Here is a 57,671-nt window from a genome sequence, read left to right as displayed (position 1 = left end):
AACAGCTTGACGATGTCTACAAATATTGGAGAGTACACTGATTCCTTCTTCATGACGAATCAGCATTTCTTTATCGTTACTGCGTTTCAAGACATAGTAGTCATTTAAATTAGGTACCATGAGTTGGTGCCCGACATATTCAGGGCTTTGTTTAAAAATATATTCTTTTTCAAGTTGATAAATCGATGGATCAAAATACCAATGGATTGGGATGGGATGATATCGATTCATAATAGAATAGCTCCTATACCTAATGAGTAAATAGGCTACTTGTTTAGTCCCAATAAATTGTTCTTGTACCTTGCTCTCGAATCCTTATAAACAAATAGTTTGCTTAACACCTAAATTATAGCCTCATCTATAAGTAATTTTTATAATTAATTCAAATTCGAACAAATGATTCTGAATAACCTGAGTAGATATCAAAGTTAATCTTAACTCGATAACATCAAATTATATGTGTTCTAATTTATTTAATTAGGAGCTTCAACGACCCCTGCTTGTCCGCAGGATGCTGGACAGTGCTATTACACTAGTCCCCGCCAACACGTCGTGGAGGCGGGCGATAGTTAATAGACAGCTTACAGCCTGGATTTATCGGGAGCACTTTGCATTTTGAAGGCAATATTAAATTGTGAAATCACTTATGGACTCTTTACTCTCTTCCAAGATTAAAACATTATCTGATTGTTGGAGCTCTATTAAAATAAGACCATCAGTGGCTAACCCTTTTAAAACCATCGATGTAAATTGAATTTTTCCATTCTGAAGATCGACAAGTCGGTTCAACAGTTCTTTGTATTTGTTTGGTCCTAATTCATAGAGTTTGCTTGTTTGAGTGCTTGATTCCATGGATTTTTTAAAAATTTCCTCTACCGCCCATAAAGGTTTTTTTTCTCCTATTGCTTTATCTGCTTTTTCTAAGCACCAGGCAAGATAGTCAAGTCTATCCCCAGCTTGAGTGGGTTTTGCATACTCTTTATTCTTCTTCTCTTTTAAGCTTATTTGTATCTTTGCCATAGCTATTCCTATATCTATTGTTAACAAAAAATTACAATTCGACTATCTACAACCCAATTAGATCGATTTATTCCCTTTAATTCAAAAAAAATTATAATGTGGTCAATATGTTATCTTAATAAATAAAAAAAGAAAGCCTGTTTCGATAAATTAACTTGATGTCTCTATAAGGCAAAAAGACTTCGGCAAATAGACTATAAATATATAAATGGAGCCTTAATTTTGAATCAACTTTTGCCAAAATATTAGAAGGATCTGCGGTCATGTTAAAACATCATCATCGTTATGATTATTCGCCAATTACGGAAAGACCTCTTTTTGATTGGCCCAATGGTACACGTTTGGCATTTTATATTGGACTTAACTTAGAGCATTTTTCTTTTGGTGAAGGTTTGGGAGCCGAATTAGCACCTGGGCCAAGACCGCAACCTGATGTTTTAAATTACACCTGGCGTGATTATGGCAATCGCGTGGGTATCTGGTATTTACTTGAATTGTTTAATCGACTTAATTTGCCCATAGCGTTGCTCGTTAATACCTCTATATATGATTACTGCCCACAAGTTGTTACTGCGTTTCGTCAACGACAGGATGAAATAGTCGCCCATGGCTATTCTAATTCCATTCGCCAGGGGACTTTAAGTAAGAACGATGAAAAAATATTGATTCGCGAGGTAGCGAAGAGAGTCCTTCAAGAGGAAGGAAAGCCTCCTAAAGGTTGGTTAGGTCCTTGGATTTCAGAGAGTTTGGATACCCCGGATCTATTGTCGGCTGCAGGGTATGAATACGTACTCGATTGGGCACATGATGATCAACCCATTTGGCTTAAAACCAAAAGAGGGAAAATTTTATCGATCCCTTATTCACAAGAAATCGATGACATTCCCGCTATTGTTCCTAATCGATTGAGTGCTTCAGAATTTGCCGATATGATGATAGACCATTTTGATGAAATGCTTGAACAGTCTCAATTAAGACCCCTAGTTTTTGGGGTGGCCCTTCATCCTTATATTATGGGTCAACCTTTTCGTTTAAAGCATCTACGCCGAGCATTAACCTATATTGAAAAGCACCGGACACAGATCTGGATAACTTATCCTGGAGCAATTGCAGAATACTATAGAAATATGTTTCCCTAATCTTTTCCTATTTGATCGGCAATTATTCTGTATTTAAAGTGCTTTTAAAAATTCTTATAAAATCAATTCCTAACCAAATAAGTTTAGTAATATTATGAGTATTTATGCACTTGCCCAAATAAGGTATTTGAGCGATGAAAATGAAAAAGCTGTACTTTAGGTTATTAATTTTACAGGGATTTCATTTAGTTACTTCAGCAACTTACGCAACTTCATATCAACGAACAATAGACCTTGCCTATGATAATCCAGCTTTGTTAAAAGCAGTAAATAAGAATGAAGTTCTTCTTGGCAATAGCTTTATATACGGTATATTTCAATTTGTTGGAAAAGTAGGGCCATTGGAGGGCTCTGCTACGAGCCGGCAATACTACAATTATCCCTATGGACGAGTTGCCTTTCGAATTAATCCGAAAATAGTTGCAGGAATTGATGTTACTCATTTGGAATACGCGAATATAGTGTTTCCACAGAATTCAATTGTTAGCAAATTAATCACCGCTACAATTATTAAAGCCATCGATGTTGTACCAAAAATTAGTTACCAATTAACAAAACAAATGGCACTTGGAATCGCATTAAATATTGACAACACCTATGACCTCCAGGTTAATAATGTTGTTGTTCCTTTTGGTAACATGGTGAATAAAGCATCAGATAGTGGTGCCACTGGCTGGGGAATAGGTGCATCATACGCTCTATCCTCTACTACGAATCTGGAATTAAGTTATTTTTCTAAAATAATGCATCACGTGACAGGTAGAAGTACCTGGGGACCATTTGAAAATGATGATTACAAACTTAATTATCCTTTACCGGCCCTAGCAAGCCTTGGTATCTCTCAATCCCTTGGCTCTAAATGGTTATTAAAAGCAATGGTTCGATATCAATGGTATGCTGCTTTTAACGCTTTGGTATTACAGAATACAGCATTAGGACAAACGCTTAACCTTCCTCAAGGTTATCGCGATACTTGGATAGGCTTAGCGAGTGCTCATTATCAGATGAATGAGAAATGGGGCATATTAGTGGGTAGTGAACATAATACCGACCCGCAGCCTTTATTTTACAGAAGTGTGGGACTTTCTGGATATAGCTCTACTGCGTTGATTGGTGGGGTTGATTATGCTATTTCTAATAAGTTCTCTGTCAAATTAACATATGCTCATGTCATTTCTTACCCGCCACTTAATCGAATGACTCGAGTAGGACTTTTAAGTGGAAAAGAATTTATTCATATTAACAACTTCGATTTGTTATTTATTTGGCGTATATAGACTAATGACAAGTGTTTTATTCACAGAGTTTTTAATCACCTTGGGTAATCAATGTCGATAATTCTCGTAGTGCAATAAAAAATATAGTGTAATCAATACTGGGACTACTAAGTAGCATTTCCATTAACTTATCCCAACGTTGATGAATAAAGCTGTTTTCGGCGAACCAATAAGCAATCAGCTTCTCAGAGTCCAATTTTTTTTGATCATGCTTTAAAATGACAATGGTTAAGCGGCGTTGTAAGTTATCCAGTTCATCACGTAAGGATAACCGGGCCAGACTATTCCAATGACCTTCCCGAGAATCGTTACCAATTTGATCACGGAACCAAACCAAACTAAATTTACTGCCTACTTTAAAGTAAACTTCGGCTGTTCTTACCAGATCAAATTTATTTTGGGTTGCAACTTCTACTACATTTAATACGGTGTACATCGCGCGAGTAGCGGCAATTTTTTTCGCAGCTTTTTCGGATAAACCGATTCCCACAAATTGTGTGACAATCTTGTCAAGATATTCTCTGGTGACACCAGCCATTAAATCGGGAATTGATTTTTCAAGTTTGCTTATTGATTGGCTATAATGGGCAATATTATTAGCAATTCCGCCTTCAAGTCGTCGATGATGTAAAAACCAACGAGATGCCAAGTTCATCAATTGCCTGACGTGATGAAGTAACTCATATTGAGTTTGCACTGTGACCTTGTAGTTCAGTGATTCAATTAATTGGTGTACGTCATCTATTTGATATGCTTTTGAAGCAATAATATAGGCACGGGCAATATCTGCTATCGATTGTCCTGTTTCTATTTGCATGCGGTACATAAAGGTAATGCCCATGCTATTAACGATTTGATTACTAAGTTGGGTCGCGATAATTTCACGTCTTAGCCGATGGCTTTGCATCGAATTAGCATACATTTTTTTGAGGAGTGAAGGAAATCCTGTTTCCAGAATGGTTGCAAAATAGGGATCATCAGGTAAATCAGATTTTAATAATTCTCCAGTGATATAAATTTTTGTATAAGCCATAATTATAGACAATTCGGGCCGCGTCAGTCCTTGGCCTGCCGCCTTGCGATCCAAAAGGTGCTTATCATCAGGAAGAAACTCAACACTTCTATCCAAATGCACTATTCCTTCCAGTTCTTTAATATAAGTCTGGTATAAGCCGCTATATGCTAGAGAGTTCGTGGCCGAAAAACTCAAGACCAGTGCTTGATTGTAATTGTCTTGCAACACAAGCTGTGCAACTTCCTCCGTCATTTTGGTGAGCAATTGATTGCGTTTTTTCTCTGTAAGTTTTCCTTGGCTCATTTCTTTATTCAGTAAAATTTTGATATTTACTTCATGGTCGGAGCAATTTACGCCTGCTGAGTTATCAATTGAATCGGTATTAATCAGGCCACCTGCCAGGGCATATTCAACCCTTCCAAGTTGCGTAAATCCAAGATTGCCCCCTTCACCAGCAATTTTGCAACGCAATTCATTACCGTTGATGCGACAAAATTCATTGGTCTTATCACCAACATCCGCATGCGATTCAGTTGACGCTTTTACATACGTGCCAATACCTCCATTAAATAACAAATCAACAGGTGCTTTTAAGATTTCGCGAATCAATTCGTTTGGTGTTAATGAATCCTGTGTAATCGCCAGTGCTTTTTTTACTTCAGGTGTGATGGCAATGGATTTACTGGATCGTTTGTATACACCACCACCTTTGGAAATTAATTGAGGATTGAAATCTTCCCATGATGAGGTGGGTAAATTAAATAAGCGCTGACGTTCTTCAAATGTTTTCAGTTTGTCAGGATTAGGGTCAAGAAAGATGTGACGATGATCAAATGCCGCGAGTAAAAGAGCATGAGGGGTATAAGTTAGGCCATTCCCAAATACATCACCACTCATGTCTCCAATACCAACGACGGTAAAATCGTGTTCTTCGATATTGATATCCAATTCGCGAAAATGGCGTTTAATGGACTCCCAAGCACCACGGGCGGTAATTCCCATTTTTTTATGATCATAGCCAGCTGATCCTCCTGAGGCAAAAGCATCCCCAAGCCAAAAATTAAATTCTTTAGAAATCGCATTCGCAATATCAGAAAAGGTTGCTGTTCCTTTATCTGCGGCTACCACCAAATAAGGATCGGCATCATCATAACACACTGTATTTGGCGGGGAGACGACACGGTCATTTTCAAAATTGTCGGTAAGATCAAGTAAGCCTCTGATAAAGGATTGATAGCAATAAACTACTTCTTGTTTTATCTGCTCACGATCCAGCATGCTGAGTGATTTTTTTAAAATAAATCCTCCTTTGGCTCCCGAAGGGACAATCACTGAATTTTTTACTTTTTGCGCTTTCATAAGCCCGAGAATTTCGGTACGGAAATCCTCTGGCCGATCTGACCAGCGAATACCGCCACGTGCTACTTTTGCACTGCGCAAGTGGATGCCTTCAAACTGTGTTGAATATACAAAAATTTCATATAGAGGTTGTCCTGGGGGTAGATCAGGCACTTTGGAGGTATGGAGTTTAAATGATAAATAATTTTTGGGGGCGCCATGGGAGTCGAACTGGAAATAATTGGTTCGTAGTGTTGCTTTGATTAAAGACCAGAAATATCGGATGATATGGTCTTCGTCCAAGCTGGTAATCCCATCAATATCGGCTTGGATTTCAGATTCCAAATCTGCCATTTTATTTTTGTTTGCAGTATTTTGTTTCAGACCAAATTTTAAATAGAAAAGCTGGATCAGTTTTTTGGCAATCCCAGCATATGCTGCAATCGTTTTTTCTATATACTGTTGACTAAAGCGAAAACCAATTTGTTGCATGTACTTGGCATAAGCACGAATGATGGCTATTTCCCGCCAGGATAATCCTGCCCCTAAAACCAGCTTATTGAAACCGTCATTCTCACAAATCCCGAGGTGTATTTTGATCAACGCTTCATTAAAAATGCTTTTTACCTGGTCCAGGGTGAGTAAATTGGTATGGGCATAGGACACATTGAAATCACCAATCCAAATAAATTGATTTGCGTCAATGGCGATTCTATAAGGTCTTTCGGTATAAGTCCGTAATCCCATGTTTTCGATCATCGGTAAGATATCAGATAAGGGAATCGAACTGCCATATCGATACAGTTTAATATGCAATGGATGTTCTCCACGAGTTAATTCGTAGAAAACTATCGCTAAAGGGTTCTCTGGTGTTAAATTATCGATTTGTAACAGATCGCCTATTGCTTCTTCTATAGTATGTTGCTCACAATAGCTCATTGACAATGCGGGGAGATATTTTTCCGTAAATTGTTTCCCTTTTTTAGGACCCAATTTTTTTAAAAGTGCTTGATGCAACTGATCTTTCCATGAGTTTTCCATTTTTAAATCTCACAAAGGTTCAGTGTAATTATTCACTAAGTATAGGCCATGAAAATCGATTGCATGTAATGACAAAATATAAGGATAAGATGCTTGGTTTTATACTCTATTTTCTTAGAACTGTTTAAAAAATAAACGTGCTTAGTTGTTTTCTCGAAAAGTGAAAAATTTATGCCCTAAATAATTAGTAAACGTAGGGAAGGCTAGACCAAATAAGTGCGCTATTTCTCGAGTGAATGACTGAATACCCAGATCGGGTAAAACATAATAAACGAGCAATAAACTAATAAACAAAGTTTGCATCATCCCAATTAAATTAACTAAAATAAAAAAAATAATGGAGCGTGTAAAAGTCTGGTTGCTGTTCTTAAATACAAAAAATTTTCCAAGAGTAAAGCCTGTAACCATCCCTGTAATAGAAGCCAAGAGAATTGATGTTGAAAAACTGAAGGTATGGTTATAGAGAATTCTACTAAAAAAATTTACTGCGAGTGATATTGCTCCTGCTATTAAAAAAGCAATAAATTGTTTTGACCTAAAATAATGAATCACAAAGCACTCTCTCTTCAGTTTTTGGACTTGTTGAAAGTATGTCTCGCTCTCTTGACCTTTTAAGCCCACGAGATTTTATTTTTTCCTATCACAAAAGCCCAAAATAGCCCTTGATCACCGTTTATTGGATGTTTATTGGAAGAAGGGAGTATTATTTAGTTAAATTAGTTTTTGTTAAAACCACTCCAAATTTTCTTCCCTATCCAAAAAACGATCAAGAAGATAAAAGCCCATAATAAAAGCAAGGGTAAAAAATAGACGAAAAACTCAATTAAACCGTATGTAAAATGACGTAACTGATCGACTAAAGCATGATAAGAGTCAATGAATGTTTCTGTAATTTTCCATTGCTTTTGTTCTGTTGTTTGAATTATTGGATTCATGCTCAAGTTAATATTTATTAATGAATAAGCTACAGATTCTTTGTAATATTTTATCTGCCCTTGGAGCACATCGATTTGTCCTTGGATCTCGTTTAATTGTTTGAACACGCTAAGAACATCCGATGTTTTTGTTGCGTTGGCCATAATTTTTGATAATTGCTCTTTGGCGGTTTGTAGGTTACTCAGTTGACTTTGTAAATCGACAAAGTGTTGTGTGATGTCTTCGCCTGTGATTGATTCTTGAACGACTTGTGTTGCAAGTGATTTCAAGGTAGTTAACGCATTATTCAAGCCTTGAGCGGGTACTCTTATACTGATATTTGCAGTGGTATTTCCTGTGACATTGTTATCTTGAGTTATATTGGAGCTAACGAGGTAGCCACCGGAGTTCTCTGCTAATTGAGTAATTTTTTCCATTGTCGAATTAATGTTATCGACTTGCAAGGAAATATCCGCATTGCGAATAATCATACCCCGCATCACATTTTCTGACGCTTGGTTAGTATTAGAAGGGCTTGTATTACGCATCATTGCTATGGGGGCGCTCGGAGTCCCGACTAGGGCTTGCATCGGTTGAGGACTGCCTCCATACATTGTAGTTCCAGTTCTACCAAACCATTCAGAAATAAAAAATAATATAGCTAGTGTGCCAATAAAAGCTAAAAAATAAAGGATGATCTTCTTCATTATTCTTCTGCTCTACACTTTGAATCATTTAAAGTGTGGCAAAAGTTTCTTGAATTGTAAAATAATTAAACTAAAAGCTCAGCAGATGTCAATGCAGATTGTGTTTCACATCAAGAGGTTATACTGACGATTTAAAAGTCACATCATTTATTGACGCTGATCACAAAAAGCGACGCATACTTGATGTTCTCTGACTTCGCCTCCACAGGCAGAATAACATGCTCTATAAGTCGATTCACATTGACAGGAATTATTGCAGCTGCTGCTACGATCAAAATCATTTATTGTCTTACTGATAGGCAAGCCCATTCTTTTTTGATCTTCTTTATATTGTTTGTATTCAAACATAGCGTTTTGCTGAGCCCTCATACGGCAATTTTCATTGTCTACTCGACAACTTTGTTGACAGTCATTTTTACCTTGAATGCATTGGGCCGTACACATTTTTGCTACATCGGATTTTGGCGGAACAAAACTGTATTCTGTGTTATAAATAGGACCACAGGCGATCAACATGCTTGCTAGAACCATAATAGAAAAAATAAAGAATTTTTTTAACATATGATCCTCTTTTTATGCGTTATAGGGATGAAATTGTTCTGGCAGTGTGGTTATGATCATGTTGCTTTGGGACAAACGGATACAGAACAAACCGAGTTATTTTAGTGACGCTTAGTTAAAAAATCAAGCAGAAGCTTCAGCAAGGATGCAGTGAGACACATAAATGTAAACAGACTTTGTTACCTTTGTTACTCTTTTGATATATAATTAATCAATTTATGATCGTTCCTAATGATCAGACATCCAAAAATTATTTTAATTAAGAACAAAATCCATGGACATCTCATTTTTATTTGGTTTTTTAACTGGTTCTTTTACTACGGCTCTGGGTGGCTGGCAAGTACAAAAAATCATCAACAATAGAAAAAATATTGCCACTATAAAGAATAAAAAAATATTGGATTTAAATCGACTTTTTCATGAATTCCCCCATTTTATGAGTGCTATTAAAAATGATATTAATAACTCGAGTCATCAGAATGTAAGGGAATTTTTTGTAGTGGATAAAGATGCAATATTAAATTCGTCTGTTCCCCGTTTTCGATATGAATTGTCTACAGAGATTCTTCCGGCTTTAAATAGATTAGAAGAATTAGGATACATAGAAAAATTAAAAAACAATTGCCTTCACTATAAAATTGAAGAAGAGTTTATAAGCCAACTCCAATCAGTAGCCATACCTTCAAATGAATAAACAGGCTGTTTACAGTTCTTCTCACGTGGTGTTGGTTTTTATTGATCTTCGTGATACAACTCACCATAGCTCCCATTAAGTATTTCTGCTTCAAACAAAAGGATTGTGTGCATGATGAGAAAAGTGGTCTTTAGTCTTTCGCTTTTATTGAGCGTCATAATTTCCCCTTTATTTGCAAAAGAACAAATTAAAATTTCGGAACTACAAAACAATGAATGTGTCGATACGATTGAATCACGTGTCAGCGATGGTGGTTTATTTTTAGATCAATGCCATATCCATGATCGTGATGTCCAAAAAATTCTTTCCTTTCTCAACGTGCATCCAGAAATTACCCGTCTAAGTATATCTGATAATCAGATTGGCTACCAAGGTGCAGAATTGCTCGCTACTAATACTCATATTCGTTATCTTTTTCTTACTGGAAATCGTATCGGATCATTAGGAGCTGAGGCATTAGCAAAAAACACCTCTTTGGTCTATCTCCTTTTAGGAGAAAATCATATTGGTCCCTATGGAGCCGAGGCTTTAGCAAATAATACCACCTTGATTTTTCTTTCCCTTGATGGCAATCCCATAGGCACTTCAGGAGCAAAATCTTTGGCAAAAAACAAGACGCTAACTCATCTTTCTCTGAGAAAAAGTCATATTGGTGTTGCAGGTGCGCAGGCTTTGTTCACGAATGAAACGCTGAAAAGTATCTATTTAGGAAATAACCGTTTAGGTAATGAGGGAATCAAGTTTATTGATAGAAACCAATCCATCAACTTTATTGATTTGGAAGACAATGATATTGATAAGGATGGAGTCAAGACCATAGCAAGAAAAACCAATTTGTTCTATCTTAATCTGGATAAAAATCCATTGCACAATGAAGGAGCTGCTGTTTTAGCTCAAGTCCACATGCTGGAGTGGTTATCAATTGCTGGGTGTGGTGTCGGTATCGAAGGAGCTCAAGCCTTAGCAGCACTGAATCATCTGACTATGCTCAATATCGATAATAACCTCATTGGTGATGAGGGTATCATGGCTTTGGCAAAAATGAGCTCTTTGAATAATTTATATGCAAATAATAATCTTATTGGCGACGAGGGAGCAAAAATTTTGGCCAATGCGACACAGATGCGAAATTTAAGTTTGCGTGATAACCACATTGGAGATGAAGGTGCTTTGGCCTTAGCTGAAACCACGAGTTTGTATACTTTAGATGTAGGTTTTAATCAAATCGGTGCCATAGGTGTTAAAGCATTAAAAAGTAATGAGGTACTGGCCTATTTGAATACTCAAGGGAATCCTGGGGATGAATAGCCTTCGACTGTACGCATGGCCGATGGCTATTTGAGAAATTTGACTTAGAGTGAAATGCTTATTTTAAACTTACAAAACACAGGTTTTGTCTTTCTTCAAACGGAGGTTACAGGGGACTAAAGGGATGGAGATCCGTTTTGTAGACCTGAATTAGCATACCGTCATCAGGGCTTTTTGTTGTCATCCCGTGTACAACTAGGAATCTTCCATAGTAACACGCTGCTACAGTAGGGAGATCCTTGTTGCGTTCGGGATGAAGCGCTAGCTATTTACTTTGCAACCAGTTCAACTATTGCATCAATTGCTCTATCTAAGCTTAATTGCTGCATTTCGCCGGTAGCACGATTTTTATATTCCACACAATTTTGTTCCATATTTCGCTCACTAACAATGATCCGATGTGGAATACCAATTAAATCATGATCCGCAAACAATACCCCAGCTCGCTCATTACGATCATCAATTAATACATCAACTCCTAACTCTCTTAAACCTTCATATAAAGCATCTGCTTGCATTTTGACTGATTGCGATCGGTGTCCGTTTAAAGGAATTATGACCACTTGGAATGGAGCGATGTTTTGAGGCCAGATAATTCCTTGCTCATCATGATGCTGTTCAATGGCCGCAGCAACCACACGAGTGATTCCTAAACCATAACATCCCATTAACATCGTTTCTAATTGGCCTTGCTCACTAATCACTGCTGCATTCATGGCTTTGGCATATTTATCACCCAACTGAAAAACGTGACCTACTTCAATCCCACGACACGAGCGTAGCGTTCCTTTACCATCAGGGCTAATGTCGCCTTCTTTTACGTTACGTAAGTCATAATCAAGGTATTCACGGATGTCTTTATCCCATGCCGCATATTGATAATGTTTGTCTGCCTGATTGGCGCCACAAATAAAAGAATCCATAGCCAATGCATGATGATCCGCGATTACAGGAATTGATAAATTGATTGGGCCTAATGATCCAATAGGAGCTTTCAAAGTTTTTAAGACAGTTTCTTCATCTATAAATTGTAGGGGAGAATGGACTAAAGGATGTTTTGTTGCTTTGACTTCGTTCAGTTCATCATCGCCTCGCAAAACCAAAGCAACCATAGGATGTTCTCTTCCTTTTACAATCAAAGTCTTGACCGTTTGATGGCTTGCTACACCCATGAATTGGGCTACTTCAGCTATGGTTTTTTGATTTGGGGTATCTACCAGAATCATTTTTTGTGTAGAAGGGGTCGCTTTCTCAGGTCTTAAGCTGGTCGCTTGTTCAATATTAGCGGCATAATCCCCTTCATCACTGTAGAAAATTAAATCTTCGCCAGAATCAGCGAGTACCTGGAATTCATGAGATGCAGAACCACCAATAGCGCCTGTATCGGCTTCAACTGCACGATATTTAAGCCCCATGCGATCAAAAATACGGCAATACGCTTGATACATATCTTTGTAGGTGGCTTGCAGACTTTCCAAATTTAAATGGAATGAATAAGCATCTTTCATGATGAATTCACGAGCACGCATTACACCAAAACGAGGTCTGATTTCATCGCGGAATTTAGTTTGAATTTGATAAAAACTTGCAGGCAATTGTTTGTAGGATTGTAATTCATTACGCATGATGTCAGTAATTACTTCTTCATGGGTAGGGCCAAAGCAATACTCCCTGCCATTGGAATCTTCCATTGTGAGGAGTTGTCCGCCAAAAGTTTCCCAACGTCCTGTTTCTTGCCACAGTTCAGCAGGTTGTACTGCAGGCATCAGTAATTCCATAGAATGGATGCGGTTCATTTCTTCACGAACTATTTGTTCTACTTTACGTAATACCTTTAAACCCAATGGCATCCAGGTATATAGACCTGAGCCCAGCTTACGAATCATTCCTGTTCGCAGCATCAGTTTATGGGAAACGATTTCCGCATCGCTTGGAGTTTCTTTAAGAGTTACTAAAAACCATTGAGATGCACGCATTTCTACTCCTGAAGTCGTATTGTTCTTGAATTGAAAGCATTATACAGAAGTTTTTGTTCAAAAACAGATGAATTAAGTGGTGAAAGTTAAGCATATTGGGCCTTGGCCCAATATGTCCAGAAATGTAAATGGACATAAGCTTTTGTTGGGCCAAGGCCCAACAAAAAGTAATGAATGGTAGGTTATATTTTGATTTTAGATTCTTCTAATAGCGCATTTAATTTAGAGGCTAAATGTTCATTGTTCTTTCCGCCAAGCTGGCTTAATTCATGTGCGTAATTATTATAATGCACTTTGCCTGTTTGAACATTATAAACGGCACCAACTAGCGCAATGTCATTTTTCTCTATCATCTGATGCAAAATCGAACTCCGCTCATAAATTTTTTGGATGGTATTGGCAACGTTCAAATCAGTAACATTGTTCACGAAGGTCGTATTTTTGCTGTGGCGATTCGTTTCAGTTTCATTCTCGGCATTGATTGCGGGCTTAATTTTATCGAGCAATTCTGTAATATGCCCTTTTTCAACCCCGTCACATGCAGATTGAATGGCACCACACCGTGTGTGGCCAAGAACGATAATCAGTTTGACGCCTACGACATTACACGCATATTCAATACTCGCCAGAACATCATTGTTTACTACATTCCCAGCAACACGAACACAGAAAATATCGCCAAAACTCACATCGAAAATGGTTTCAACAGGTACCCTGGAATCAATGCAACCTAGAACAATCGCAATGGGATGCTGTGCTTTGGCTGTATGTTTAATATCCAGTTGGTTTGAACGGTGAATTAAGTTGTCATTGAGGAAACGTTGATTCCCCTCATATAGAATATTTAATACTTCTGCTGGAGATAGGTGAGATTGCACATCGTATGTGGTGACGTTGATAAAATCAATGTAATTATGGATCTTGTAATGCTCTTTAAATCCAATCATATTCAAAGAAATTTTTTTATTGGGAGCTTGTTCTTCCTTAAATTCTTTTAAAAGCTCTGAAATTTCTTTATCAATGTACTGAGTGTAACGTGCATCAATAATTAATTGTGATTCTCTGGGTATCGAATCAAGTTCCGCAACCAAGGCAGCTTTATTAAGAAAAGTCATTTGTTGGGGGAGCACCAAGCGGTTAACTTCCCCAGTTGGATGGATTTCCTTCAGAATATTTATCCGCGCCTGACTATTTGATTTTAAAATATAGAATAAGCTGACTGCCAATCCAATTAATATCCCTGTCAATAAATTAAAGACAATAATACAGACGACAGTGACAATGAATGGAATAAAACGATCGCTGCCTTGAGCAAAAATGCTGTGGTAAATGGACGGTTTATTAAGTTTATAACCGGTGTAGATCAAAATGGCGGCGAGTGAGGATAAGGGTATTTTATTCAAAGTACCTGGGATTAACATGACTGCAAAGAAAATGAAAAATCCATGCAAAATAGTAGATAATTTGCTTGTGGATCCCGCCTGAATATTAATGGATGTTCGTACAATCACTGAAGTAATAGGAATTCCACCAATTAAACCCGCGGTCAGGTTTCCAACCCCTTGAGCCACCAATTCGCGACTTGTGGAGGGATGGAGACGTTTTTTATCCAGTTTTTCTCCAGCTTTAAGGTTCAATAAAGTCTCAAGCGAAGCAACAATAGCAATGATGATCGCATAAAGATAGACTTGTGGATTAGATAGGGCAGACCAATTTGGATATTCCAGTTTACTCAATAACTCATGTAAGTCGTTGGTGTGAGGAATATTGACGAGCTGAGGTGAGTTCTGGACCAGACTTGAATCAGTCCAGATAAAAAATTCATTAAGTAATACACCCAAAATGACAACCAGGATTGGTGCGGGAATCTCTTTCAGTATCTTATTTTTCGTCAAATCAAAATAAATTAAGGTACTTAATGAGAGTACCGTGATCAACATGGCTCCAGAATTGAGATGATGGTACAAAGCAAGAATAGGACTTAATGTAATTTCCTCAGTGGTTTCTAACAAATGGGTTTTAAGCTCGTTGAAATCCGCAGAAAGTGTGAATGCGAGTGGTAATTGTTTGATTATTAAAAGAATACCTATCGCACAAAGCAGACCCTGTACTACGTTTGAGGGGACATAGTCCGCTACAAATCCGGCTCTTAAACTTCCAATTATGACTTGAAGTATACCTGCAAGTGCCAGCGCAACTAAAAATGAATTGAAGTCTCCAACATGAGCAATCGCTGCGACAACGACAGCTGCCATACCTGCTGCAGGTCCGCTGACACTGACCTGTGATCCACTTAAGCATCCAACAACAACTCCGCCAATGATTCCACTTAAAATTCCAGAAAAAAGAGGTGCGCCAGAAGCTAAAGCAATACCCAAACATAATGGGATCGCTACAAGAAATACGACTATCGCTGCAACAAAGTCAAATTTAAAATATCTCCTCATATAAATTCGAAATTTACGCGAGTCAACTGATGTATTTGCTAGCATGGAGTAAGATCCTCTATTAACAAAGAAAATAATATAGCCAGAGAAAAGTAATTTTAATTTTAGACTATAGTGCTATTTATTAAAACATCATTGTAACAAAAATGTTAGAAAAATGTTACGGTTTAGTTAAGAATTGTAATCTATATTATCTTATTGCTGTTTGTGAATGCATCGTGACTACTTATTGTATGGATTGATTGAGTTGAAACTCAGACCTTAGTGGGGGCTTCTGCCTTTAACTGAAGAAGTTTTAGAATAAATTTGTCATGACCGTATCGCCATCCATCCCTAATCTTATCGTTACTCAACGCTATGATTTGGATGACAGCGGCGGGAATTTGCTACGGAGCTCCTTCGCTGCGCTCTGGGTGACGATGTTTGGGATCTTAAAATTCTTGATTGATTGGCAGGCAGGGCTAGGGAAACTATGGAGATAAAAAAACCTGGGTTAGGTTTCGCCAAAACCCAGGCTACCGATTCTATTCTTCAACGAGGTCGAATTCTTCAGTGCAAAAGATTTCGTCGGTATTGGTTACTTGATTAGTTATTAATCCATGCTCAAGATCTCTAAAATTCCACATACTTTGATCCATAAGCTGGCTGGGTTTAATACTTTGCAGCGCATGCAGAATATTGCTTGGGACCTTGGGATTTTCCTCTGCAAGTTGATTAATTAAATGCGTTACTTTTTTACGCATTAAATTTTCTTGTGAGCCACAAAGAGTGCAGGGGATAATGGGATAGGATTGCTCCTGCGCAAAAGTAATAATGTCTTTTTCTTGAACATAGCATAGTGGTCGGATAACTATATGCTTTTTATTATCGCTCAGTAACTTGGGTGGCATTGATCGAATATCACCATTGTATAAAATCGACATCATTAGGGTTCGAACCAAATCATCACGATGATGGCCTAGGGCGATTTTGTTAAAGCCATTTTCTTCTGCATACCGATAAATAATACCGCGTCGTAAACGTGAGCATAAAGAGCAGTATGTTTTACCCTCAGGAATTTTCTCTTTCACAATGCTATAGGTATCGCGAGTCAGTATTTCATGAGGAATGGAGCGATCACTAAGCCACTGCCGTAAAGCGGAATCATCCCATCCTGGCTGAGCCTGATCCAGGGTAAACGAAAAGAGTTCAAATTTATTACCGGAGCGTCGGCGTAATTGATCCAAGATCGTTAAGAGTGTAAAAGAGTCTTTACCACCTGATAAACAGACCATTACACGATCCCCACGCTGGATCATATTAAAATCCGCAATGGCTTTGCCTGTATAATGCAATAATTTTTTTTCAACTTGAGAAGGATTGGACATTATTAAAAACCTAATGAAAAGTTGTTATTTAGTGGTTTTGTTTGCAGCCGGGAGCAATCCGTTGACCCTAGTTGTTTCTAACCATGAATTTATTAATTCGAGATCATTTGCGTTCAATGTTCCGGCCAAGTATTTTAATGTTAAAACTGCATTAATCAAACTGTATTGGTCATTAGCAAGTTGATTCTGGGCTTCAAACAAACGCTGTTGGGCATTCACCACATCCACCATGGTGCGTGTCCCTACCTCAAATTGGGCTTCCGTACTTTCCAACGAGTTTTGTTGTGAAATAACGGTTTGTCTATCGGCTTTTACTTTGCTAATTCCATCAGTGATGGTATTAAAAGCGATGCGGCTATTCACCACTACGTCCCTATAGGATTGCTCCACTCGTTCACTCGATGCCTGAAAATTATGTTGTGCTTGTCGTGTTTGTGAACGTACTAATCCCCCTTGGAATACAGGGAAATTTAAAGCGACCCCGACAGTCGATAGTTTTTGGTTTGCAGGCAATAAAGGATTCGTGGAGTTTACTTGGTTTGTTGTTTCTACAGTGTTACCTTGAAGCGCAATAGTAGGCCAATTACCTGCAGAAAGCGCTTTCATATTTTCACGTGCAACTTCAAGATTGTATTTTGCTGACAGCAACTTGTAGTTTTGCTTAAGACCGGTATCTATCCACTGATCTACAATATTAGGCTCTGGCTTGATTAACGGAAGTTTACCATCGCGTAGAGGAGCTATTACTTCATAAACATGATTGGTCAGTTTTCTTAAATTTTCGCTTTGATTGATTTGGTTATTTCGAGATGCAATAACTGTGGCAACCGATTGATCATAGGCCGCTTTTGCTTCATAAACAGAAGTGATTGGATCAAGACCTACTTCAAAGCGTTGTTTGGCTTGCTCATATTGGCGCATGTTAGCGCGTTTTTTTGCTTCAGCGAAATTCAAAGTATCTTGAGCAAAGAGTACATCAAAATACGCTTTGGCTGTTCTAAGAATTAAATCTTGGGCTGCATCATTGAAAATAGCTTGTGCTGCTTTAACGGATGCTTTTGCTTGTTGTACCCTTGCCCAAGCCTGATAATTAAAAATAGCCTGAGATGCGGAAACTTGCCACATCCTGGAGTTATAATAGTCATCTTGAATGGTAAAAAAACCATCGTTTACATGCAAAACGTTTCGTGTTGCTTGGGCAGTAATACCAACTTGAGGAAGTAATGCAGCACGGGCTTGAGGAAGAGCTTCTGTGCTAGCCATGTATGTATCATACGCATTCTTGAAAATAGGATCATTTTCGAGGGCTTGATGATAGATATCCATTAGGTCTGTTGCAGCAAAGACCTGCGATGACAGACCTAAAGTCATGAGATACCCGAACAGCAATTTTTTCATTAAACTAATTCCTAAAATACAAATTCTTTGGGCTTTGATTTATCAATCAGGAGAGGAATATTGGTTTCAAAAATGATTTGGTCATGCCAATGCTCCTCATGATCCAATTCATAGAGACGCCCCTGCATCACAGGAGATTTTCCTTCAATAGCAAATAACTTGCCTCCAGGAAGAATCTGCAATCTTTGGGTCTCATTTATTTTTTCTACTGCGCCCGTAAATATAACCACATCATAAGGAGCACTTTCTAACCAACCTTGACTGGCATCCCCCGTGATTAATTCCACATTGTTGCAGTGATGTTTTTTTAATTGATGAGCTGCATGGGCGGTAAAATCAGCATAATAATCGACACTGATTACTTTTTTACACAATTTACTTAACAATGCGGTGAAAAATCCGCTGCCAGTGCCTATTTCCAAAACTGTCTCATGACCTTGTAAATCAAGTGTTTGCAGAATTTGTCCCTCTTCCAAAGGAGTCAGCATGCGTTGACCATGATGAAGCGGTATTTGCATATCTGAATAAGCAAAATTTACAAATTGTTCAGGAACGAATTCATGTCTGGCCACCACATCATACAAATTAAGTATGGATTCGTTTAAAACATCGCCAGTTCGAAGTTGTTGCTTGACCATATTAATGCGTGCGCTTTGATAACTCATTTGCTCTACCGTGTTGATTGTTTTAGGTTAAGATTGACTATTCATTTGCCAAAGCCATCGCTTTGCAACTTATTCGCGGTGTTCCACATTTGAAAATTTTAGAATTCCACAGACATGCTGCGAAACGGGGTGGCAAAAGCGAATTGTCAACACACTTTTAAAACTTTGGCACAATCTTAGCAAAAAAATAGCGCATGTGCTAAGAAATAATGTTTGAATCCCAAATTTCGTGGTGACTCTGGTTAAAGTTTGCTATGATCCGCTGTTTTTAATGGTTTTCTAAAATAGAATGTCCCTTATTTTCGATACAGCACCAGGGGTACCGAGGTATTGTGGCGTTTAACGTATAGGAGAATACTGTGCTTGAGCAATTTACTGAATATTTGCAAACTGAAATAGAGACACTTAAGAGTGAAGGCTTATATAAAAGCGAACGTGTTATTTCCAGTCAGCAACAAGCTGCTGTCACAGTAAATCATAAAGAAGTCATTAATCTTTGTGCTAATAATTACTTAGGTTTGGCTAATGATCCGCAACTGATTGCCGAAGGGCAAAAAGCATTGGCTCAATATGGCTATGGTATGGCTTCAGTACGTTTTATTTGTGGTACTCAAACGCCTCACAAACAACTTGAGCAAAAAATCAGTCAATTTTTAAGCAAAGAAGATACTATACTATATTCTTCATGTTTTGATGCGAATACAGGTCTTTTTGAAACTTTATTAGGTGAAGAGGATGCGATTATTAGTGATGCACTAAATCATGCCAGTATTATCGATGGGGTACGGCTATGTAAGGCTGCGCGCTATCGATATGCGAATAACGACATGAAGGCTTTGGAAGAGCAATTGATTGCTGCTAAAAATGCTCGATTTCGTTTAATTGCTACAGACGGTGTTTTTTCGATGGATGGAATTTTGGCTAATCTTCCAGCAATTTGCGAACTAGCCGATAAATATGATGCCATGGTTATGGTAGACGACTCCCATGCTGTTGGTTTTATGGGAGAAACGGGACGTGGAACTCCTGAGCACTTTGGAGTAAGTGAGCGTATTGATATAATTACGGGTACTCTAGGTAAGGCGCTAGGGGGGGCATCAGGTGGTTATACTGCAGCAAATCAGACCATCGTTGAATGGTTGCGTCAACGTTCAAGACCCTATTTATTCTCAAATACCTTGGCCCCAGTGATTGCGCATACTTCGTGTGTTGTTCTCGACAATTTAATGAAAAATAATCATTGGGCTGAAAAATTAAAGCGTAATAGCCGTTATTTCCGTGAAGGTATGACCCAGCTAGGATTTAAATTAATCCCTGGGGAGCATCCAATTATTCCTGTTATGTTAGGGGATGCGAGCCTGGCAGGACGCATGGCAAACCGTTTGCTCGAGCTCGGTATCTATGTGGTAGGTTTTTCTTACCCTGTAGTTCCCAAAGGTTTAGCTCGAATTCGTACTCAAATGTCCGCAGCACATGAAATAGAGCATTTGGATAAAGCCATTGAGGCATTTGAAACGGTAGGTAAGGAGTTTTCTGTTATTTAAAGCAACGCCGTCTTCTCTTAATTTTTACAGAGATGATCTTATTTTGAGGTACTTTTATGAAATCATTAGTTAAAGCGAAAAAGGAACCTGGCATCTGGATGGAAGAGGTCGCTATACCTGAATATGGCGTCAATGATGTATTGATTAAAGTTAAAAAAACAGCAATTTGTGGTACTGACATTCATATTTACACCTGGGATGAGTGGGCACAAGCGACTATCCCTGTACCCATGACTGTAGGGCATGAGTTTTATGGTGAAATTGTTGCTGTAGGCCAAGAGGTGCAGGGACTTCATGTAGGTCAACGTGTTTCGGGTGAAGGACATTTAACCTGTGGTTTTTGCCGAAATTGCCGTGCAGGCAAACGCCATCTTTGCCGTAATACCTTGGGCGTGGGCGTCAATAGACCAGGATGTTTTGCAGAATATTTATCCATACCTGCGACCAACGTTATTGTTCTTCCTGATAATATTACTGGAGAGCAGGCTTCGATTCTTGATCCTTTTGGTAATGCAACGCACTGTGCCTTGGCTTTTGATGTAGTCGGAGAAGATGTATTGATTACTGGGGCTGGACCTATTGGTATTATGGCCGCCGCTATAGTAAAGCATATAGGTGCACGTCATGTCGTTATTACTGATGTCAATGATTACCGTTTGGATTTGGCTCGTAAAATGGGGGGCATTCGTGCAGTAAATATTAAGTCTGAAAAACTGTCCGATGTCACTGCAGAACTAGGAATGCTCGAAGGTTTTGACGTGGGTTTGGAAATGTCAGGAAATCCCATGGCTCTAAATGACATGATGAAAGCAATGAATCATGGTGGGCATGTCGCTTTGTTAGGTATCCCTCCCCAAGAAACAGCCATTGATTGGAATCAGGTTATTTTTAAAGGATTAGTGATCAAGGGTATTTATGGTCGTGAAATGTTTGAAACATGGTATAAAATGATTGCTATGTTACAAAGTGGATTGGATATTTCACCGGTGATAACACACCGTTTTCCAGTTGATGAATACCAACATGCATTTCAAATTATGGCATCAGGCCAATCAGGCAAAGTCATTCTTGAGTGGTAGGTATTGAATTGCAGTAATGTACATTAAGGTTATATCGAGTATTATTCTCGGGTTATGGCTGTGTGCTACTGGTATAAAGTTAAGAAAATCCCCTTTCTCACTTATGGGAGAGGGGAAGGGAACTTTTACTTGACGAGCAGTACAACCATGCCTCTACCCAAGCCACAAAAGCAGTTTTAAAAAGATGGAGTAGTTATGTCACAATATATTTTTACCATGAATCGCGTCAGCAAAATTGTTGAAAATCAGCGGTTTATTTTAAAAGATATTTCATTAAGTTTTTTTCCTGGCGCTAAAATCGGTGTTTTAGGATTGAATGGTTCTGGTAAGTCCACTTTATTACGCATCATGGCGGGTGTTGATACTCAATATGAGGGAGAAGCAAGACCACAGCCAGGAATTAAAATCGGTTATCTTGAGCAAGAACCTCAGCTCGATCTAAATAAGACTGTACGCGAAGTTGTCGAAGAAGGCGTGAAGGAAATGAAAGAAAAACTTGCACGCTTTGACGAAATCAGCATGCGTTTTGCAGAGCCCATGAGCGATGATGAAATGAATACGTTACTCGCTGAGCAAGGTGAATTACAAAACGATATTGAAGCAGGTGGTGGCTGGGATTTGGACAGAAAACTCGATGTGGCTGCAGATGCATTGCGCTTGCCGGATTGGGATGCAATGGTGGGGCAATTATCAGGAGGAGAGCGTCGCCGGGTTGCTTTATGTCGCTTATTACTCTCCAATCCTGATATGTTGCTGCTTGATGAACCAACAAACCATTTGGATGCAGAATCGGTTGCTTGGTTAGAACATTTTCTTGAAGGTTTTCCTGGTACAGTAGTTGCTATTACTCACGACCGATATTTCTTGGACAATGCTGCAGAATGGATATTAGAGCTAGATCGTGGCGAAGGCATTCCTTATAAAGGTAATTACTCTTCATGGCTTGAGCAGAAAGAAGCGCGCCTGGAGATGGAACAGAAGCAAGAAGATGCACATATGCGTGCAATGAAAGCAGAGTTAGAGTGGGTACGCACTTCACCTAAAGGGCGTCATGCTAAAAATAAGGCACGCCTAGCCCGCTTTGAAGAAATGAATTCCAAAGAATTTCAAAAACGTAATGAAACCAATGAATTATATATTCCACCCGGTGAGCGTTTAGGTGATTTGGTTATTGAAGGGGAAAAAATCAAAAAATCATTTGGTGATCGAATTCTAATTGATAATTTAGATTTTAAACTCCCCAAAGGTGGTGTTTTGGGGATTATTGGTCCTAACGGGGCAGGTAAATCTACTTTCTTGAAAATGATTACTGGTCAGGAAGAGCCTGATGATGGTGTGATTCGTATTGGTGAAACAGTGCAATTAGCATACGTGGATCAGATGCGTGATGAATTAGATCCCAATAAAACAGTATGGCAGGAGATTTCTGATGGTCATGACATAATGCAAGTAGGCAGTTTCCAAATGCCTTCTCGTGCTTATGTTGGGCGTTTTAATTTTAAGGGTACTGATCAACAAAAGAAAATGGGTCAACTTTCTGGGGGAGAGCGTAACCGCGTCCATTTGGCAAAATTACTAAAAAGTGGCGGCAATGTCTTGTTACTTGATGAGCCCAGTAATGATTTGGATGTAGAAACTCTGCGTGCTTTAGAAGATGCGATTCTCAATTTCCCTGGTTGTGTGATTGTAATTTCGCATGATCGATGGTTTTTAGATAGAATTTGTACTCATCTGATGGCTTTTGAAGGTGACTCACAAATAACGTTCATTGAAGGAAATTATACTGATTATGAAGCAGATAGAAAGCGTCGCTTAGGAGATGCTGCAGATAGGCCATCGCGTATCAAATATCGTAAATTGGAGTCATAGGTTTCAAGGTAACTGCCCTCTCTTGCCTACGTTCCCCGTATAGCTCGAGACGTAGGCAAGGGTAAGTAGTTATCAAGTTTTAATTAAGTGGAGATAAAATTTAAATGAATAAGTTGTTTTGGGCAGGTTTGTTATTGTCTGTTGGTGGTTTAACATCCTGTGTTGACTATGATCCCTCTACGTTACTCACTGATGATGCAGGTTATGTGCATCGAACAGTTCATTATACAAAGGATAAACGTGGTCGTGATTATTTTCCTAAAAAGATTCAAGCAACAGGTGAAAGACGCTTTATTTTTGACCCTAAAGTTTCTGCCTGGGCAGCATATGACGAGGAAGGGAATCGCTTATTGACTGGCGGTGGCTCAGCAGGTGTTGATGTATGCGAAGAAAATTCAAATCAATCGTGCAGAACTGTTACTGGAACTTTTAAAGTTTATAATCGAAGAGGGTTTGATTGTAAATCTGGGGAATATCCTGTAGATACTAAAGGCGGTGCAAAAATGCCTTATTGTACCTACTTTTACCAAGGATATACCATCCATGCAGCCTATGAAGTGCCAGAGCACCCATCAAGCCATGGCTGTGTGCGTATTTTCCCAAGTGCTGCCAAATGGTTAAGCGAAAACTTTTTCCACATAGGTACAAAAGTTATTGTATTAGAATATCCTGATGAACCGGGTGCTAATAAGCCTACTTTGCCTAATAAATTAGGTTAAAAGAAACAGGTTTTATTCATTATAGCCTGGGTGAAGCAAAGCCAAAACACAGGTTTACTTTTCCCCCCAAGGGGGAGAAGGTGTCTCTCAGGGCGGATGAGGGTAAATTAAAGTTACTCCTCACCCCCTCTCCCGAAAACGGGCGAGGGGAGGTCTAAACAAATGTCGATTGCACTATTTATCGCTGCAGGCTACTCACTACATGAAGTTAAGCATTTCCCTTCTCCCCTGGGGGAGAAGGTGCCCGTTAGGGCGGATGAGGGAGCTAATTATGGTCAATAATAGTTAAATATCCTTGTTTCCCCGAAAAACGGGGGGTGTAAAATAATAACTAAGGAGTATTAGGTGGTAGTGAAGGCTGAGTAGAGCGGTTTTCAGGCAAAGTAGGTTGTCCAGGAGTTGCTGGGGTTGGGGTTGCCGAAGGATTTGCAGGAGCAGCGGGTTGTGTTGTTGTAGTTGGAGTTGTCGGAGCTGCTGCAGGTGTCGTTGTTGGTGCCGTTGTAGGTGCAGCTGTCTGATTTGGTGTAGTTCCAGTACCTGGATTCATTGAGTTCGCTGCATTAGGAGCAGCACTTTGTTGCTTTTCCTGAGTCACTGTTCCTCTTGGCGCAGCAATCATTTGGGTAATTCCCAAGTCTCCAGTCATCTTACGGCCTATAGTTAAGTCCACACTGAGTAATTGGGTTACCTTTTCTTTATCATTCTGATAAACCACTTGTAAAGGTAAATTAATTTTCCATTGATTGTCTTTTGCTTCAGTTACAACAACTTGTCCGTCTACTTGACTGCTCACGGTGAGTTTTTGGGATTTTATCGCTTCCAAATTACCCGATTTCTGCAAAGCAGTATTAAAACCAGTCCAACCTTGCTCTGTGAAACAAGCTTGTAATTTTTGTAATTGAGCATCTAAGTTGGTTGGATTAAAGTCAAATGCTTGGGTGACCGCTTTTGTGGCCCATTGCATGACTACTGATTGATCAATTGTTTTGGTTTCAGGTGGGATTTTGTACTCACAATTGATGGGGGCTGCCGGTGCTGCAGCAGGATGTACTGATGGCAAATTTTGTCCGGGTGGTGTTGGTGTAGCAGGAACTGGTTTTAGAGCACTTGGAGTTTGAGGTGGTGGTGTGACTGGCTGAGTGTTTTCAGCATGAACTTGAGTACCAAGTAAAGCAAAAAGAGTACCCCAGAGTAATGTGTTCTTCATGAAATTAACTCCTTAAATAGTATGTAGCAATTCTGCGATAATAAGAGCCGCTAGTCTAGCAGTTTTTTGTTCTTGATCCAAAGGGGGTGACAGTTCAGCAACATCAAAACTAACTACTTTGCCACTTTGAATGATGTATTTCAAGAGCGGTAAAATTTGCCACGGGGTTAATCCGAGTGGTTGTGGTGCACTAACGCCAGGAGCAAAAGATTCTGCTAAAACATCCAGACAAAGTGTCACATAGATGTGATCTAGATTCAGCATAAAATCATCGAGAAAAGCTAAATGCCATGCTAAGCTGTTTGCATACAATTCTTCAGCAGTCAGATAATTGACATTAAGTTCATTAGCGCGCTCAAAAAGAGAGGGGGTATTGCCTAATTTTTGGATCCCCAAGCAGCAATAATTAAAGGGTTGGTTGTTTTCTTTACAATACGCTGCGATTTGTGAAAAAGGAGTTCCTGAGGTGCCTGGTTGATTTTTTTGGTGTGGTCTTAAATCAAAATGCGCATCAAAATTAATAATTCCCAGCTTGCTGTAATGGGGGGCTAAACCTTGATAATGTGCCCAAGCAATTTCATGGCCGCCACCCAAGGCAACCGTTTGATGCCCTTGTTGATGACAAAAACTGATTAGATTGGCAAATTGAGCTTGAGCAGTTTCCAGTTCATCTTCCTCGCAAAAAATAGTCCCTAGGTCATAAAATTGTTTATCTAAAGAGCAAGGTAGTTTTGCTAATTGCGTTTTGATTTGATCTGGTCCTAATTTTGCTCCTGGTCTTCCCATATTTCGGCGAACACCCGCATCACTGGCAAAGCCAAGGAAAACGGTTTTTTTCTCTTTAGTAATGAGCTCAGTTTGTTGTACTGGAAAAATGATTTTTTGAAAGAACCGTTCAGCACTTATCGTATCCTTTCTACCTTGCCAGAGTGAAGGATTGGCACGTTGGTAATTGGAAAGATGTTCAAACATTAAATTCTCCCTAATCATTAATTAATTCTTTAAGAATCTACATAAAAAAGAGACTTAAGTGCAATTGATACTCAGCACTTTAGAAAAGTTTTCATTATAAGTCACGGAACAACTTTCGGTTCCATGAGGAATTTTTTGAATTAATTGAATTTTAGTATGTGTATATTCACAAGCTACCCAGATTTCTTGTTTATCAAATGACCAAGTTAATTTTTTTACTTTTGAAACTTCAGTGTCAGGAGCTAGACTGGCTTGTTCTTTAGGGTGTCCTGAATAAAATGTGACGCGATCAAAATGATGAGTACTATTCCAATCATCCTGAAATGCCTCCCATGCTTTTATATCATGTTGTAAAGACTGAGTCGTTTGTATGGTTTCTGGGCAATGTATCGCTGTTGCGGATGCTGAATCACAAAAGACAATACACCCCCAAAAAAAGTTGATCCAAATAAAAATTCTCATAAATTGCACCCCAGAAATTTTTGCTTAGTATACCATGCTGATTATTGTGTCCAAAGATCGATCACTTCCTAGTCTAATTCCTTGTTTGCCATCTGCCTTAAAGTGTTGCGATCAATCTTTCCAGTAAAGCCATAGGGCAATTGGTTCATGAGAATGACTTGATATGGACGTTTGGTGGGGGGAAGTGACGCATGAGCAAAATCCATCAATGTTTGGGCCTGCAAGTGATTGTCTTTAATTTTAAGAACCACATAGACAATAATTTTATCATCATTTGCTTTATTTTTATTGGGTAATGCAATTGCAGCGGCTTCCTTAACTGCACTATGTTGATAAAAGATATTTTCAATCTCACTAGGAGAGATAAGTTCTTTTCCGCAGCGTATAATATCTACTTTACGACTTACGAACCAGTAGTATCCTTGTTTATCTCGATATGCTAAATCCCCTGTATGCAACCAGCCATTTTTTATCGTTTTTGCTGTTAAATCAGGATCTTGCCAATAGCCTGAACACATACTTTCGCCATGAACAATAATTTCTCCAGTTTGATGTGGATTTAAAATGAGTTCACCTTTTTCATCAATTAAGCGCATGTCCATACCTTCTATAGGAAGCCCAATTGATCCAGTTTTCTTTTTTCCATAAGGAGGGTTCATGGAATAGATTTGTAATTCAGACATCCCGCAGCCTTCAGTAATTTCAGCATGAAACAATAGATTAAATTTTTTCTGTAGTGAGATAGGCGTTGAATCTCCAGCAGAAAAACAAAAATCAAGGGTGTTGATTTCGTAACCTAAAGATTCCGCATGATTAATGAGCTCAAGATAAAGCTTAGGAAACCCATAGATTTTCGTAATGCCATAGAGGTGCAGTTTTGTTAATGCATCTTTAGGATTAAAGCTAGGTAACAGGATCACCGTGGCACCTACTGCATGAAAAGGTAAAATTTGTGAACCTAAGCCAATCAAATAACAGATTGGAAACATCACCAAGGTTTGATCCGTATGATTTATCTGAATTTGTCTGAGCTGATTTTGGGTACCTTGACTAAGACTATAGTGAGTGTGTACCACTACTTTGGGTAATCCTGTGGTTCCAGATGTAAAAAAAATTAAGGCAGGTTCTTTGGGCTCGATTGCGATATCAGAGGGAGTGGATATTGCTCTAGGTAATAGTAAATCTTGGAAATTCTTAACTCCGGAATAGCCTGACGATTCCGAGGTGAGATAACATTCATCAATTTCGTTTAATATTTTTTCATCAGCAAGTAGCTGTTGATAATAATGTGCCGTAGTTATAAAAACACGCGCCTTACTCTGTTCCAATACGTAATGAATCAGTTCATTGTTAAATTGAATGTTCACTGGAACGGCTATAGCACCTATCATAAAACAGGCATAGTAACATAAAACGATTTCAATACTGTTTGGTAAAAGAAATGCAATGCGGTCTCCTTGTGAGACTCCTTGTGCTAAAAACGCATCGGCTAGACGGTGAGTTAATTCATCCAGTTTTTTATATGTATAGCTCTGTTGATCAATAATCAAGGCAATTTTATCAGGAAACTGCTCCGCTGATTGAGCGAGTAAGGTACTTAATTGATGCATAGATATCCCCATCGTGAGTAGACTATAAGATCATCCAATCAATGGATACCCTAAGCCCTAAGATATTTGAGCTTACATCGATTTATTGCCTACAATCTATAATATAGTTCGTTCATTGGGCAATGCTATGTCTAAAAAAATTTTAATTGCAATTGATGGAAGTGACATCTCAACGCATGCAATGCAAGAAACTGTAAAACTTATGAAAGAAGAGCAAGTTCAATTACTTATTTTACATGTAGTTGAAGTACATTTTATGTTTCCTGGTATTGATTATATTTCGTTGCTCTCTCTTTATAAAAAAGAAGGTCAGATTATTTTAGAGAATGCAAAAAAATTAGTTGCGGCTCAGTCTTTAGTTCAGTGCGACACCAAATTAATAGAACATAATCTATTGCAAGGAAGGATCTCTGAAGCGATTGTTCAGGAAGCAAAAAACTGGTCTGCAGATTTAATCGCACTGGGTACGCACGGACGTCGAGGTTTTAATCGATTATTTTTAGGTAGTGTTGCCGAAAACACCGTCCGCATTGCTACAAACCCTGTGTTACTTGTTCCTCCACAAACGATAAATTGATAATTCTTTACCTACCTGAGTTTTGCTTTATCGACTCTTGTTCGCCATCAAATACGCATAAAATTATGCCAAGTTTACTCAATGTCTGGTATTATTCGTCCATGGCAAATAAAAAGAGTAAGAGGGTATTGTGATTGTTATTACCGGTGGAGGCAGTGGGATAGGAAGATCATTAGCTTTTGCTTTGGCAAAACGAGATCAAACAGTCTTAATCGTGGGTAGAAGAAAGCAAGCATTGCAAGAAACAGCCTCTTTTTCTACAAACATTCAATATATTTGCGCGGATGTGTCAACACTTGAAGGTTTGGATTTAATCAAAAATCATTTACAGGATGTGAATCAGGTTCACGCATTGGTTAATAATGCCGGAACTTTAAATCCTTTGACTCCCATAAAGAATATTGAGTCTAAAGACTGGCATCATGCTTTAAATACAAATTTGAATGCTGCTCTTTTTCTTCCCCAAAAGATATACGATAAATTGACTAACGGCCGTGTTTTAAATATTGGTTCTGGAGCTGCCCATTACCCGATCAGGGGCTGGACCGCATATTGTGTGTCTAAAGCTGCTTTATCCATGCTGACCAAATGTTGGCAGTTGGAATCTGATTCAGTTGCTTTTGCTAATGTAATGCCCGGTATAATTGATACCCACATGCAAGCGATTGCCCGAAGTGATGATAATCCTGATTATGAACGAATTAATTTTTATAAGCGATTGAAAGAGGAACATCGTTTGGTGTCCCCAGATACAGTCGCAGAATTCTTGACTTGGCTCTTATTGGATGTGGACAAGAAAACCTATGTTTCTAAAGAATGGGATATCTATGACACAAAACACCATAAAGCGTGGCTCAAGGCACCTCATCAAGTTCTTCATTGGGATTTTTAATGGTTCCTTGTGACAAATTACTATTAAATGCAACTACTATTGATGCTCAGGGAAATCAATTACTGCAGCAAGCAATTGCAATTAAAAATGGCCTGATTGCCTGGTCTGGACCACAGACAGAATTGCCTACAGAATTTTGTAAGTCATTGCATGAAGAAGATTGTCAAGGACAGTTGATTACCCCTGGCCTTATCGATTGCCACACGCATTTGGTCTATGCAGGAAATCGCTCCACCGAATTTCAAATGAAATTAGCTGGAGTGAGTTATGCTGAAATTTCTAAAGCAGGTGGTGGGATATTATCTACAGTCCATCAGACTCGCGCTGCGTCGGAGGATGAGTTAATCAAACAATCGTTGCCCAGAATTCTTGCGTTATTCGCAGAAGGTGTGACTACGGTTGAGATTAAATCAGGTTATGGGCTGGATTTGGCCAGCGAATTAAAAATGCTACGAGTAGCCAAACGTTTGGGCGAGTTAACGGGTTTAAGGGTAAGAAAAACATTCCTTGGTGCGCATGCAATAGGCCCCGAATTTAAAGGAAACAGCCAAGCATACATTGATGTTCTTTGCCAAGAAATGTTGCCCGCATTATCTGAAGAAAATTTAATAGATGCTGTGGATGTATTTTGTGAGAATATTGCCTTCTCATTAAAACAAACTGAGCAAGTTTTTATTGCGGCGCGGGAATTAAATCTACCTATAAAATGCCATGCAGAACAATTATCTAATCTTGGAGCAAGCCAGCTTGCTGCAGAGTTTGGTGCCTTGTCTTGTGATCATCTGGAGTTCCTGGATGAGAAAGGAGCCTATGCTATGGCAAAAACAAATACGATTGCTGTTTTGCTTCCTGGTGCTTATTACTTTCTGCGTGAAAAGCAAAAACCACCCATCGATCTATTGCGACAGGCTGGTGTAGGAATGGCAGTTGCCACTGACTGTAATCCGGGCTCCTCGCCAACTACTTCATTACGTTTGATGATGAGTATGGCCTGCCAATTTTTTTCATTATCTGTGCCTGAAGCATTGATGGCGGTCACCAGTCATGCTGCAAGAGCATTAGGTTTGCAAAAAGAACTGGGAGCAATTGAGAAAGGCATGAACGCCGATTTGGTATGGTGGTCTGTTAATGACAGTGCTGCTCTTTGTTATTATTTTGCTTATCCCTTACCTCATCGTACGATGATTGCAGGGGAGTGGGTGTCTCCAAAGGATAACTATTAGGAATAAAATATGCTGAAATCACTAAAAACAATTCTTTCTTTAAGTATTATGGTATGTTCTTTTACTGTTTGGGCGGTGAGTCCAGTATCAGTCAAAAAAGAAACATCTGTCTATATTATTGATATCAAGTACCCCCAAGGGTTTAAGGATGCGCGGATCAATGCCGCAGTGCAAGCCTTTATTGAAAAAACTAAAAAAAGCTTCCTTAAAGAAATTGCTGACGATGCAGATATTCCTGCTGATGCACCAGGAAAATCAGGGTTAAATGTCACTTATTCTTTGCCTTTTAAAACCAAAAAAGCTTTAAGTGTATCTTTTAATATTTCTATTTATCATCGAGGAGCTGCGCATCCATCCAATACGGTAGCGGTATTGAATTTCATTGATGGTCGTCAGGTTGAATTAGCCGATTTATTTCGTCCTGAAGTAAATTATTTAAAACCTATTGCGAATTTTTCTAATAAAAAAATCAGTGGAAAAGGTTTTTCAGATCAAAAATGGATTGATGAGGGAACTAAGCCTATAGATAAAAATTATAAAATCTGGTCTTTTTCCCCCCAAGGAATAAATGTCATTTTCGATACCTATCAAGTCGCCGCATATGTATACGGACCTCAAACTGTAAAAGTACCTTTATCACAGATTTCTTCTTTAATTAAGCCTGAAATAATGCACAATGTTTGGGGTCGTTAATGGCTGATACTCCTTTTATAGCTGCCGATAAAAAGGTAGCTGAACTTTCTTTGAGGGTTGTTGTGCTGGCCATAATACTTACTGTATTACTGGCGATGTCTAACGCATATCTTGCGTTGAAGTTGGGAATTTTAACTTCGGCATCAATTCCTGCTGCAATTATTTCTATGGGTATTCTGCGTTTTTTTAAAAACTCCACCATTCTCGAAAATAATGCGGTGCAAACTGCTGCTTCTGCAGGTGAAGCTGTTGCTGGGGGGATTGTTTATACTATTCCAGCTTTGATTATTATTGGTTTTTGGAATCATTTTGATTACCTCACTAATTTTTTTATTGCAGTATGCGGTGGTGTTTTGGGGGTATTATTTTCCATACCGCTTCGTCGTATTTTAGTTCATGATCCCTCTTTAAAGTTTCCAGAGGGGCGTGCGATTGCGGAGGTTTTAAAATCGTCAGTTGAAAAAACAGGGATTAAGGACATATTAATTGGCGGTGCTGTAGGTGGACTCATTGAATTATTCCAAACTGGATTTAAAGTAGTCGCGAATAGCTGGGGTTATTGGTTTGTGATACAGCGCTCCCTATTTGGTCTTGGTGCTGGCTTTTCCGCTACAATGATAGGTGCTGGTTATCTGGTTGGCCATGATATGGCAATCAGTATTTTTTTGGGGGCAGTGATCTCTTGGTTAATCGCATTACCTGTAGTCAGTCAATTTTATCCTGAATTTGTAAGCCATTATCCTGCAGAGCAAGCAGCATCTATTTTATGGAATAGTGAGATGCGTTATCTAGGGATAGGTGCTATGTTGTTTGCAGGTGTGTGGACTTTTTTAAAATTAGTGAGACCCCTTTCCACAAGTATCCAAATTTCATTGAAATCCTTTATGTCTAAAGGTAATAAAGACATTCAACCTGTGCGCACAGATCAAGACATACCGTTACCTTATATTTTGATTGGCACCGGTGCGTTAGCTGCCATCTTGTTTCTCTTTTTCCAACTGGTTCTGCCGCTACAGCAAGTGGGACTGGATAATGAATATTCACCGACCCTAGTTTTTCTGGCGGTTATTTATGTTTTGTTTATAGGGTTTATTTTTTCTGTTATCACCGCCTATTTTTCAGGTATGGTGGGGGTTACAGCCAGCCCTGGTAGTTCTGTTGTCATTTCAGGAATGCTTTTTGCTGCATGGTTGTTATTGGTTGCTGTGGATCATCTATTACCTTTACCGTTAAAGACAGAACAAATTCAGGCGGCTGAAGCCATTACAATCATGATTGGTGCTGTAGTAACCGGGATAGCCGCGATTGCCAATGACAACACTCAAGATCTCAAAGTAGGGCAATTGGTTGGTGCAACCCCGTGGAAACAACAATTGATGCTGTTGCTTGGGGTAGTGATTTCTTCATTGGTTATTCCTCCGGTAATGCAGTTGCTGTTTAATGTGTATGGGATTGCAGGGGTCATGCCTCATGAGGGTATGGATATAAGTCAATCTTTGCCTGCGCCAACAGCGGCTTTAATGGCGGCGATTACTGAAGCGGTGTTTCGAAATTCATTGCCATGGACGATGATGTTGATTGGTTCGGCAATTATTCTACTTATTGTTTTCGTCAATTATTTTTTGCGCTTAAGTCGTTATTTAAATTTATCCATTTTAGGCGTTGCGATAGGAATGTATTTACCACTTTCCTCTTCGTTTCCACTTTTTATTGGCGGGATGATCGCACTATTTGTAAAAAGACGTTTAAAACGCACGACTCCTATTGAAGAGGAAGCAATAACCCGCAAACAAAAAGGGACGCTTATTGCTTGTGGATTGGTTGCCGGTTCTGCAATTATAGATGTATTGCTGGCCATTCCTTTTTCGATTTTTCAAAGTCCTGATGCGTTGCAAATAGTCGGGCCAGAATGGAAGAACATCGGTGTTTATTTAGGAGTTTTAACCACTTTATTACTTGCGTGGTGGATCCATCATCGAGTTGTTAAATATAAATAATTCAAAGATTCGTGTCATAAAATTAAGAGTTTCATTTCCCCGTCAGTCCCGAGCATAGCGAGGGATTTCTTCATTCGGGATGACTGCAGTTGAGAGAAGATGCCCAGAAGGGGATGAGAGGATTGGCGGTAGCCAATGAGCCCTCATCTCAGCCCCTCTCCAACGAGTGGGAGAGGGGATTTTGATTACAGTGACTCGACCCTGATTTTATGCTCTAACAGTTTTTCTTTAGTTTGTTGTGCTTGTGCTAATTTTTCCTGTTCTTTAGCGATAATTTCTGCTGGGGCTTTATCTGTAAATTTAGGATTATTTAGTTTTCCTTCAGCAAGACTAATGTCTTTATCCAGTTTACCTAACTCTTTGTTCAAACGTGCCAGCTCAGCTTCCTTATCGATTAAATCAGCCATAGGAATGAGTAATTCGATTTCACCTAACACAGCAGTCGCTGAGACAGGTGCTTTCTCATCTGCTCCTAAATAATGAATATCACTTAATTTACTGAGTGCTTTTAACGTGTGTTGATATTTTTCTACTCGGTCTTTCAGCACGGGCGTCACGTTACGAATATAAAGTGGAATCAGCTTGGCAGGTGAAATGGACATTTCACTGCGTATGGTGCGCACCGCTTGAATTGCAGATTTTAACCATTCTAACTCCTCTTCAACGGTATCATTGATGAACTCAGGATTTATTTGTGGATAAGCACTGGTCATAATGCTTGCACCGTTCTCGCTGGTTAGCTTTGATGTACGCTGCCAAATTTCTTCTGTAATGAATGGCATTAACGGATGCAGCATTTTAAGAATTTGATCCAGCACATGAATTAAGGTTCTACGTGTACCTCGCTTCAAAGCGCTCAGTGCATGTTCATCTTGTAATACTGGCTTAGATAACTCCAAATACCAGTCACAATATTCATGCCAGACAAACTCATAAATTGTGCTTGATAATAAGTCAAATCTGTAGGTTTCAAAATAATGATGTACTTTGCTAATAGTACGTTGCAAGCGTGATAAAATCCACTGATCTGCAGGAGTATACTGAAATGCTCCATCATCGAAATCCATTAGATCTTCATCAGTATTAAGTAATACATAACGAGCAGCATTCCATAGTTTATTACAAAAATTGCGGTACCCCTCAACGCGACCTATATCAAAGCGAACATTACGTCCTGTTGATGCGAGAGAGCAATAAGTAAAGCGAAGGGCATCTGTTCCATAAGCGCTGATACCATCTGGGAATTCTTTACGAGTGTTTTTAATTATTTGATCACGAACTGAAGACAACATTAAATTAGAAGTTCTTTTTTTAATCAAGGATTCGAGATCAATTCCATCCACTATATCCAAAGGATCAAGGACATTACCTTTAGATTTGGACATTTTGTGTCCTTCACTGTCCCGTATTAAGCCAGTAATAAAGACTTCTTTAAATGGAATTTTCCCAGTAAATTTCAAGCCCATCATGATCATGCGGGCGACCCAGAAAAAGATAATATCAAAGCCAGTAACGAGCACTGAAGTTGGGTAGAACTGTTCTAACTCGGGAGTTCTTTCGGGCCAGCCTAAAGTAGAAAAAGGCCAAAGTGCAGAAGAAAACCAAGTATCGAGAACGTCTTCATCTTGTTTTAATGTGGTTGAATCTTTAATTTTATATTTAAAACGAACATCATTTTCACTATAACCCACATACACATTGCCATTGCTGTCATACCAGGCAGGGATTCGATGCCCCCACCATAATTGACGACTAATGCACCAATCTTCAATGTTATCCATCCATTGAAAATATGTTTTGCTCCAGTTTTCCGGAATAAAGCGAATTTCACCATTTTTTACCGCAGCTATTGCTGGTTCAGCCAATGGTTGCGTTTTGACATACCATTGATCGGTTAGCAGTGGTTCGATAATGACATTGGATTTTTCACCACGAGGTACTTTGAGTTTATGCGGTTCTGTTTTAACTAATAAGCCTGCCTCATCCAGATCTTTAACAATTTGTTCACGAGCGATGAATCGATCCATGCCTTGATATTTGAGCGGCGCATTCTTATTAATAGAGGCCTTTTTAGTTAGGATATTTATGACCGGAAGATTATGACGCTTACCCACTTCATGATCGTTGAAGTCATGGGCAGGGGTAATTTTAACGCAGCCACTGCCAAACTCTTTATCCACGTACTCATCAGCAATGATAGGAATGGTTCGATCACAAAGAGGCAGATGAACTTGCTGTCCAATCAGATGTTTGAAGCGAGGATCTTCAGGATGTACCGCAACTGCAGTATCCCCCAACATCGTTTCAGGTCGGGTGGTAGCAACAATCAGCGATTCAGTTGAGTTCACAATTGGGTAGCGAATATGCCAGAGAAAACCATCTTCCTCTTCAGAAAGCACTTCAAGATCAGATACCGCAGTACCTAATTTAGGATCCCAATTCACTAAACGGGTTCCACGATAGATCAGTCCTTCATCATAGAGTTGTACAAATACTTTTTGTACGGCAGCTGACAACCCTTCATCCATAGTAAATCGTTCCCGATTCCAATCTACAGATGCCCCCAAACGTCGCATTTGTTGGGTTATGGTATTACCCGATTCATTCTTCCATTGCCAAACCTTCTCTAGAAATTGTTCACGGGTAAGATCTTTCCTGGAGATTCCTGAAGCTTCGAGTTGCCGTTCAACAACCAGTTGCGTTGAGATACCGGCATGGTCAGTGCCAGGTTGCCATAGCGTTTTATCACCTAACATGCGGTGATAACGTGTTAAAGCATCCATAATGGTATGCTGAAAACCATGTCCCATATGCAAGCTCCCCGTGACGTTAGGAGGGGGAAGCATAATGCAATATTTTTTACCGTCACCATGCGGTTGGAAGTAATGATGATTTTCCCAATTCTTATAGCATGCTTTTTCGATTGCTTCAGGGGAATAGACTTTATCCATAATTGAACCTGTACTGATAAAAGCGAAATACTACCATAAATTCCGTCATAAGTTGAGCCAGTAAGGCTATCAATAGTGCGAAGTAAAATAATTTTGTAATTGATATCTCTTTTTAATTTCCTCATGTGAGTCATTCACATGGTCTAGTAATTAATTCCCTAATCAAAAGCATATGTTGTATCAAGGGTCCCGGGTTACGGCTTCGCCAAACCCAGGCTACATTTTTAATGTTTTTGATCAGGTACTTGTACATCAGGAATTTTTGCTTCATCGAACTGAGGCTCAGATGCTTTTGAGCGATGATCTTCTGCGATGTAGGTATACAAAGTGGGTACTACAAACAAAGTGAAACCTGTTCCAATCAACAAGCCCGTTGCAATAACTAATCCTATATCAAAACGACTTACTGCTCCTGCACCACTGGCAATGAGTAAGGGGAGTACACCAAATACCATCGCTGCAGTAGTCATGAGAATAGGTCTCAAACGAATTCCCGCAGCTTCTTCTACGGCTGCTCGTTTATCCAGGTTTTTCTCACGTTGTAAATGGTTGGCAAAATCAACGATCAAAATCCCATGTTTGGAGATTAATCCAATGAGGGTAATCAGGCCTACCTGGGTATAAATATTGATACTTGCCAATCCTAAATTCAGTGGAATTAATGCCCCGCAAATAGACATGGGCACACTAATTAACACAATTAACGGATCGCGAAAGCTTTCATATTGAGCTGAAAGTACCAAGAAAATAATAATGATCGCAAAGACAAATGCAAATAAGAGAGCGCTTCCCTCTTGCATAAATTGTCTTGATTCGCCGCCATAGTCGTAAGCGAAGCCTTTAGGTAAGGTATCATTGGCTGCTTCTTGTAAAAACTGTAAACCCTCTCCTAGTGTTTTTCCAGGCATCATTACTGCCTGAATGGTTGCTGAATTCATTTGTTGAAAATGTGAGGCCGCATTCGGTGCGGTTTTTTCTACAGCAGTCACCACAGTTGAAAGAGGAACCATTGTCCCATGAATACTTTTAACATATATTTGCCCTAATTGTTCAGGGTTCATGCGAAATGAACGGCTTAATTGGGGAATTACTTGGTAACTACGGCCTTCAAGGTTGAAGTAATTGACATAATTACCCGACAAAGCGCTGGTTAAGCTGCTTCCCACAGCTTGCATATCTAACCCCATTTCAGACGCTTTAGAGCGATTAATATCCAATATAATTTGTGGTTTATTAAATTTGAGTGAATTATCTACATAAATAAATAAGCCACTTTTACGCGCTTTATCGGTAAGCTTATTGGAAACGTCTAATAAGCTCTGAAAGTCATTCGTTGTTTTGATGACGAATTGTACTGGAGTACCGCCTCCGCCCCCAGGTAGAGGTGGTGGGACAATTGCAAAAGCATTTAAACCGGCGACATGTGATAATTTATCTTGCAGTGGTTGCTTTAGAGCAAACTGACTTTTACTGCGTTGATTCCATGGCTTCAATACCATGCCCGAGATGGTTTGGCTGCTGTTGTTTACGGTGAAGTAATTTTCCGTTTCAGGGAAACTTTTATAAATTTCATCAAACGGCTTAGTGAAGGACTCAATATAATTAAGTGTGGCAAATTGTGGGATCATTGCCATAACAAAAAAGAAGCCCTGGTCCTCATCGGGGGCGGTCTCTGCTGAGGTATGGGTGTAGAGATAAGGCAGCATCAAGATAACCACTGCTGCAAAAAACAACATAATCACGCGGGTGTTCAACAAACTATGTAAGGCATTTTGATATTTCAATTTAAGTTTGTTGAAAAAATTATCGAGAAAATGAACAAACTTACCACTGCTAATGTCTTTAGATAACACTCTAGAGCACATCATGGGGGAAAGCGTTAATGCAATGATTCCAGAAATGATTACTGCACTGGCTAAAGTAAAAGCAAATTCTTTAAATAAGGCACCAGTCAGCCCTCCCATAAATCCAATAGGTGCGTACACTGCAGCAAGTGTAATGGTCATTGCAATGACTGGAGTGGCAATTTCACGAGCACCAATCAATGCAGCGTCAAAAGGGGTTTTTCCTTCTTCTATGTGACGATGGACGTTTTCTACAACAACAATCGCGTCATCGACGACCAAGCCAATGGCCAAGACAAAAGCAAGTAAGGTTAATAAATTAATACTATAGCCTAACATAAGCATTAGGGTGCATACGCCAACTAATGAAAGAGGAATAGTGACAATTGGAATGAGCACGGAGCGAATAGATCCTAAAAATAGGAAAATCACTACGATAACAATGAGGCCTGCTTCAATAATGGTATGAGTCACTTCATCTAAAGAAGCTCTAATGAACGCGGTTGCATCATAGACTATTGTTCCTGTTAGGGAAGGTGGAAATTCTTTGATGATTGAAGGAAGAATTTTTCTTACATCACTAATTACCGTCAGAGGGTTCGCCGTTGGTGTGGGGGTGATGGAGATAAATACTGCTTTTTTACCATTAAAGGTAACCGAGGTATCGTAGTCTTGTGAGCCTAACTCAATTTTGCCCACATCGCGTAAACGGACAATAGACCCTTTATCACTTTTAACAATCAAATTACTAAATTGTGTTGCATCATTCAGATCGGTTTTTGCTGTAATGCTGATTGCAACGTATTCACCTTTAGTATTGCCTGCTGCAGTCAAAAAATTATTTTTGGCAAGTACAGCCGATACATCCGAGGGGGATACACCTAATGCGGCCATTTTCATAGGGTCCATAAAAATTCGCATGGAGTAGGTTGCACCACCTAAAATTTCCGCTTTTGCCACACCATCTACTGTTTGCAGTTGCGGCTGCACGACACGGGTTGCGTAATCGGTAATTTGTTGTGGGGTCATTTCTGTACTATCCAAGCTGATGTACATCAATGCGGTTGAACTATCGGATGTTTTCAATATAACGGGTTGTTGCGACTCTTTAGGCAATTGATTTAATGTTTGTTGTACTTTACTCATCACATCGGTAAAAGCCACCTGAGGGTCAAAGTTTAATTTAATGTTTAGCGTGATCGTGCTTAAACCTTGTGTACTTGAAGAGGTCATATAATCGATCCCTTCTGCACTGGCAACGGCTTTTTCTAGAGGTGAGGTAATGAATCCGGCAATGAGATCGGCATCTGCTCCTGGATAACCGGTCATAATAGTAATTACTGTATTATCCATGCGAGGGTATTGACGAATTTGCATGTTATAAATGGCATTTATTCCAAAAAGAAAAATGAGCAAACTAATTACCATGGCAAGTACGGGCCGTTTGATAAAAAGATCGGTAAACTTCATAACTATTCCTGATTAAAAAATTTTGTAATAGGTAAAAATGCAATTTGGTTGCATTGTAGCTGTGCCCGGGATCTATCGTCACCATCCTCAGTAAAACGAGGACTCTCTACACCGAAGACCGTGTTGATAAGAGATCCTTCGTAGCATTCAGGATGACGCCCGGTTACAGCAACTGGTTTTATTGTCCTAAGAGATCCGGATTACTGACTTCATTGAGTTTGACCTCATTATTGATCACAACAGGCGTACCATTTTGTAATTTTATTTCACCGGCACTCACCACCAACTGTCCTGCCTTAACTCCTTTTTTGATGACGGTATAATTTCCATGTTGTTCACCTGTGCTAACAAAGACACGTTTCACCGTAAGCAGATCAGAACCGTCTGGATTTTTCTTCCCTTCCGCATTTTTCTCAATGATGTACACGGCATTACCGTATAAGCTATAGGAAATAGCAGTAGAAGGAACAATCACTGTATTGGGTTCAGCAGGTTGGCTGATTTCAATCGAAGCAAACATCCCGGGAACAAACGTAAAGTTACGAATTTTATTTTGGCTGTTTAAATCGGTATCGCAAGTGATAATGCGCTTATTTCCCATAGGTTCTTTGCGGATTTTCAATAATGGAGAGTTTTCGGGATCTTTAATCGCTGATGTAGGGCAATTAGCAAGAGTACCCTGAACGAGCATATTGTGGGTGTTGAGATCTACTTTGGAGTTAATCGCATTAACTTTGGCCTCAAAAAGTGCATTAGGAAATCCCTCTACAGAAAATGTAATGGTTTGATTTGGTCGAATACGTTTATAGAGTTGTTCTGGGAGATAAAATTCCAAATACAATGGATCAAGTGATTGCAAAGAAACAATTGTTGTTTGTCCAGGACTAATAAATTGACCTAGATTAACTTGTCGTATACCTAATTTCCCAGCAAAGGGTGCTGTAATATGTTTTTGCTTAATTTGTGCTTGAGTTTGGTCTAATTTTGCTTGGGCTTGTTCGAGATTTGCTTTGGCTTCATCAACACTTGAAATGGGTGAAGCCCCTCGTTTAAATAAATCGTTTTGACGTTGATAACTCAAAGTTTTTAGGGTAAGTTCTGCCTGATTAAACTTTAATACGGCTTGATCCACGCTGTCATCAATAGTAATTAGAGGTGCATCTTTATCAACATATTGCCCTGATTCAAAATCAATTTTTACTACGTTGCCTGATGCTTGAGAACTTACATCGACTCCGTTTAAAGCAACGAAACTGCCTACAGCATTTATAGTGGGCTGCCAATCTACAGCTTGAGCAACAGCGGAAGCGACAGAAACAGCGGGTGGCTGGTAGCTTGCAAAGAAACGCTTAATCATTATTGTCTTGATGAAGTTAAAAGCAATGATCCCACCGAAAACAATCAGTAAGGCAACTCCCATTATGACCATTCGCTTTTTCATTATGCTCCCCTGAAATACTAGGTTCTGTTTCCAATTCGGCTATCATTTTGGCTCAAGCGAGTGAATTGTAAACAGAACAAAAAACGGTAAATTACAAAACCCGCCAAATATACCATGAAAGATGAATATTATTACCCTTATTGTGCTTATAAGCTTCATTTTTATTTATTTCATGGTTATAAAAATATCCTATTGACTAAATACAACACTTTGTTACTATGCAGCTTTCAATAAAGTCAAAGGAGAAACCATGAAGTTGAAGTCCTTGTTATTTGCTCTTTGTTTTAGTTTGATTGGACAAGCTTTTGCAGCAAATGCACATTTGCATCCAAAAGCTACAGAAGCTGATAAAAAGCCTGCTGGAAAATCAATGATGTATCCAGGCTATTGTGAAATTGAAATCATCAATAACAGTATTGACAATGTTCGTGTATACGGTTCTTTTGATGATGCTACTCCCTTAGAGCCTTTTACAATATTCTATTATGATGCACCTCATTACATCAGCTTGTACTACTATGGTTATTGCCATTCTGGTATGAATCTTATGATTCAGGGTCCTTATGGAACTATTTATTCTGGTTGGACTAACGTAAACAGTACAGTACGCATTGTTAATTACCTGAATAAAGGTATTAAGAGTGAGAAAGTTGAAGTTACAGCAAAAAAATAAGTAATTAATAACTTATTTAATGATAGGGAAGTTGCATGCAAGTGCACCTTCCCTTTTTTTTTATGTTTCAGGAGTTGTTCATGAAGCGTTTAATCTCTTGTCTAGTATTCATTCCTTTTTTGACTTCATGTTATATCGTCGAACCCGAATATTATGATGCCGGTTATTATCATTCCGTTCCTCCCCGAGCTGAAATTTATGGTTTCGATGAGCGTCCACATGATTATCGCCATCCTTCTCGTCATTATCGAGGCCATCAACAAACATATGTGGCTCCTAATCAAGCTAAGGTGCATGGACATGGTAATCAGGCACATGAGCATAAGAATCACCGTGAACAAGTGGTTGTGAATAATAAAAATAAAAAACACGAGCATGATAAAGTTAAGATGCTAAAGAAAAAAATCGGGTGGTAAGTTTTATAGGTTTTCTAATGGCCTACGTGCCGCAAAAAACTGCGGCAGTAAGAAGATGTATTGAAAACTAATGGCTTGAAAAGCGTGTGCAGTATTTTAACCATCAAAATTAAAAAATAGCCTATTCGGTTTGTATTCACAATTCGTAACCAGTTAAATTTTGTGGTACTCTTATGACGTTTTTTCTTTAGGGAGTTTTTGGATGCGTAACTCACTTAAAATGTTGTTTGTGGGGCTTTTAACTATACTTATAATAGCGTGTGTTGCTTCTCCAGGTACCGAAAGTACTGGTGAATTTTTGGATAGTTCAACGACGACTACTAAGGTAAAAGCAACATTAGTGAATCAATTAGGGCGTACAGGTTTAGCAGTACAAGTTAAAACCTTTAAAGATGAAGTGCAACTCAGTGGTTTTGTTGCTACTCCTAGATTGAAGCAAAGAGCAGGGATGATTGCTGCAAGCGTAGATGGTGTTAGAAAGGTACGTAATGACATCATCGTTAGACCTTAACCATTTTCCCAAGGATTACTCATGTTTGACCAAAGCTATACCATAAAACATTTTGATGATGAATTATTTCAAGCAATTGTTGATGAACAACGTCGGCAAGAAGAACACATTGAACTTATTGCATCGGAAAATTATGTAAGCCCGCGTGTTTTGGAGGCTCAAGGTTCTGTATTAACGAATAAGTATGCCGAAGGATATCCTGGGAAGCGGTATTATGGCGGATGTGAGTATGTTGATGTTGCCGAAGAGTTGGCAATTGCTCGTGCAAAAAAACTTTTTTCTGCAGATTATGTCAATGTTCAGCCTCATTCTGGCTCTCAAGCTAATGCTGCCGTAATGATGGCTCTACTAGCTCCTGGTGATGTTGTGTTAGGTATGGCATTGCCCCATGGTGGTCATTTAACCCATGGTTCTAAAGTGAATTTCTCGGGTAAACTCTATGAAGGAATCCCTTATGGTGTTGATTCACAAACCGGTTTAATTGATTATGACGTTTTGGAACAACTCGCTCTGGAGCATAAGCCTAAATTGATTATCGCTGGATTTTCTGCTTATTCCCGTGTCCTTGATTGGCCACGATTCAGAGCAATTGCCGATAAAGTAGGTGCCTATTTGATGGCGGATGTTGCTCATGTCGCTGGCTTGATTGCAGTAGGTCTCTATCCTTCTCCAGTTCCTTATGCTGATGTAGTTACCACTACCACTCATAAGACACTCAGAGGACCAAGAGGAGGAATGATTCTGTGTCGAGCTAATGAAGAAATAGAAAAAAAATTAAACTCTTCTGTTTTTCCTGGCAGTCAAGGTGGGCCATTAATGCATGTCATTGCAGCTAAAGCAGTTTCTTTTGCTGAAGCATTGTTACCAGAATTTAAAGACTATCAACAACAAGTATTAGTCAATGCCAAGACTATGGCCTCAGTCCTAATGAGTCGGGGTTATAAGATTGTTTCTGGTGGTACAGATAACCATTTATTATTGGTTGATTTAATTGATAAGAATATTACAGGTAAAGATGCTGATGCCGCTTTAGATAAAGCAAATATTACTGTGAACAAAAATACTGTACCTAACGATCCTCGTTCTCCTTTTGTAACAAGTGGGTTGCGTCTAGGTACTCCGGCAGTTACAACCAGAGGATTTAAAGAAAAAGAAATTACGCTTCTATCGAATTGGATAGCTGATATTCTTGATGACATTAATAATGAAACGACTATTGTAAGGGTTAAAGAACAAGTATTGCTTTTATGTCGTGAATTTCCGGTTTATAAATAATTATGTTTTGCCCGTTTTGTCACGCAGAAGAAACAAAAGTGGTTGATTCACGTCTTGTCGCTGAAGGTGCTCAAGTACGCAGAAGGCGAGAGTGTCTCATATGTCATGAACGTTTTACTACTTTTGAGACAGCCGAATTAATCATGCCGTCGGTCGTTAAGCGCGATGGACGGCGCGAGCCTTTTAACATTGATAATTTACGTTCAGGTATGTTACGGGCTTTGGAAAAAAGACCGGTAAGTGTTGATGCATTAGAGGCCTCGATTATTTCAATTACACAAGAAATTCGCCGTAGAGGCGAGCGGGAGATCGATTCCCAAATCATTGGCGAATTGGTTATGAAGGAATTATATAGTTTGGATCATGTTGCTTATGTGCGGTTTGCATCGGTATACAAACGCTTTAAAGATGTAAGTGACTTTAGGCAGACAATTGATCAAATGGATAAAGATTAGTACCTTTTCCATTTAATTAATGGGTAGGTATGTGACGGGTGTAAATAATCGGGCATGGACACGCAAACGGGCGCAGGCAGGTCAATGAGCGCTAATGCGCAATTTTTTTAAAAATCGCGCCCTTAGCGTAATTCAAGTAAATGTCTGTGTCCCCGCGTGCATGCCCGATTGTTATACCATGCCACATCCTTTTGCTCCTTTTCAATGGAAAAGGAGCTTTATAGATGTTAAAAAGAATTCATGAGGTAAAGGTGGAAAAGCGGTCAATAAGTGGTAAAAGAAAGGCCAGAAAATTAGCACTTCAGGCTCTTTATCAATGGTTAATGTCTGGAAGTGAATTGCATGAAATCGAAGCACAGTTTCGAGTCATTAATAATATGGATAAAGTAGATGTAGATTATTTTTGTCGTATTTTACACGGTGTTCCTGCCCATGTTGAAAACGTAGAAGAGCGTATCTCTCCTTTTCTTGATAGAGAGATCACAGGACTGAATCCAATTGAATTGACGGTGTTACGTATCGGAGCTTTTGAATTACTCTATTGCCCTGAAATTCCTTATAAAGTTGTTCTTGATGAGTCCATCTCATTGACTAAGGAATTTGGTTCCCAGGATGGATACCGTTATGTCAATGGTGTATTAAATAGTTTGGCACAGCAGGTGCGGTCAATTGAAATCAATAACCATGGATGAGTTTTCTCTTATTGATCATTTTTTTAAACCACTTGATATAAAGCGTGATGACGTATTGTTTGGTATTGGTGATGATGCAGCATGCGTGCGTATTCCTGAAGGGATGAATTTACTGATAAGTACAGATACCTTGGTTTCTAATGTTCATTTTCTTCCGCATTGGGATGCGTATGACATTGCGTGTAAGTCAGTCATGGTGAATGTTAGTGATATGGCGGCTATGGCAGCAGAGCCGTGTTGGGTCACACTCGCTTTGACTTTACCGGAACTCAATCAACAATGGCTAAACTCGTTTGCACGAGGATTAAAAGATTCATTAAGTCGATATCACTTGTCTTTAATTGGAGGGGATACAACACACGGCCCATTATCGATTACATTGACTATTTTGGGTACCGCACCAAAGGGAAAAGCAGTACTACGTAGTGGAGCAAGACCTGGGGATATTATTGTCCTTTCAGGTGAGTTGGGCGCTGCAGCTTTAGCCATTAAACTTCTTGATAATCAGGAAATTCCTCCAAACGACAAAGCGGAATTAATGAATAAATTACTCCATCCTAACCCTCGTATTGATTTAATTGATTTTTTGCGAAATTATGCCACTGCAGCAATAGATATTTCAGATGGGCTTAGTGCCGACTTAAATCATATTTGTGTTGCAAGCGGTGTTGGTGCTTGTCTTGATCAAAAAGCTATTCCTATCCATGCCTTACTTAATCAATATTGGCCCGATCATGCTGTTGACATTGCTTTGACTGGCGGTGATGATTATGAGTTATGTTTTACAGTTCCGGAACATCGATTTCCCCTCTTGATGAAAGAGTTTAAAAAAGCTAATTTACATTGCTATCCTATTGGAGTAATTGAGGAGGCCTCTGGATTAAGAATGAAAGATGCTAACAACCAATGCCATAAGTTGACACCCGCAGGTTATTCACATTTTTAATTGAGTTCTTTGAGTAAACATAATTAAGGATTTAGGTTATTCTAAGTTAAATGTATGAAACCGTTCCTGGGGTATATCCTTGAATGCTTGGGACAACATGAACGCTCATGAATAAATGAATCCAACCTTGAAGTTGAGCTAAGCATAGAGAAAAATAAAATGAAACAAGTAAATTTAGCAAAAAGAGTATTTCAGGATCCTATTTATTTTATTGCCTTTGGCTTTGGTAGTGGTTTAATGCCTACTGCTCCAGGCACTTGGGGAACATTGGCAGCAATACCTGTTTATTTGCTATTAATAGGCACTCATTGGGCAGTTTATCTTTTTTTTACCCTTGCCGCGTTCCTGCTAGGTGTCTGGGTTTGTGATAAAGTGACTCAAGATTTAGGTGTACATGACTATAAAGGGATTGTTTGGGATGAGGTTGTTGGGTATTTATTGACTATGTTCATGGCTCCTAAAGGATTATCCTGGATGATTTGTGGTTTTATTTTGTTTCGAATTTTTGATATCTGGAAACCTCAGCCCATTGATTATATCGATCAAAAAGTTCGTGGCGGTTTGGGCATTATGTTGGATGATGTCTTAGCTGCAGTGCCTTCTTGGATCTTGATGCAACTATTAGCATGGAGTTTTGCTTAATGAATGAAAATCATAAAGAGCTCATTAGTATGGGCTTGACTATTGGAATAGTGGCTCTAAGTTTATTTATTATTCATCGCTTTATTCCTTCACTGATATGGGCTTCTATAATTGTTATTGCATCTTATCCCTTATATGAAAAATGGCGTTACTTTTTTGGGAAAAAAGATAATCTCTCTGCTTTACTGTTTACAACCTTAATCGGATTGTTGTTTATTCTTCCCTTAAGTTGGTTACTGGGACTTTTAATAAAAGAATTGCAAATATTTATTAACTTCTTGCAATCTTTAAATCAACAAGGAGGCGCTGCACCTGAGTTTCTTAAAGATTTTCCTTTTGTAGGCAATGACTTAGTAAAGTATTGGGATGATAATATTGGCAAACCAGGAATGATTAAAAGTCTTTTGTCCAATGTTCATTTATCGTTAACCCCAACGAGCTACTATGTGAAAGAAATTGGTTCGAGTCTGGCACATCGAAGTGTTCAATTGGGTTTTACTCTTTTAAGTTTATTTTTCTTTTATCGTGATGGGGATCGGTTACTCTTGCAGATTTACCAGGTGGGCGAATATTGTTTGGGAAAAAGATGGTTTCGATATGCAGACAGACTGCCTAGAGCATTGAGAGCCACAGTCAATGGAACCATTGTTGTCGGGCTTGGTGTAGGTATCTTAATGGGGATTTGTTACGGTCTAGTGGGTTTTCCTGCGCCCACTTTAGTCGGATTTATCACGGCACTTGCGGCAATGATTCCATTCGTCGTTCCTATCGTTTTTATTACAGTTGCAGTTATTTTATTTTCATTGGGCAGTATGATAAGTGCCATCGTTGTTTTGGTGTGGGGAACACTCGTTATGTTTGTTGCCGATCATTTTATCAAGCCCGCGCTAATTGGTGGTGCAATCGAATTGCCTTTTTTAGCTGTGTTATTTGGAATTCTAGGTGGTGTAGAAACTTTAGGGCTGCTTGGTTTATTTGTGGGACCCTTAGTCATGGTTCTCTTTATGACTTTATGGCAAGAACCGCAAGTTTTATCTTCTACAAAAATACATCATTCGTAAAAAACACTACCTGCTTTCAGTTAAGGAAAAATATAGGTTTGCGCCAGGACCAATAGGACATTTGAACTACTTACGATTCTGCGGATAAGGAATCAGGTTGAATTGACCAGAAAGCAATTCAACCTGGATTTGGATTTCGTAACAATTATTTATAATCGCAATGATCAAATCGATAAACGATACCTACATCCCCCATCTGAACCTCTAGTTTGCCAAAATCATGCTTATTGCTTGTTGCTAAATAACGGTAGGAAGCATTTAATGCCCAATTTTCTTCAAAGTTAAAAGTGAGACCGGCAGTTCCTTGGTAAGCAAATGCGCCTTTTTTTACATCAAGAAATGTTCCGCCAATAGGGCCTGTACCTGTGACTTTATCCTGCGCGTAAGCATAACCAATACCTACTCCTAGGAAGGGATAAATTGTTGGTAAGATGCCATCAGAAAAATCATAATAAATGTTCGCCATTCCTACGTTAGCATTCGATTTTCTTTGTAATTCGAGGAAGCCAAAATCAAATTCTTTATTCTCGGGCTGGATATAAGTATATTCCAATTCATAGCGAATAGGATTGCTTTGATAACCTAAACGTAGTCCTGCATTAAACCCATTATTTGTAAAGGTTTCAGAAACGGTAAAACCCAAAATAGTTGTCGATACTTTTTGAGATACATGAGCGTAACCTCCAAATATGCTGGAATACCAACCATTTACTGGGGTTGCAGCTGCCGCAATACCACTTACTAATAAACTAGCAGAGAAAAATGCAAATTTCATAACATCCCTTTGTTGTTATTATTTTTTTGTGGAATCATGTTAACGTGTTACTTTAAATTTGCAAGTATTGGAAATGCATATTTTTGGAAAAGAGAAGCGTTAATGCGATTTTGGTTTGATATAAAGTTGTTTTTGCTTTAAAAAGTGACCTGTTATTCCACTTGATAAGTATTCCTCAATAAAATCATTATCAAAAATGACATTGATGTAATTTTGAATACTTTACTAATCCTTTTGGCAGGATCTGGAACAAAGACTATACTTTCAACTGGCACTCTAAAAAATGCTTTCAAAAAGTAATGACTCGTCGTACTCAAATGAGTGCTGCAAATAACGTCTTAATGCAGTGATTTAAAGCGGTAATGAATCCAATTTTTTCTTTGAAATGCAAGTCCAAATTCTAAGCCAATGGAAAGTGATGATGTTTAGAGAGGGTTAATTATTATAATCTAATGTGATGTAGAAAAATAACATGACTACATTCATGCAATCAATTTAGCATAATAATTTTCTACTTGTATCAAATTAACATTAATGCAAAGATAAATTTTTGCATCATGAAAAGGAGTTTCAAAAAATGCCAAAAAAAAACCCATTTAAAATAGCTAAAGAATTTGTTGAGCAAGTAATAGCGATACTTGCTAATGAGACAGTAGAAGGGCGTGAAAAGATAGTTGCCATTGCCCAAAGAGCAGAAAAGGAATATCAACGTCCTGTAAAATCATGGATAACAGGCTGGGTTTATCAATTCACCAGAACACGTGGTGATAAAGTAGGACAATCCATTAATGTAATGGAAAACTTTCCTGATGCTTATACTCGTTTACTCGAATTTAAACTGATGATTAGTGAGGGGGAGTGGAATGTAGATAGTTCCTATAATTATTTCCTTTTTCGCCAGATAGCGGATGCTGTATACCTAGCTAACTCCGAGTTCCAACCGGTAGAAGAACATCTTATCCCTTCTTTTCTAAAGGCTCTCAAAAATGAAGTAATGGTAGAGGTCAACAGTTATTTGGCTCAGCGTAAACTTTCATTAGAAGACAAAAAAAATCGCGAATTAGAGTGTCAGGCAGCACATGAAAGTGCTCGCCAACTGGTTGAAAATGTAATGGTTTTTAATGATCTGGAAACTGCCAAAAATTATCAATCCAAACAACAAAACAAAATTATTTTTTCCCTTAGTTTTAACAATCAGCAATGGCATCTTTCTTGGGTCGATGTGACGGGGCAAGTTTATCCTCTTATTCCAGGTAAAGAGTTAGCGCAGAAATTGGCAACTCTAGAAGAAAAAGATATAGAAAAATTACATACCATCCATCTAAAACAAATTAAGAGAGAGTGTGTTAAAGCAAGAGAAGAATATGTTGCTAAGGTTAAAGTACATATAGATCCTGAATTGAGTAATGATGATCTGATTCGAAATGGGATTACCTCCGCTTTTGTTTTGCGCCATCAAGAAACAGGGCCAAGCCTTTGGTGGATAAATAGTATGGGGGTTCCTCATCAAATTAGTTTCACTGATCATCCGGCAATGTCTTCCTGGTTAGCTCATCATCAAGGTTCATTTAGCGAAGCGGATGTGCTGCAATTAAAAGCTTATTTGTTGCAATTGAATACTAAACAGTCCATCGCTACTGCAACGCGCGATAAAATGAATGTCTTATTGTCGAAAGTATTACAAAATAAAGGCAAACAGGAGCAACTTTTGGTTGATGAGCCTAATAAAGAAGAGCATAAAGCGAATGTACCTAAAATAAACATGAAGAAATTTGCCTTTCTTGAGGAAAATATGAAAGATCGAATAAAAAAATTAGCTTCTCAGGATCCTTCATCTACGGAAAAAGTAGTTTCTGAATCAAAGCATGAATGTGTTGAAGAAGTGACCCCAGAGAAAAAGTCTAATAAGTTAGGACAAGATAGATATTCAGCACTGTCAGAGTTACCTACTTTTTGGCAACAACGTAAAAGGGGGATGGAAGAATCATTGGTCAATGAAGTCATCAATGAAAGTCAGCCTTTCAGTCATCCTTAATCTTATTTTGGCAAGGTGTAAAGTGAAACTAGGAATCATAAGTCCCGCTCACCCACTTGGGGGAGAGGGATAGGTGAGGGTTCATTAGCCGTAATTAATACCCTCATCCGCCTCGGCGGGCACCTTCTCCCTATAGGGAGAAGGGAAGTTCACTTAACTTAGTGAGGCTCTTACCCGTTCAAAAACCATTTGTTATAGGATAACGCCAGTCTTTACCAAAAGCAGTTGGACTGATTTTTATTCCCGGTGCAGATTGACGACGTTTGTATTCATTGCGTTTGATTAATTGAATTACTTTAGTCACAATTTCTGGGGCAAAACCTTGCTGAATTATTTCTTCGGGAGTTAAATATTTCTCCATATAGGCAACGATGATTGCATCCAGTATTGCATAGTCAGGTAAGCTGTCTTGATCCGTTTGATCGGCTCTTAATTCAGCGGATGGAGCACGAGTTAGGACTCGTTCGGGAATAACTTGTGACAGACGATTACGGTAATGTGCCAGAGCATAAACTTGGGTTTTAAGTACATCTTTTAATACCGCAAATCCACCAGCCATATCTCCGTACAAGGTGGCATAGCCGACAGCAGATTCGCTTTTATTCGATGTTGTAAGTACCATTTTTCCTGTTTTGTTAGACAATGCCATAATCAACAAACCACGAATTCGTGCTTGAATGTTTTCTTCTGTGGTATCTGGGGTTAATCCTTTAAACTCTGGCTCTAGAGTAGTCATTAGCGCATCAAAAGCGGGTTCAATAGAGAGCATGGAATAGGATACATTCAATTGTTTTATTTGCGTTAAAGCGTCTTCATTACTCATTTGGGCTGTATAACGGGAAGGCATAAGAACCGCATGCACGCGCTCTGCGCCTAATGCATCGACTGCTACAGTCAACGTCAATGCCGAATCAATTCCTCCTGAAAGTCCAACTAAAACTCCAGGGAAATGATTTTTGTTGACATAATCTCGAGTGCCACAAACCAATGCTTCATAGATTAATGGTTCAAAATCGAGAAGAGGGGTAATTGCTCCCTTGACCTGATTTGCCTGGACTTCAACCGTACGTAAATCCTCTTTAAATGCAGGAGACCGTGCACAAATTTCACCATGAGAATCAATTGCTAATGATTGACCATCGAATAAGAGTTCATCCTGACCACCAATTTGATTTACATAGATTATAGATATACCCCGTTTGGCATAAGATTTAAGGAGAGCTTCTCTTTTTTGGTATTTACTGTAATCAAATGGGGAGGCATTTAAAATGAGCAGTACTGAAATTCCATGTTCAATTAAATCTTCTGCAGGGCCTGGATGCCATAAATCTTCACAAATAATTACGCCTACTTTGCTGTTATTTATTTCCAAGAGGCATGGATTTTTTTTCCCTGGGGTAAAATAACGTGCTTCATCAAAAATTTCATAGTTTGGTAAATTTTGTTTATGATATTCTGCAATTTTTTGTCCCTGATAAAAAATGCTCACACTATTGTATAGTCGTTGCTTATCCCGGCTTGGATGTCCAACAAGGACATAGCAGTCTTTTGTTGCCTCTTGAATTTGCTTTAAATGTTCGGTAACGGCTTGTTGAAACTCTTTGCGAAAGAGTAAATCTTCGGGGGGATAGCCAGTTAAAGCCAATTCAGGAAAGAGTATGACATGGTGATCTGCTTGTTTGCTTTTTATAACTTCGATGATTTTATCCCTGTTGGATGCTAAAGCGCCTACAGTCGGATTAATTTGTGCCATAAGTACAGTAAGCTTATTCTGCATGATATATACTCTATAAAGAACCCCAAGGTTTGGTAAACAGGATACCCTAATACAAAGAACCCTTAATTTAAAGATAAAAATGTTAATTAATCTAAAAATTGTCTAAAATAGACCCTTTGCCATTAAAAAATCACATTTATGTTAAATGAAGCACTCTCAAAAATGCCAGAAGTCTTTGAGGCCAAAATATTATTGCGTGGCCAAGAGTATTTTGAAAAGGGGCATGTGCTCAACATTCGTTTTAGTGATGGTCTTCTCAAAGGGCGGGTGAAAGGCAGTTCAAGTCAGATTTATGATGTACATATGGACTTGAAGGCTTGGCCAAAAAAATTGGCGCACTGTACTTGCACTTATCAATATAACTGCAAGCATGCTGCTGCGTGTTTGTTTGCTCTACGGGATCGAGAAAAGGACAGCTTACTCTCTTTGCCTGCCAATAAATTAGATAAAAAGCTCGATAGTTGGTTGAAGAATTTACGTGCTCAAGAAGCAGCAGTAGTGAAAACGACGGAAGTCACCCATCATTTAGTCTATCTCCTGGAACTAAGGCTTGATGGGCATGAACACCGGGTCGCGATTAAGTTGGCTTTGGCCAAGTTATTAAAGCGCGGTGGTTATGGAAAAATGATCACTTTTAACAGCCTTTCTGATTCTAAAAAACAGCATTTTGTTGGTGATGATAATGATCTGGTTGCACTGCTGTTGTTTAAATGCGGTGTCTCAGGGTGGTTTGATACATTAATCATACGCAATAGCGAATTGTTAGAACGAACCATTGCAACTGGCAGGGCTTTTTTTATACAAAATCAGCATGAGCCAATTCACCTGGGTGAGTCCATCCAAGGTACTTGTGAATGGGTGTTATCTCATAATGGCAGTCAAAACTTATTGTTAATGCATGAAGGGAATGCGCTAGACCCCATGCTGTTGGATGATAGTTGGTATTTTAATTATGCAGAAAGCAAAATGGGACGTTTGATTACCTCATATCCAATAAAGCAACTGGGTTATTTATTGCAAGCACCTCCAATTCCAATGGGACAGGCTGAATTATTAGCAGATAAAATGGCTAAAACATGTCCTGAATTTCCTGTGCCACGAGTTTTTGAACAACGAGAAATTCGCAACGTAATGCCAGTACCTGTACTCATTTTAGATGCCGTGAGTGAGTTTGACGAAGAATCTTCTTGGCTCTATGACACCGAAGAAGAACTGCAGGTTTTGTTTATTGCGCGTATTATTTTTGATTATGCGGGGTTAATGATTGCAGGTTCTGATGAAAGTGAAACGGTTGTTTGTCAGCAAGAAGGGGTTTTAATTGAATATGTGCGGCATAAAGATTTTGAAAAATCCAAATGGGATGAAGTACAGGAAATACTGGAGTTAAGAGTACCTAGGGCATGGGAACATGAACAATGGGAAAAAATAAAACAAGCCGATTTTGTTTTGGAAAATATTCAGGTCGTCGCAGATTTAGAATTTCTTTATAGTCAATTAATTCCCGAGTTAGAAAGTCGTGGCTGGCGAGTTGAGCGTATTAGTTCTTTATATCAAGACGTAATTAGTGCTGACGAAGTTGAGTGGTATTCGGATCTCTCAGAAAGTACAACGGATTTTTTCTCATATCAATTAGGGATTTTGGTTGAGGGTAAACCGGTCAGTATCGTTCCTTTGGTTGCAGATTTAATTCAGCGTTATCGGGGGAATGACTTGGATAATCTGCCTGATACACAATTAGTCAAATTGCCCTTGAATGATGGACGTGCTTTGCAGTTGGAAATGGGACGAATTAAACCATTAGTCCGATTGTTGCTGCAATTTGGCATACGTCATATTGATGGAAATCAACAGGTGCAAATCAACAAATATCAAATTATTTTGATGCGCGAAGCAGAGCTGGCTATTGCGGCAACCAAAACGCGTTGGCAAGGCGCTGAAACGTTAAGAGAACAAATAAGAAAACTTTCGCAATTAACCCTTATTCCTGAAATACAACTGCCAACAGGCTTACAAACTCAGTTGAGGGATTATCAACGTCATGGTTTGAATTGGCTGCAATTTTTAAGAGTATCTCATTTTAGTGGTATTTTGGCTGATGATATGGGGTTAGGTAAAACAGTACAGACTTTAGCTCATTTGCAATGTGAAAAAGAACAAGGACGTATTAAAACAGCAAGTTTAATTGTTGCACCAACCAGTCTTGTAGGAAATTGGCAGGCCGAAGCAAAACGCTTTACCCCTAACTTAAACGTTTTAATTTATCATGGTTCTGAGCGCCATCAGGATAATTTTGATGACTATGACATCGTTGTTTCTACTTATGGATTAATTCACCGTGATAAAGAAAAATTTATTTCTTATCCTTTTTATTATTTGATTTTGGATGAAGCGCAATTCATTAAAAATGCGCGCACTAAGACGACGCAGATCATTCAGCAATTGCATGCGTCCCATCGTTTATGTCTGACTGGTACGCCTTTGGAAAATCACTTAGGTGAGTTGTGGTCTTTATTTCATTTCTTGATGCCAGGGTTATTGGGCGATGCAAAACAATTCCGACTATGGTTTAGAACCCCCATTGAAAAATACGCAGATTTGACCCGACGGGACATATTAATTAAAAGAGTGCAGCCTTTTATTTTAAGAAGGACAAAAAATCAGGTGGTTCGTGAATTACCACCCAAAACAGAAATGACGCGAACCATAGAAATTATTGGCCCACAACGTGATCTGTATGAAGCGATCCGCATGAGTATGGAGAAAAAAGTTCGGGATGCAATTGCAAAGCAGGGGTTGGGTAAAAGTCATATACTCCTTCTGGACGCGCTTCTCAAGCTACGCCAAGTGTGTTGCGATCCCAGGCTTTTGTCTTTGTCTGAAGCCTCGATTGCACATGGGACCTCTGCCAAACTCGAGGCGTTGATGGAATTATTGGATAATTTGGTGGGCGAGGGTAGGCGGGTTTTGGTTTTTTCACAATTTACTTCTATGTTGCAATTAATTGAAGAGGAGTTGCGTGCGAGAAATTATGATTATTTAAAGCTAACCGGGCAAACAGTCCATCGACAAGCAATGGTAGAAAAATTCCAAGAAGGAAAAACTCCAGTTTTTCTTATTAGTTTGAAAGCGGGAGGCACCGGACTTAACTTAACACGTGCTGATACAGTAATTCATTATGATCCTTGGTGGAATCCCGCCGTTGAAGATCAAGCAACCGATAGGAGCCATCGAATAGGTCAGGAAAACCCTGTTTTTGTCTATAAGCTTATTACCTTGGGTACGGTAGAGGAAGCTATTTTAGGGATGCAAGAGAAAAAGAGACAATTAGTTGAAGGCGTTTTATCCGCTGATCCTGCCAAAGCGATGACCTTGAGTGAAGAAGATATAGAACACCTATTTATGCCATTGAGTTAATAAATCCCCTCAATCCCGTAGCGCGTGAACGCCATGCTGTAGCTCAGGGTTATGATTGAAAATCCCCGCTATACTCAGGATGATGGTAAAAAGATTCTGAGTTACGGTTTGTCAAACCCAGGTTCCAAATCACAAAAATATTCAGACACCAGTTCTCTTTTTAAAATTTATTGCATTAAAAACTGGCATAGTTCTCATTCATAGCATAAGCTATTAAATGATTGTAAACATGGAGAAAATTATGAACTTATGGAAGCTCGCTTGTGGTTTTTTTGTTGCTGTTATTTATTTGCCTGCAGCACTAGCCGCATCTCAAGCACCAGTAGGTAATTGGGTCACAATTGATGATAAAACAGGTAAAAAAAGAGCACTTGTCACCATTAGTGAATCTGGTGGAGAGCTGAGTGCAGTCATCGATAAAGTATTCCCACAACCTGGTGATACTGGAATTTGTGAGAAATGTCCAGGTGGTTTTAAAGGCAAGAAAATCCAAGGATTGCAATTTATGTGGGGTTTGAAGAGCGAAGGTGAAAATGAATGGGGCGGTGGCTCTATTTTAGATCCTAAGTCAGGTAAAATCTATCGTGCAAAACTTACAGTCCAAGGAAATAAACTCTTAGTCAGAGGATATGTAGGTATTTCTTTATTAGGTCGTACTCAAGTTTGGCAAAAACAATAACCACCTCAAATACATCCCGAACAGTTTTGTTCGGGATGATATCTTGCAAAGTAGAGATAATTCACTACTTCAAAGAGTCAAGAATAATGACTATTTGTCAAAAGCACATTACAATAGCCTGTTCTAAATAGTCATTGTGTCATTACTATGTATGATCTGCAAAATTCCAAAAAGTCAGTTGATCCTTTGAAGCGTCCACCTCATTCAGTAGAGGCGGAACAATCCATTATTGGTGGATTAATGTTGGACAATCAGGTTTGGGACAAAGTCAGCAATAAATTATGCGAAGCAGATTTTTACCGCACTGAGCATCGAATTTTGTTTCGAGCAATTTCTTCTTTGGTAAAAAAAGATCAGCCATTTGATGTAGTGACGTTGCTTGATGCATTAAAGTCTCATAATGAGTTGGATGATGCTGGTGGTGAGGCCTATTTGTTTGAACTGGCTAATAATACTCCCAGTGTTGCTAACGTGTCTGCTTATGCTGATATTGTTCGTGAAAAATCAGTGCAGAGGCAGCTCATTAATGTCGCTACTGAAATCGCGGATTCAGCATATAATCCCGGGGGGAGACAAGTTCCAGAGCTATTGGACATGGCCGAAACCAAAGTTTTTGCTATAGGCGAGCAAACAGCTGGTGATGGTGGGCCTGAAAATATAAAATCAATCTTGGTTCGTGCAGTAGAAAAAATTGATGCCCTCTATCATAACGGCGATGCAATTACAGGGCTTGCTACGGGCTTGTCCGATTTAGATGAAATGACATCCGGTTTACAGCCTGCCGATTTAGTTATCGTAGCAGGTCGTCCTTCCATGGGTAAAACTACACTAGTTATGAATATGGCAGAGCATGCTGCAATAAAATCTGGAAAACCCGTTCTTGTTTTTTCTATGGAAATGCC

The 57,671-nt window shown here is 39.0% G+C and carries 46 protein-coding genes (2 of these 46 cut by a window edge); 26 read left to right on the top strand and 20 right to left on the bottom strand.

Going from position 1 to position 57,671, the window contains the following annotated elements; translation table 11 throughout:
• Nucleotides 1–231, bottom strand: the 5' end (the start) of a protein-coding gene (locus ACF8MK_RS00495) for an aromatic ring-hydroxylating dioxygenase subunit alpha (protein ID WP_392537719.1). Its footprint begins 843 nt before the window's first position; the window shows 231 of its 1,074 coding nt (coding positions 1–231); its start codon is at nucleotides 229–231; the stop codon falls past the left edge of the window.
• 396 nt (nucleotides 232–627) lie between these two features.
• On the bottom strand, nucleotides 628–1,020 hold the full coding sequence (locus ACF8MK_RS00490; RefSeq protein WP_392537718.1) for a hypothetical protein: 393 nt from the start codon (nucleotides 1,018–1,020) through the stop codon (nucleotides 628–630).
• Between the two features lie 263 nt (nucleotides 1,021–1,283).
• On the opposite strand from ACF8MK_RS00490, the gene ACF8MK_RS00485 reads away from it, so the two are divergent.
• Nucleotides 1,284–2,159 carry a polysaccharide deacetylase family protein gene (locus ACF8MK_RS00485; RefSeq protein ID WP_392537717.1) on the top strand — a complete coding sequence of 292 codons (876 nt, stop codon included), beginning with the start codon at nucleotides 1,284–1,286 and terminating at the stop codon, nucleotides 2,157–2,159.
• A gap of 134 nt (nucleotides 2,160–2,293) precedes the next feature.
• Nucleotides 2,294–3,436 (top strand): OmpP1/FadL family transporter, encoded by a 1,143-nt coding sequence (locus ACF8MK_RS00480; RefSeq protein WP_392537716.1) that lies wholly within the window; start codon nucleotides 2,294–2,296, stop codon nucleotides 3,434–3,436.
• Nucleotides 3,437–3,467: 31 nt separating this feature from the next.
• Here the strand turns inward: ACF8MK_RS00480 and ACF8MK_RS00475 are convergent, their stop codons facing one another.
• The 4 genes from ACF8MK_RS00475 to ACF8MK_RS00460 form a co-directional block, all read right to left on the bottom strand.
• The gene (locus tag ACF8MK_RS00475) at nucleotides 3,468–6,830 is read right to left on the bottom strand and encodes an NAD-glutamate dehydrogenase (protein ID WP_392537715.1); all 3,363 of its coding nucleotides are present in this window, start codon (nucleotides 6,828–6,830) and stop codon (nucleotides 3,468–3,470) included.
• A gap of 141 nt (nucleotides 6,831–6,971) precedes the next feature.
• Nucleotides 6,972–7,382: a GtrA family protein gene (locus ACF8MK_RS00470; RefSeq protein ID WP_265702993.1), complete on the bottom strand. Its 411-nt coding sequence runs from the start codon at nucleotides 7,380–7,382 to the stop codon at nucleotides 6,972–6,974.
• A 164-nt stretch (nucleotides 7,383–7,546) separates the two neighbouring features.
• Nucleotides 7,547–8,452: a DUF4349 domain-containing protein gene (locus tag ACF8MK_RS00465; protein ID WP_392537714.1), complete on the bottom strand. Its 906-nt coding sequence runs from the start codon at nucleotides 8,450–8,452 to the stop codon at nucleotides 7,547–7,549.
• Nucleotides 8,453–8,599: 147 nt separating this feature from the next.
• On the bottom strand, nucleotides 8,600–9,013 hold the full coding sequence (locus tag ACF8MK_RS00460) for a hypothetical protein (RefSeq protein WP_392537713.1): 414 nt from the start codon (nucleotides 9,011–9,013) through the stop codon (nucleotides 8,600–8,602).
• A 274-nt stretch (nucleotides 9,014–9,287) separates the two neighbouring features.
• Between ACF8MK_RS00460 and ACF8MK_RS00455 the strand changes: the two genes are divergently transcribed.
• The gene (locus ACF8MK_RS00455) at nucleotides 9,288–9,707 is read left to right on the top strand and encodes a hypothetical protein (RefSeq protein ID WP_392537712.1); all 420 of its coding nucleotides are present in this window, start codon (nucleotides 9,288–9,290) and stop codon (nucleotides 9,705–9,707) included.
• A gap of 111 nt (nucleotides 9,708–9,818) precedes the next feature.
• Nucleotides 9,819–11,015: a hypothetical protein gene (locus ACF8MK_RS00450; protein WP_392537711.1), complete on the top strand. Its 1,197-nt coding sequence runs from the start codon at nucleotides 9,819–9,821 to the stop codon at nucleotides 11,013–11,015.
• Nucleotides 11,016–11,284: 269 nt separating this feature from the next.
• Here the strand turns inward: ACF8MK_RS00450 and ACF8MK_RS00445 are convergent, their stop codons facing one another.
• The 5 genes from ACF8MK_RS00445 to ACF8MK_RS00425 form a co-directional block, all read right to left on the bottom strand.
• Entirely contained in the window at nucleotides 11,285–12,991 is a 1,707-nt protein-coding gene (locus ACF8MK_RS00445; protein ID WP_392537710.1) for a proline--tRNA ligase, read from the bottom strand.
• A 182-nt stretch (nucleotides 12,992–13,173) separates the two neighbouring features.
• Nucleotides 13,174–15,483 (bottom strand): SulP family inorganic anion transporter, encoded by a 2,310-nt coding sequence (locus ACF8MK_RS00440; protein ID WP_392537709.1) that lies wholly within the window; start codon nucleotides 15,481–15,483, stop codon nucleotides 13,174–13,176.
• A 479-nt stretch (nucleotides 15,484–15,962) separates the two neighbouring features.
• The gene (ttcA, locus tag ACF8MK_RS00435) at nucleotides 15,963–16,805 is read right to left on the bottom strand and encodes a tRNA 2-thiocytidine(32) synthetase TtcA (RefSeq protein ID WP_392537708.1); all 843 of its coding nucleotides are present in this window, start codon (nucleotides 16,803–16,805) and stop codon (nucleotides 15,963–15,965) included.
• Nucleotides 16,806–16,829: 24 nt separating this feature from the next.
• On the bottom strand, nucleotides 16,830–18,203 hold the full coding sequence (locus ACF8MK_RS00430) for a TolC family outer membrane protein (protein ID WP_392537707.1): 1,374 nt from the start codon (nucleotides 18,201–18,203) through the stop codon (nucleotides 16,830–16,832).
• Nucleotides 18,204–18,214: 11 nt separating this feature from the next.
• Entirely contained in the window at nucleotides 18,215–18,868 is a 654-nt protein-coding gene (locus ACF8MK_RS00425) for a protein-L-isoaspartate O-methyltransferase (RefSeq protein ID WP_392537706.1), read from the bottom strand.
• Nucleotides 18,869–19,227: 359 nt separating this feature from the next.
• Between ACF8MK_RS00425 and ACF8MK_RS00420 the strand changes: the two genes are divergently transcribed.
• From ACF8MK_RS00420 to ACF8MK_RS00405, 4 genes are all read left to right on the top strand, one after another.
• Nucleotides 19,228–20,412 (top strand): glycine C-acetyltransferase, encoded by a 1,185-nt coding sequence (locus ACF8MK_RS00420; protein ID WP_392537705.1) that lies wholly within the window; start codon nucleotides 19,228–19,230, stop codon nucleotides 20,410–20,412.
• 56 nt (nucleotides 20,413–20,468) lie between these two features.
• A complete protein-coding gene (gene tdh / locus ACF8MK_RS00415) occupies nucleotides 20,469–21,491 on the top strand; it encodes an L-threonine 3-dehydrogenase (protein ID WP_265702979.1) in 1,023 nt (340 codons plus the stop codon).
• A 195-nt stretch (nucleotides 21,492–21,686) separates the two neighbouring features.
• Nucleotides 21,687–23,360: an energy-dependent translational throttle protein EttA gene (gene ettA, locus ACF8MK_RS00410; RefSeq protein WP_265702978.1), complete on the top strand. Its 1,674-nt coding sequence runs from the start codon at nucleotides 21,687–21,689 to the stop codon at nucleotides 23,358–23,360.
• 104 nt (nucleotides 23,361–23,464) lie between these two features.
• The gene (locus ACF8MK_RS00405; protein WP_265702977.1) at nucleotides 23,465–24,079 is read left to right on the top strand and encodes a L,D-transpeptidase; all 615 of its coding nucleotides are present in this window, start codon (nucleotides 23,465–23,467) and stop codon (nucleotides 24,077–24,079) included.
• A 331-nt stretch (nucleotides 24,080–24,410) separates the two neighbouring features.
• On the opposite strand, the gene ACF8MK_RS00400 is transcribed toward ACF8MK_RS00405, so the two are convergent.
• The 4 genes from ACF8MK_RS00400 to ACF8MK_RS00385 all read right to left on the bottom strand — a co-directional run bounded on the left by ACF8MK_RS00400 (nucleotide 24,411) and on the right by ACF8MK_RS00385 (nucleotide 28,330).
• Complete coding sequence (locus ACF8MK_RS00400; RefSeq protein ID WP_392537704.1) at nucleotides 24,411–25,286, bottom strand: DotI/IcmL family type IV secretion protein; 876 nt, start codon at nucleotides 25,284–25,286, stop codon at nucleotides 24,411–24,413.
• A 12-nt stretch (nucleotides 25,287–25,298) separates the two neighbouring features.
• Entirely contained in the window at nucleotides 25,299–26,258 is a 960-nt protein-coding gene (hutG, locus tag ACF8MK_RS00395; RefSeq protein ID WP_392537703.1) for a formimidoylglutamase, read from the bottom strand.
• Nucleotides 26,259–26,312: 54 nt separating this feature from the next.
• A complete protein-coding gene (locus ACF8MK_RS00390) occupies nucleotides 26,313–26,720 on the bottom strand; it encodes an STY0301 family protein (RefSeq protein WP_392537702.1) in 408 nt (135 codons plus the stop codon).
• Between the two features lie 68 nt (nucleotides 26,721–26,788).
• Nucleotides 26,789–28,330: a class I adenylate-forming enzyme family protein gene (locus tag ACF8MK_RS00385; protein WP_392537701.1), complete on the bottom strand. Its 1,542-nt coding sequence runs from the start codon at nucleotides 28,328–28,330 to the stop codon at nucleotides 26,789–26,791.
• Nucleotides 28,331–28,457: 127 nt separating this feature from the next.
• Here ACF8MK_RS00385 and ACF8MK_RS00380 point away from each other — a divergent pair, with 127 nt between their 5' ends.
• From ACF8MK_RS00380 to ACF8MK_RS00360, 5 genes are all read left to right on the top strand, one after another.
• Nucleotides 28,458–28,907: a universal stress protein gene (locus tag ACF8MK_RS00380; RefSeq protein WP_392537700.1), complete on the top strand. Its 450-nt coding sequence runs from the start codon at nucleotides 28,458–28,460 to the stop codon at nucleotides 28,905–28,907.
• A gap of 130 nt (nucleotides 28,908–29,037) precedes the next feature.
• Complete coding sequence (locus tag ACF8MK_RS00375; protein ID WP_392537699.1) at nucleotides 29,038–29,799, top strand: SDR family NAD(P)-dependent oxidoreductase; 762 nt, start codon at nucleotides 29,038–29,040, stop codon at nucleotides 29,797–29,799.
• Nucleotides 29,799–31,022, top strand: coding sequence for an imidazolonepropionase (gene hutI / locus ACF8MK_RS00370; RefSeq protein ID WP_392537698.1), 1,224 nt, complete (start codon nucleotides 29,799–29,801; stop codon nucleotides 31,020–31,022). The genes ACF8MK_RS00375 and hutI overlap by 1 nt, the downstream gene beginning before the upstream one ends.
• Nucleotides 31,023–31,031: 9 nt before the next feature.
• On the top strand, nucleotides 31,032–31,715 hold the full coding sequence (locus tag ACF8MK_RS00365; protein ID WP_392537697.1) for a DUF3298 and DUF4163 domain-containing protein: 684 nt from the start codon (nucleotides 31,032–31,034) through the stop codon (nucleotides 31,713–31,715).
• Nucleotides 31,715–33,712 (top strand): OPT family oligopeptide transporter, encoded by a 1,998-nt coding sequence (locus ACF8MK_RS00360; RefSeq protein ID WP_392537696.1) that lies wholly within the window; start codon nucleotides 31,715–31,717, stop codon nucleotides 33,710–33,712. The genes ACF8MK_RS00365 and ACF8MK_RS00360 overlap by 1 nt, the downstream gene beginning before the upstream one ends.
• 185 nt (nucleotides 33,713–33,897) lie before the next feature.
• Here the strand turns inward: ACF8MK_RS00360 and ACF8MK_RS00355 are convergent, their stop codons facing one another.
• The 3 genes from ACF8MK_RS00355 to ACF8MK_RS00345 form a co-directional block, all read right to left on the bottom strand.
• Complete coding sequence (locus tag ACF8MK_RS00355) at nucleotides 33,898–36,663, bottom strand: valine--tRNA ligase (RefSeq protein ID WP_392537695.1); 2,766 nt, start codon at nucleotides 36,661–36,663, stop codon at nucleotides 33,898–33,900.
• A 224-nt stretch (nucleotides 36,664–36,887) separates the two neighbouring features.
• On the bottom strand, nucleotides 36,888–39,977 hold the full coding sequence (locus ACF8MK_RS00350) for an efflux RND transporter permease subunit (protein ID WP_392537694.1): 3,090 nt from the start codon (nucleotides 39,975–39,977) through the stop codon (nucleotides 36,888–36,890).
• A gap of 178 nt (nucleotides 39,978–40,155) precedes the next feature.
• Nucleotides 40,156–41,418, bottom strand: a complete 1,263-nt coding sequence (locus ACF8MK_RS00345; RefSeq protein ID WP_392537693.1) for an efflux RND transporter periplasmic adaptor subunit — start codon at nucleotides 41,416–41,418, stop codon at nucleotides 40,156–40,158.
• Between the two features lie 250 nt (nucleotides 41,419–41,668).
• Here ACF8MK_RS00345 and ACF8MK_RS00340 point away from each other — a divergent pair, with 250 nt between their 5' ends.
• The 9 genes from ACF8MK_RS00340 (at nucleotide 41,669) to ACF8MK_RS00300 (ending at nucleotide 48,089) form a co-directional block, all read left to right on the top strand.
• A complete protein-coding gene (locus ACF8MK_RS00340; RefSeq protein WP_265702964.1) occupies nucleotides 41,669–42,091 on the top strand; it encodes a hypothetical protein in 423 nt (140 codons plus the stop codon).
• A gap of 80 nt (nucleotides 42,092–42,171) precedes the next feature.
• A complete protein-coding gene (locus ACF8MK_RS00335) occupies nucleotides 42,172–42,507 on the top strand; it encodes a hypothetical protein (protein WP_392537692.1) in 336 nt (111 codons plus the stop codon).
• Between the two features lie 202 nt (nucleotides 42,508–42,709).
• A complete protein-coding gene (locus ACF8MK_RS00330) occupies nucleotides 42,710–43,018 on the top strand; it encodes a BON domain-containing protein (protein ID WP_265702962.1) in 309 nt (102 codons plus the stop codon).
• A gap of 21 nt (nucleotides 43,019–43,039) precedes the next feature.
• Entirely contained in the window at nucleotides 43,040–44,293 is a 1,254-nt protein-coding gene (gene glyA / locus ACF8MK_RS00325) for a serine hydroxymethyltransferase (RefSeq protein ID WP_392537691.1), read from the top strand.
• Between the two features lie 2 nt (nucleotides 44,294–44,295).
• Complete coding sequence (gene nrdR, locus ACF8MK_RS00320) at nucleotides 44,296–44,748, top strand: transcriptional regulator NrdR (protein ID WP_028382239.1); 453 nt, start codon at nucleotides 44,296–44,298, stop codon at nucleotides 44,746–44,748.
• Nucleotides 44,749–44,999: 251 nt separating this feature from the next.
• On the top strand, nucleotides 45,000–45,440 hold the full coding sequence (gene nusB, locus ACF8MK_RS00315; RefSeq protein WP_392538986.1) for a transcription antitermination factor NusB: 441 nt from the start codon (nucleotides 45,000–45,002) through the stop codon (nucleotides 45,438–45,440).
• Nucleotides 45,433–46,386 carry a thiamine-phosphate kinase gene (gene thiL / locus ACF8MK_RS00310; RefSeq protein ID WP_392538985.1) on the top strand — a complete coding sequence of 318 codons (954 nt, stop codon included), beginning with the start codon at nucleotides 45,433–45,435 and terminating at the stop codon, nucleotides 46,384–46,386. Before nusB ends, thiL begins: the two co-directional genes overlap by 8 nt.
• A gap of 159 nt (nucleotides 46,387–46,545) precedes the next feature.
• Nucleotides 46,546–47,028 (top strand): phosphatidylglycerophosphatase A, encoded by a 483-nt coding sequence (locus tag ACF8MK_RS00305; protein ID WP_392537690.1) that lies wholly within the window; start codon nucleotides 46,546–46,548, stop codon nucleotides 47,026–47,028.
• Nucleotides 47,028–48,089: an AI-2E family transporter gene (locus ACF8MK_RS00300; RefSeq protein WP_392537689.1), complete on the top strand. Its 1,062-nt coding sequence runs from the start codon at nucleotides 47,028–47,030 to the stop codon at nucleotides 48,087–48,089. The genes ACF8MK_RS00305 and ACF8MK_RS00300 overlap by 1 nt, the downstream gene beginning before the upstream one ends.
• Before the next feature lie 145 nt (nucleotides 48,090–48,234).
• Here ACF8MK_RS00300 and ACF8MK_RS00295 read toward each other — a convergent pair whose 3' ends face one another.
• Nucleotides 48,235–48,864: an outer membrane protein gene (locus tag ACF8MK_RS00295; protein ID WP_392537688.1), complete on the bottom strand. Its 630-nt coding sequence runs from the start codon at nucleotides 48,862–48,864 to the stop codon at nucleotides 48,235–48,237.
• A gap of 577 nt (nucleotides 48,865–49,441) precedes the next feature.
• Between ACF8MK_RS00295 and ACF8MK_RS00290 the strand changes: the two genes are divergently transcribed.
• Nucleotides 49,442–50,899 carry a hypothetical protein gene (locus ACF8MK_RS00290; RefSeq protein WP_392537687.1) on the top strand — a complete coding sequence of 486 codons (1,458 nt, stop codon included), beginning with the start codon at nucleotides 49,442–49,444 and terminating at the stop codon, nucleotides 50,897–50,899.
• A 178-nt stretch (nucleotides 50,900–51,077) separates the two neighbouring features.
• Here ACF8MK_RS00290 and ACF8MK_RS00285 read toward each other — a convergent pair whose 3' ends face one another.
• Nucleotides 51,078–52,676, bottom strand: coding sequence for an NAD+ synthase (locus ACF8MK_RS00285; protein WP_392537686.1), 1,599 nt, complete (start codon nucleotides 52,674–52,676; stop codon nucleotides 51,078–51,080).
• Between the two features lie 138 nt (nucleotides 52,677–52,814).
• On the opposite strand from ACF8MK_RS00285, the gene ACF8MK_RS00280 reads away from it, so the two are divergent.
• The 3 genes from ACF8MK_RS00280 to dnaB form a co-directional block, all read left to right on the top strand.
• Complete coding sequence (locus ACF8MK_RS00280; protein WP_392537685.1) at nucleotides 52,815–56,090, top strand: SNF2-related protein; 3,276 nt, start codon at nucleotides 52,815–52,817, stop codon at nucleotides 56,088–56,090.
• Between the two features lie 241 nt (nucleotides 56,091–56,331).
• Nucleotides 56,332–56,769 (top strand): DUF2147 domain-containing protein, encoded by a 438-nt coding sequence (locus ACF8MK_RS00275; protein WP_265702953.1) that lies wholly within the window; start codon nucleotides 56,332–56,334, stop codon nucleotides 56,767–56,769.
• A gap of 147 nt (nucleotides 56,770–56,916) precedes the next feature.
• Nucleotides 56,917–57,671, top strand: partial view of a replicative DNA helicase gene (gene dnaB, locus ACF8MK_RS00270; RefSeq protein ID WP_265702952.1) — the 5' portion only. The gene runs 631 nt beyond the window's last position; the window shows 755 of its 1,386 coding nt (coding positions 1–755); it begins with the start codon at nucleotides 56,917–56,919; the stop codon falls past the right edge of the window.

Origin of the sequence: Legionella sp. 227 (genome assembly GCF_043161935.1) — a bacterium.
GTDB lineage: Bacteria > Pseudomonadota > Gammaproteobacteria > Legionellales > Legionellaceae > Legionella > Legionella sheltonii.
The sequence above is the reverse complement of the archived record's forward strand: the minus strand, read 5'-3'. Positions and strand labels throughout refer to the sequence as shown.

What these genes read in the sequence shown, in the direction of transcription:
- ACF8MK_RS00490 (WP_392537718.1), bottom strand. Translation starts at nt 1,020, where the DNA reads ATGGCAAAGATACAAATAAGCTTAAAAGAGAAGAAGAATAAAGAGTAT.
- ACF8MK_RS00485 (WP_392537717.1), top strand. Translation starts at nt 1,284, where the DNA reads ATGTTAAAACATCATCATCGTTATGATTATTCGCCAATTACGGAAAGA.
- ACF8MK_RS00480 (WP_392537716.1), top strand. Translation starts at nt 2,294, where the DNA reads ATGAAAATGAAAAAGCTGTACTTTAGGTTATTAATTTTACAGGGATTT.
- ACF8MK_RS00475 (WP_392537715.1), bottom strand. Translation starts at nt 6,830, where the DNA reads ATGGAAAACTCATGGAAAGATCAGTTGCATCAAGCACTTTTAAAAAAA.
- ACF8MK_RS00465 (WP_392537714.1), bottom strand. Translation starts at nt 8,452, where the DNA reads ATGAAGAAGATCATCCTTTATTTTTTAGCTTTTATTGGCACACTAGCT.
- ACF8MK_RS00460 (WP_392537713.1), bottom strand. Translation starts at nt 9,013, where the DNA reads ATGTTAAAAAAATTCTTTATTTTTTCTATTATGGTTCTAGCAAGCATG.
- ACF8MK_RS00455 (WP_392537712.1), top strand. Translation starts at nt 9,288, where the DNA reads ATGGACATCTCATTTTTATTTGGTTTTTTAACTGGTTCTTTTACTACG.
- ACF8MK_RS00450 (WP_392537711.1), top strand. Translation starts at nt 9,819, where the DNA reads ATGATGAGAAAAGTGGTCTTTAGTCTTTCGCTTTTATTGAGCGTCATA.
- ACF8MK_RS00445 (WP_392537710.1), bottom strand. Translation starts at nt 12,991, where the DNA reads ATGCGTGCATCTCAATGGTTTTTAGTAACTCTTAAAGAAACTCCAAGC.
- ACF8MK_RS00440 (WP_392537709.1), bottom strand. Translation starts at nt 15,483, where the DNA reads ATGCTAGCAAATACATCAGTTGACTCGCGTAAATTTCGAATTTATATG.
- ttcA (WP_392537708.1), bottom strand. Translation starts at nt 16,805, where the DNA reads ATGTCCAATCCTTCTCAAGTTGAAAAAAAATTATTGCATTATACAGGC.
- ACF8MK_RS00430 (WP_392537707.1), bottom strand. Translation starts at nt 18,203, where the DNA reads ATGAAAAAATTGCTGTTCGGGTATCTCATGACTTTAGGTCTGTCATCG.
- ACF8MK_RS00425 (WP_392537706.1), bottom strand. Translation starts at nt 18,868, where the DNA reads ATGAGTTATCAAAGCGCACGCATTAATATGGTCAAGCAACAACTTCGA.
- tdh (WP_265702979.1), top strand. Translation starts at nt 20,469, where the DNA reads ATGAAATCATTAGTTAAAGCGAAAAAGGAACCTGGCATCTGGATGGAA.
- ettA (WP_265702978.1), top strand. Translation starts at nt 21,687, where the DNA reads ATGTCACAATATATTTTTACCATGAATCGCGTCAGCAAAATTGTTGAA.
- ACF8MK_RS00405 (WP_265702977.1), top strand. Translation starts at nt 23,465, where the DNA reads ATGAATAAGTTGTTTTGGGCAGGTTTGTTATTGTCTGTTGGTGGTTTA.
- ACF8MK_RS00400 (WP_392537704.1), bottom strand. Translation starts at nt 25,286, where the DNA reads ATGAAGAACACATTACTCTGGGGTACTCTTTTTGCTTTACTTGGTACT.
- hutG (WP_392537703.1), bottom strand. Translation starts at nt 26,258, where the DNA reads ATGTTTGAACATCTTTCCAATTACCAACGTGCCAATCCTTCACTCTGG.
- ACF8MK_RS00390 (WP_392537702.1), bottom strand. Translation starts at nt 26,720, where the DNA reads ATGAGAATTTTTATTTGGATCAACTTTTTTTGGGGGTGTATTGTCTTT.
- ACF8MK_RS00385 (WP_392537701.1), bottom strand. Translation starts at nt 28,330, where the DNA reads ATGCATCAATTAAGTACCTTACTCGCTCAATCAGCGGAGCAGTTTCCT.
- ACF8MK_RS00380 (WP_392537700.1), top strand. Translation starts at nt 28,458, where the DNA reads ATGTCTAAAAAAATTTTAATTGCAATTGATGGAAGTGACATCTCAACG.
- hutI (WP_392537698.1), top strand. Translation starts at nt 29,799, where the DNA reads ATGGTTCCTTGTGACAAATTACTATTAAATGCAACTACTATTGATGCT.
- ACF8MK_RS00365 (WP_392537697.1), top strand. Translation starts at nt 31,032, where the DNA reads ATGCTGAAATCACTAAAAACAATTCTTTCTTTAAGTATTATGGTATGT.
- ACF8MK_RS00360 (WP_392537696.1), top strand. Translation starts at nt 31,715, where the DNA reads ATGGCTGATACTCCTTTTATAGCTGCCGATAAAAAGGTAGCTGAACTT.
- ACF8MK_RS00355 (WP_392537695.1), bottom strand. Translation starts at nt 36,663, where the DNA reads ATGGATAAAGTCTATTCCCCTGAAGCAATCGAAAAAGCATGCTATAAG.
- ACF8MK_RS00350 (WP_392537694.1), bottom strand. Translation starts at nt 39,977, where the DNA reads ATGAAGTTTACCGATCTTTTTATCAAACGGCCCGTACTTGCCATGGTA.
- ACF8MK_RS00345 (WP_392537693.1), bottom strand. Translation starts at nt 41,418, where the DNA reads ATGAAAAAGCGAATGGTCATAATGGGAGTTGCCTTACTGATTGTTTTC.
- ACF8MK_RS00340 (WP_265702964.1), top strand. Translation starts at nt 41,669, where the DNA reads ATGAAGTTGAAGTCCTTGTTATTTGCTCTTTGTTTTAGTTTGATTGGA.
- ACF8MK_RS00335 (WP_392537692.1), top strand. Translation starts at nt 42,172, where the DNA reads ATGAAGCGTTTAATCTCTTGTCTAGTATTCATTCCTTTTTTGACTTCA.
- ACF8MK_RS00330 (WP_265702962.1), top strand. Translation starts at nt 42,710, where the DNA reads ATGCGTAACTCACTTAAAATGTTGTTTGTGGGGCTTTTAACTATACTT.
- glyA (WP_392537691.1), top strand. Translation starts at nt 43,040, where the DNA reads ATGTTTGACCAAAGCTATACCATAAAACATTTTGATGATGAATTATTT.
- nrdR (WP_028382239.1), top strand. Translation starts at nt 44,296, where the DNA reads ATGTTTTGCCCGTTTTGTCACGCAGAAGAAACAAAAGTGGTTGATTCA.
- thiL (WP_392538985.1), top strand. Translation starts at nt 45,433, where the DNA reads ATGGATGAGTTTTCTCTTATTGATCATTTTTTTAAACCACTTGATATA.
- ACF8MK_RS00305 (WP_392537690.1), top strand. Translation starts at nt 46,546, where the DNA reads ATGAAACAAGTAAATTTAGCAAAAAGAGTATTTCAGGATCCTATTTAT.
- ACF8MK_RS00300 (WP_392537689.1), top strand. Translation starts at nt 47,028, where the DNA reads ATGAATGAAAATCATAAAGAGCTCATTAGTATGGGCTTGACTATTGGA.
- ACF8MK_RS00295 (WP_392537688.1), bottom strand. Translation starts at nt 48,864, where the DNA reads ATGAAATTTGCATTTTTCTCTGCTAGTTTATTAGTAAGTGGTATTGCG.
- ACF8MK_RS00290 (WP_392537687.1), top strand. Translation starts at nt 49,442, where the DNA reads ATGCCAAAAAAAAACCCATTTAAAATAGCTAAAGAATTTGTTGAGCAA.
- ACF8MK_RS00285 (WP_392537686.1), bottom strand. Translation starts at nt 52,676, where the DNA reads ATGCAGAATAAGCTTACTGTACTTATGGCACAAATTAATCCGACTGTA.
- ACF8MK_RS00280 (WP_392537685.1), top strand. Translation starts at nt 52,815, where the DNA reads ATGTTAAATGAAGCACTCTCAAAAATGCCAGAAGTCTTTGAGGCCAAA.
- ACF8MK_RS00275 (WP_265702953.1), top strand. Translation starts at nt 56,332, where the DNA reads ATGAACTTATGGAAGCTCGCTTGTGGTTTTTTTGTTGCTGTTATTTAT.